Source organism: Streptomyces sp. NPDC020681 (assembly GCF_044334895.1).
Taxonomy (GTDB): Bacteria; Actinomycetota; Actinomycetes; order Streptomycetales; family Streptomycetaceae; genus Streptomyces.
Map to the genome: position 1 here is coordinate 733,138 of NZ_JBIRTX010000002.1, position 42,757 is coordinate 775,894.

The following is a 42,757-nucleotide window of genomic DNA, read 5'->3' on the forward strand; positions in this document are numbered from 1 at the left end:
CGTCCTGGACGTTGTTGACGAGCGTCAGGCTGTTCGTCGCCTTGAGACGGCGTTCACAGGCCTGCCACGCCGCGAGGATCTGCTGCACCTGGCCCACCGTGCGTACGGTCGCGTCCACGAGATCCGCGCGCACCTTGTCGTACAGCTTCCGGTAGGACTCCTCGTCCCAGGCCGGTCCGCCGTGGTCGGCGATCAGCTTGTCCGCGGCGGCCGACGCGCAGTCGTCGAAGAGCGCCTGGACCGAGCCGTGCGGATTGCGGGACAGCGCGAGCTTCTGCTGGTTGCTGAGCCGGTCCGAGGCGAACTTGGCAGGGTTCACCGGGATCCCCAGCAGGATCAGCTTCCGGGTGCCGCGCCACATCGCCTGCTGCTGCTCGGCCTCGGTGTCGAAGAGCCGTACGGAGACGGTCTCGCCGTCGTCGACCAGCGCCGGGTACGCCTTGACGGGCTGGCCGGCCCGCCGGGTCTCGAAGACGCGGGTGAGCGTGCCGATCGTCCAGTCCGTGAGGCCCGAGCGCTCCAGCGACTGGCCGGAGCCGGACGGGCCGGTCGTGGCGGCGGCCGCGGCCTTGGAGAGGGCCTGGCGCGCCTTGGGCTTCAGCCGGAGACTCAGCGCCTCGAGGTCCTTGTCCTCGGCGAGCTTCTTGCGGCGCTCGTCGACGATCCGGAACGTGATCTTCAAGTGGTCCGGGACCTTCGCGAGATCGAAGTCGTCCGCGGTGACCGGCACGCCGACCATCCGCTGGAGCTCGCGGGCCATCGTGACCGGCAGCGGCTCCTGCAGGGGCACGGCCCGCTCCAGGAACGCCTTCGCGTAGTTCGGCGCCGGGACGTAGTGGCGGCGGATCGGCTTCGGCAGCGAGCGGATCAGCTCGATGACGACCTCTTCGCGCAGGCCGGGGATCTGCCAGTCGAAGCCCTCGTCCGTGACCTGGTTGAGCACCTGGAGCGGGACGTGGACGGTGACGCCGTCCGCGTCGGCGCCGGGCTCGAACTGGTACGTGACCCTGAATTTCAGCTCGCCCTGCCGCCAGGCGTCCGGATAGTCGTCCTTGGTGACCGCGCCGGCCTTCTCGTTGATGAGCATCTCGCGCTCGAAGTCGAGGAGTTCGGGCTCCTCGTGGCGCTTGTGCTTCCACCAGGAGTCGAAGTGCGCGCCGGACACCACGTGTTCGGGCACCCGCTGGTCGTAGAAGTCGAAGAGTGTCTCGTCGTCCACGAGGATGTCGCGGCGACGGGCCCGGTGCTCCAGCTCCTCGACCTCGGTGAGGAGTCTGCGGTTGTCCGAGAAGAACTTGTGGTGTGTGCGCCAGTCGCCCTCGACCAGCGCGTTGCGGATGAAAAGCTCGCGCGAGATCTCCGGGTCGATCCGGCCGTAGTTCACCTTGCGCTGGGCGACGATCGGCACGCCGTACAGCGTGACCTTCTCGTACGCCATCACCGCCGCCTGGTCCTTCTCCCAGTGCGGCTCGCTGTAGGTGCGCTTGAGCAGGTGCTGCGCGACCGGCTCGATCCACTCCGGCTCGACCTTGGCGTTGACCCGGGCCCACAGCCGGGACGTCTCGACGAGCTCGGCGGACATGATGAAGCGCGGCGGCTTCTTGAACAGCGCCGAGCCGGGGAAGATCGCGAACTTGGCGCTGCGCGCGCCCAGGTACTCGTTCTTGTCGGTGTCCTTGAGCCCGATGTGGCTGAGGAGCCCCGCGAGAAGCGAGGTGTGGACGCTTGTCTCCGGGGCGTCGTCCTCGTTGATGTGGATGCCCATGGTCTTGGCGACCTGGCGCAGCTGGGCGTAGATGTCCTGCCATTCGCGAATGCGCAGGAAGTTCAGATACTCCTGCTTGCACATCCGGCGGAAGCTGGACGATCCGCGTTCCTTCTGCTGCTCGCGGACGTACCGCCAGAGGTTCAGGAAGGCGAGGAAGTCGGAGGTCTCGTCCTTGAACCGGGCGTGCTGCTGGTCGGCCTGTGTCTGCTTGTCCGCCGGCCGCTCACGCGGGTCCTGGATGGAGAGCGCGGCCGCGATCACCATGACCTCGCGTACGCAGCCGTTCTTGTCGGCCTCGATGACCATACGGGCGAGGCGCGGGTCGACCGGCAGCTGCGCGAGCTTGCGGCCGAGCGGGGTGAGCTTCTTCTTCGGATCCTTCTGCGCCGGGTCGAACGCGCCCAGTTCCTGGAGGAGTTGGACGCCGTCGCGGATGTTGCGGTGGTCCGGCGGGTCGATGAAGGGGAACTTCTCGATGTCGCCGAGCCCGGCCGCGGTCATCTGCAGGATGACGGAGGCCAGGTTCGTACGGAGGATCTCGGCGTCCGTGAACTCCGGGCGGGCCTCGAAGTCGTCCTCGGCGTAGAGCCGGACGCAGATGCCGTCGGACGTACGGCCACAGCGGCCCTTGCGCTGGTTGGCGCTGGCCTGGCTGATCCGCTCGATCGGCAGCCGCTGGACCTTGGTGCGATGGCTGTAGCGGGAGATACGGGCGGTGCCGGGGTCGATCACGTACTTGATGCCGGGGACGGTGAGGGAGGTCTCGGCGACGTTGGTGGCGAGGACGACCCGGCGGCCGGTGTGGGGCTGGAAGACACGGTTCTGCTCGGCGTGCGAGAGCCGCGCGTACAGCGGCAGCACCTCGGTGAATCGGTACGCCTTCTTGTTCAGCGCGTCCGCCGTGTCGCGGATCTCGCGCTCTCCGGAGAGAAAGACCAGGATGTCGCCCTTGCCCTCGCCCTGAAGCTCCTCGACGGCGTCGCAGATCGCGGTGATCTGGTCGCGGTCGCTCTCCTCGCTCTCGTCCTCGAGGAGGGGCCGGTATCGCACTTCGACCGGGTACGTACGGCCGCTGACCTCGACGATCGGCGCGTCGCCGAAGTGGCGCGAGAAGCGCTCCGGGTCGATGGTCGCGGAGGTGATGACCACCTTCAGGTCCGGCCGCTTGGGCAGGAGCTGGGCGAGATAGCCGAGCAGGAAGTCGATGTTGAGAGACCGCTCGTGGGCCTCGTCGATGATGATCGTGTCGTAGGCGCGCAGCTCGCGGTCCGTCTGGATCTCGGCGAGCAGGATGCCGTCCGTCATCAGCTTGAGGAACGTCGCGTCCTGGTTGACCTGGTCGGTGAACCGGACCTTCCAGCCGACGGCCTCGCCCAGCGGGGTGCGGAGTTCCTCCGCGACGCGTTCCGCGACGGTACGGGCGGCGATCCGTCGCGGCTGCGTATGGCCGATCATGCCGCGTACGCCCCGGCCCAGCTCCATACAGATCTTGGGGATCTGGGTCGTCTTGCCGGAGCCGGTCTCACCCGCGACGATCACCACCTGGTGGTCCCGTATCGCCTCGAGGATCTCGTCCTTCTTCTGGCTGACCGGTAGCTGCTCCGGGTAGCTGACCTCGGGCGCACGCGCGGCACGCAGATCGAGCCGCTCCTTGGCCCTGCCTGCCTCGGTGGCGATCTCGTCGAGCACGGCCTGCCGCGCCTCGGGCTTGCGGATGCGGCGGGCGCCTTCGACACGCCGGCCGAGCCGGTGGGCGTCGCGCAGCGACACCCCGGCCAGCAGGGTCTGAAGGTCGGCGAAGGAAGTAGACATACGGATGCCAGGATCGCACCCCCGGGAAAGCACTGGCGAACGCATTTCGTTCGGGGGACGACGAAGGCCCCGTCCAGCGGACGGGGCCTTCGGTTGGTGGCTGGGGCCGGGGTCGAACCGGCGACCTATCGCTTTTCAGGCGATCGCTCGTACCAACTGAGCTACCCAGCCACGCGGTCACATACATGACCACAGCGGTCCTGACGGGATTTGAACCCGCGGCCTCCACCTTGACAGGGTGGCGAGCACTCCAAACTGCTCCACAGGACCAAGCAATGTGCGAGCACAAGTCTCGCACACGATTTTGCGTGCCCCCAACGGGATTCGAACCCGTGCTACCGCCTTGAAAGGGCGGCGTCCTGGGCCACTAGACGATGAGGGCTAAGAGGCCCGCCTGGGCGCTTCGCAGCGCGTCGGGGACGTGAGAAGCATATGGGATGCAGGGAGGGATCGCCAAAACGGTTTAGGGCGCCGGTCAGGGGGACGGCGAAGGGGCGCTCGGGGACGGGGTCGCGCCCGGCTGGTTCTCCTCCGGCAGATGGCGGCTGACCTCTGCCGTCGTCAGGCCCAGGCCGCCCAGCGTGATCTCGTCCCACGCCTGCAGCCGCCGCGTGGTGCGGTCCAGATACAGCACCGACGCCCGTACCTTCTCCGGCTTCTCGTTCTGCACCGCGCGCAGCCCTCCGCCGCCGGTCGAGCCCTCGACCTTCAGGCGGGTGCCGAGCGGCAGTACCTCCGTCTCTCTGTGGTGGACATGGCCGGCCAGGACGAGCGGCACCTCGCCGTCGGCCTCGCGCGCAGCGACCGGGTTGTGGGCGACCGCGATGTCCACCGGCGTACCGGCCCGTGCCTGGTCGCGCAGGGCGGAGGCGAGGCGGATGCCGGCCATGCGTTCGGCCGGGTCGCCCTGGGCGACCACCGAGCGGTCGGGGGTGAACTGGGGGTCGCCGGTGCCGGCGATGCGCAGGCCCGCGATGGTGACGGCCCTGCCGTTGTCGAGGACGTGCACGTTCTTGAGGCCGGAGAGATACGCCTGGGTGATGCCGGAGTCGTGGTTGCCGCGCACCCACACATACGGCGCGCCCAGGTCCGGGATCGGGTCGAGAAAGCCGTTCTCGGCCGCGGCTCCGTGGTCCATCGTGTCGCCGGAGTCGATGATCACGTCGATTCCGTACTGCTCCACGAGCGAGCCGATGATGTGCCACGCCGCCGGGTTGAGATGGATGTCGGAGACATGCAGCACGCGCATGGTGAGCGGGTCCGGCCGGTATGTCGGGAGGGTGGACGTCGCGTCGTACAGCTTGGTCACATTGGTGACCAGGCGAGCCAACTCCTTCTGGTAGACGTCGAATTCGGTGACGATCGAGCGGGCGTCGCCGACGACGGACGGGGCGCTCGCGAGCAGTCCGGAGAACTTCGGCTCCAGCACGGACTTGGGGTTCCAGGTGGCGTACGCGGAGGTGCCGGAGGCGGCGAGCAGCGCCAGGGCCAGGCCGCCGGCCGCCAGGGCGCGCCGTGGCCGGCGGTAGACGGCGAGGCCTAGTGCGGTCGCGCCGGAGACGACGGCGACGCAGGAGCGCACGGCCAGCTCGGTGGTGCCGTCCGCCACGTCGCGGGCGACCTCGTCCTGGAGGCCGGAGAGCCGTTCCGGGTGGTCGACCAGGGCCTGGGAGCGCTCCGGGTCGAGCCGGTCGACGTCGACGTCGAGACGGATGGGCGCGACATGGGAGTCGAGCTCCAGCGCGCCGAGCGGGGACACATTGATCTTGGTGCCGCCGGTGAGGTTCGGGCGCAGGGTCATGCTCGTGTCCATCGGGCCGACGGGCGTACGGACGCTGCCGACGATCAGCAGGCCGAGCCAGGCGCCGAGCAGGACGACGGCGATGAGGCCGAGCGCGCGGGTCCACGGGTGCGGGGTGTGGACAAGGATGCTGGTGGGGCCGGTGTGGCGCGAGCGATAGAGGCGGCGGAGGCGGGTCAGCGTGGCTCGGATCGGTGCCGGGGCTTCGCGTACGCGTGCCATTGGTCCCGTATGCCCATCGGGACGGCCGGCCATGCGGGCCGAACGGACGTCCGCGGGTGGGGCAGGACCGATGTCCACAGGGGGCCCTCCGGGGAGACCCGCCGCACCTCGTACGTGACAATGGCCACGTGCTGGAGATGACGCGCGAGGAGTTCGAGGAACTGGTCGCGGAGGCCCTGGACAGGATCCCGCCCGAGCTGACGCGGCTGATGGACAACGTCGCGGTGTTCGTGGAGGACGAACCGGCCGCCGACGATCCCGAGCTGCTCGGGCTCTACGAGGGGACTCCGCTGACCGACCGCGGTGAGTGGTACGCCGGGGTGCTGCCGGACCGGATCACCATCTACCGGGGGCCCACGCTGCGGATGTGCGAGACCCGCGAGGACGTGGTCGAGGAGACCGAGATCACCGTGGTCCACGAGATCGCGCACCACTTCGGGATCGACGACGAGCGGCTGCACGCTCTGGGGTACGGGTGACCGGGCCGGCGTCCGGTGGGCTGGAGGTCCCGGAGGTTCCGGAGGCGATCGATCCTGATGTCGATCTCCATGTGCCCGCGCAGCGCGCCGAGACAGCGGGCGGACACAAGTGGCCGGTGCTGGCCGCGATCTCGGCGGGCGGAGTGGCCGGTTCGCTGTCGCGGTACGCCGCTTCGCGGGCCTGGCCCACGGCCGACGGCACCTTTCCGTGGGCGACCTTCTCGGTCAATGTGCTGGGCTGTGCGCTGATCGGCGTGCTGATGGCACTGGTCAGCGAGGGCGGCCGGAGCGCGCATCCGCTGGTGCGGCCGTTCCTCGGAGTCGGCGTGCTCGGCGGGTTCACCACCTTCTCCACGTACGCACTGGACTTCACCGATCTGCTGGAGCGCGAGGAGGCGGGCCTCGCGCTGGCGTACGCGGGCGGCACGGTCGTCGGCGCCGTCGGCGCGGTGTGGCTCGGCGCCTCGGTGACCCGGGCGGTGCTTCGCAGGTCGGTGGTTGTGTGAACTGGCTGCTGGTCGCGGTGGGCGCGGCATTCGGCGCTCCACTGCGCTATCTGACGGACCGTGCGGTCCAGGCGCGGCACGACTCGGTGTTCCCGTGGGGGACTTTTGTGGTCAACGCGGCCGGGAGCATGGTGCTGGGCGCGGTCGCCGGAGCGACGGTGTCCTCGGGGACGTACGCGCTGCTCGGTACGGGGCTGTGCGGTGCGCTCACGACGTACTCGACCTTCTCCTACGAGACACTGCGGCTGGCCGAGCGCGGCCGGCGCTTCCTGGCGGCCGCGAATGTGGCCGCGTCCGTGCTGGTGGGGCTCGGATCGGTGTTCCTGGGTGAGGAGTTGGCGCGCGGACTGGCCGGCTAGGGCGTACAGGGGGGTGTTCCCATGGTGCTCTTGTATGCCCCGGGGGCGTGTCCCTTGTGGGGCGCACGGAGTTGGGCAGTGAAACCCGCGTCCTGTGCCCCGGAGGTGCCGCCCGTGCGCCAGTTGTCCGCCCCCGGCCGTTTGGCTGTCGCGATCGTCGCCACGCTGGCGGTCGCAGCCTCGGCAGGCTGTATGAGCGTGAGCGAGGACAAGGGCGGAAAGCCGGCGCCCAGTACGTCCACGAACCGGCGAGGCGCGGTGGCCGAACCGGACGGCGGGCACGGCGTCGGCGGAGGACACGCCGACGGCGGGCACAGCGGCACGGGAAAGGCCGGCGGCAAGGACGGCGAGGGCGCGTCCGCGTCGCCGAGCGCGAGCGGCTCGGTCGCGCCGACCGCGGCGCCGACGAAGGGCGGACAGCCGCCGCAGCCGCCGAAGGGCCCGGAGCCGACGGGAGGCGGAAGCTCACCTTCCGTACAGCCTTCGTCGCCTCAGCCCTCACTCTCCGAGCCACCGCCGGTGGACCCGTCGCCGCAGCCGAGCGAGCCGACGGATCCGCCGTCGGCGTCGTCGGCGCCGGAGGTGCACGCCGGGGCGATGAGGGTGGCCGACGGGCAGGGACAGGAGCCGGGGATGGCTATGGAGCCGACGGCATCACCGCAGGTGGGGCCCATGTAAGACGTCATGCAGCCGCCATGTGCCCGGCGTCACGTCGATGTGGTTTGCCTTGACTGGGGGAGGGTGCGTATGGTGGTAGATCGTTTGATCCCATTGCCCGGCGCCGAAAAGGAAGAGCGCCGCGTGGCGCGTACTCTCCCTAGCCGTGGCTGACCGCATAGAGGCGGTCGAATTGCGAAATCACGGAGTTTGGGCGCGTGCCGAGACTCCGGAAGGTTTCGCATTTCGCATGTCCACTTTCAGTACTGATCACGCCGTCATGCCCGAGAACGAGTCCATCGAGATCGTCACCGAGGCTGTCGAGCCCACCGCCCCCGAGGCCCCCGAGACTCCCGAGATCACCTTCGAGGAGCTCGGTCTGCCCGAGGGCGTCGTCCGCAAGCTCGCGCAGAACGGCGTCACGACGCCCTTCCCGATCCAGGCCGCGACCATCCCGGACGCCCTGGCCGGCAAGGACATCCTCGGCCGAGGCCGCACCGGCTCCGGCAAGACCCTTTCCTTCGGCCTGCCGACCCTGGCCACGCTGGCCGGCGGCCACACCGAGAAGAAGAAGCCCCGCGCGGTCATCCTCACTCCGACCCGTGAGCTCGCGATGCAGGTCGCGGACGCGCTGCAGCCGTACGGCGACGTACTCGGCCTCAAGATGAAGGTCGTCTGCGGCGGTACGTCCATGGGCAACCAGATCTACGCGCTCGAGCGCGGCGTCGACGTCCTCGTCGCCACCCCGGGCCGACTGCGCGACATCATCAACCGCGGCGCCTGCTCGCTCGAGAACGTCCAGGTGGCCGTCCTCGACGAGGCCGACCAGATGTCCGACCTGGGCTTCCTGCCCGAGGTCACCGAGCTGCTCGACCAGGTGCCGGCCGGCGGCCAGCGCATGCTCTTCTCCGCGACGATGGAGAACGAGATCAGCACGCTGGTCAAGCGCTACCTGACCAACCCGGTCAGCCACGAGGTCGACAGCGCGCAGGGCAACGTCACGACGATGACGCACCACGTGCTCGTCGTGAAGCCGAAGGACAAGGCCCCGGTCACCGCGGCGATCGCCGCCCGCAAGGGCCGCACCATCATCTTCGTCCGCACCCAGCTGGGCGCGGACCGGATCGCCGAGCAGCTTCAGGACTCGGGCGTCAAGGCCGACGCACTGCACGGCGGCATGACGCAGGGCGCCCGTACGCGCGTCCTCGAAGACTTCAAGAAGGGCTACGTCAACGCGCTCGTCGCGACCGACGTCGCCGCCCGCGGCATCCACGTCGACGGCATCGACCTGGTCCTGAACGTGGACCCGGCCGGCGACCACAAGGACTACCTGCACCGCTCGGGCCGTACCGCCCGCGCCGGCAAGTCCGGTGTGGTGGTCTCGCTGTCCCTGCCGCACCAGCGCCGCCAGATCTTCCGCCTGATGGAGGACGCGGGCGTCGACGCCTCGCGCCACATCGTCGGCGGCTCCGGCGCGTTCGACCCGGAGGTCGCCGAGATCACCGGTGCGCGTTCGCTCACCGAGGTCCAGGCCGACTCCGCGAACAACGCCGCCAAGCAGGCGGAGCGTGAGGTCGCCGACCTCACCAAGCAGCTCGAGCGCATCCAGCGCCGCGCGGCCGAACTCCGCGAGGAGGCCGACCGCCTGGTGGCGCGCGCGGCCCGTGAGCGCGGTGACGACCCGGAGACGGCGATCGCCGAGGTGACGGCCGTCGCCGAGGCGGAGGTCGCTGCCGAGGCCGCGGCTTCGGTACCGGAGCAGCAGTCGGAACGCCGCGACGACCGGGGCAACTTCGACCGCCGTGACCGTCGTGACGAGCGTCCGTCGGGTGGTTTCCGCCGCGACGATCGCGGTGGCGACCGTGGTGGCCGTTCGTTCGACCGTCGTGACGAGCGTCCGTCGGGTGGCTTCCGCCGCGACGACCGCGGTGGCGACCGTGGTGGCCGTTCGTTCGACCGCCGCGACGACCGTCCGTCCGGTGGCTTCCGCCGCGATGACCGTCGCGACGACCGTGGTGGCCGTTCGTTCGACCGCCGCGACGACCGCCCCTCGGGTGGCTTCCGCCGCGACGACCGCCCGTCGGGTGGCATCCGTCGTGACGACCGCCCCGCCTTCAACCGTGACCGTGACGACCGAGGCGGCTTCCGCCGCGACGACCGCCCCTCCGGCGGCCACCGTGGCAGCGACCGCCCGTTCAACCGCGACCGCCGCGACGACCGCCCCTCGGGCGGCTTCCGCTCCGGCTCGTCGGACCGCCCGTACGGCCGCCGCGACGACCACCGCGGTGGCACGACCGGCACCGGCACGAACACCGGCTCCTTCGGGCGCCGGGACGACAAGCCGCGCTGGAAGCGCAACGGCTGACGTGGCTTGACCTGACGGTCTGACTGACAGGGCCCGTACGACTCTTCGGAGGCGTACGGGCCCTGTTGTGTTGTGGGGCTGCTGTTACGATCCGCGCACGTCCGTGGGGGGTCACGGCGCTTTCGGGTTTCTGGGGAGGGACTTCGTTGAATCGTCGTGCGCTCGCGCGCGGAGCCGCCATGGTCGTTGCCATCGGTGTGACATCGGGACTGGGACCCAACGGTCCAGCGGCAGCGGCGGCGGATCCCCCGCCCACGCCCGCACACACCGTGTTCCAAGCCGACCGCTATGTACCGCGCGGCAGTTCGCTGATCTCCGCCGGCACGCAGGGGTACCTCCGCCAGGTGGACGGGACGCAGGGCTTCCTGTGGACCCGGTACTCCGACGGGGCGACCACTGCGGTCCCCGGCCTGAGCAGCATCCTGGGGTACCCGGGATACGCGGGCGCGGGATCCGACACCGTGGCTGTCCCACAGTCGGGAGCCGTCGAGCTGCGGGGGATGGCCGACGGCACGGTCCGCCAACTGCCGCTCGGCACCGGCACGTACCTCGGGACGTACGGACAGACGGCCGTCACCTTCGGCGAATCAGGCTCCGGCGGGGAGATCGGGGACCTGCGACTGCACCGGTTCGACGCCGACGGATCGGTCCTCGTCCAGCAGATCGCGACGCCGCTCGGCGCCCGGATCCGGCGGGAACCTCTCGCCGCGGACGCCCACACGGTCGTCTTCCGGTACGTGGACGCGTCGACCGGCCCTCGCCTCGGACTGCTCTCCATCGACCGCGGGACCTTCACCCCGGGACCGGAGGTGCCCGTGGACGAGGTGGACGAGGTGATCGCCGCGGTGGGGAAGGACCGCCTGGCCTGGTACGCAACCGGGCAGCCGATCCGTATCGCCCCGCTCGACGACCCCGCGACGGAGCCCGAGACGCGCACGATGCCGGCGGCGGAGGAGGGCAAGGTCTCGTCACTCGCCATCGCCGGTGACTGGGTGGTCGTGACGCGCGAGGCTGTCGCCGGAACCACCGATCCCTATTCTTTGCGCGGTCTGCCGCTGGTGGCCGTTCCCCGGAGCGGCCAGTCCGTCAGGACGCTGCTGGCGCGCGCCGACAATGAACTGGTCACGGACCCGAATGGGCATCTGCTGGCGACGGGCGGGCCGGACGCCTCGCACTGGGCCGTACACCAGATGTTCGAAGACTCAGGCGTGTGGCGTCAGTTGGTCGGCATCGCGCCCGAGGCGGCACAGGTCCGCCGCATCTCCCTGGCCAACGGCACGCTGGCCACGGACGAGGTCGACAGCTCCACGGGTCCCAGGTATGTCACCCGGCCGATCACGACGCAGGGTACGGCGCTGGTCCCCGGTGCTCCTGCCTGGCCGAGCTTCTCCGACGGTCCTTCGAACGGACCGTGGTCGACGGGCAACGGCCGGGCCGTGAGGATCTTCCGGACCCCGGACGGCATGTCCATCGATTCGCTCGACAATGACGACGACGCGGGTTACTTCAGAACCCCGTCCCAGCAGGTCACCGTCCTGGACACGACCGGTCGGTACGCCATCGTCAATGGCACCGACCCCGTAGCGCAGTACGTCGGCGACCTCGGCGTCTACTACGACCTCAAGCCCATCCGCACCCGCCCCGTCACCGCAGCCTCCGTCTGGGGCCACACCCTGTGGGCGCCCTCGGCCACCGCAGGGGTGCTTACGGCCGAGAACCTGCAGACCGGGTCCAAGTCGACCCTCGCCACCGGTGCTCCGTGCGTCGCCAAGGAGCTTCAGGCGGTGGGTCGTTGGATCTACTGGAACTGCGGGCCCACCGGCCAGGCTGGCGTGTGGGACCGTACGGCTCGCAAGAACATCGCCGTGCCCTCCGGCGAAGCGCTGATCGGCGACGGCTATCTCGTACGCCACGACAAGACGGCGAGCAAGTTGCTGCTCACCGCCTTCCAGGACGGCACGGCCGACGCGCCCCGGACCGTCGGCGACCTGCCCGGCACCGCGGTGAACAAGCGGGGTGTCACCTGGACCGTCGACAAGTTCGGCGGCCCGGTCGCGTATGTGGCCGAGGACAAGCGAATCCATCTCGCGCCGAGTGGTGTTCCCACCGAGCGGGTCTCGGCCGTCGAGGCCACCGCGTCCACGCTGGTGACGGTGGGCGGCGCGAGCTGGAGCGGGCGCTGGATGGTGTCCAAGCCGGTGTCGGGCTGGCAGGTGACCGTGCGGGACGCGAGCGGCAAGGTCGTACGGACTCTGTCGGGCACCGCGCCCAAGGGCGTGATCGAGGCGTACTGGGACGGTCGCAAGGCCACGGGCGGGTACCTGCCCAACGGTGGCTACACGTTTGCAATGTCTGCCGCGCCGGCCGACGGTCAGGGCCCGGCGTTCACCGCGTCGGGGCCGGTCGCCCTGCGGAAGGGCGCTCCGACGCGCCACGACCACGTCGGCATCTTCCCGGACGGCGTCGGTGATGTGCTCACCCTCAGCGGGACCGGAGCCTTCACCTTCCACCACGGCGGTTCCGGGACGTTCTCCGGCAAGACGACCGGCAGCGGCTGGTCCACCTCCGCGCTGGCGGTCCCCTTCGGTGATGTCAACGGCGACCGGTGCAACGACGTGCTGATCCGTCTTGGCACGGGCGAGCTGCGAACCTACCGGCCCGGCTGCGGCGACCCGTTGAACGCCCAGACACCGTTCACACGCGTCGGCACGGGCTGGGGCCAGTACGACGTCCTGACGTCGACCGGCGACATGAACGGCGACGGCCGCGCCGACCTGGTGGCCCGTCAGAAGACCACCGGCGACATCTACTTCTACTCGGGCCTGGGCGACGGAGGCTTCGGGGCCCGGGTGCGCATCGGCACGAACTGGAAGGCGTACACGAAGGTTCTCGGCGTCGGTGACATCACCGGCGACGGCCGGCCCGACCTGCTGGCACACGACGCGACCGGCGGGCTGTGGCGCTACGACGGCACCGGCAGCGGGACGTTCAAGGCGGGCGTGCGGCTCTTCTCCGGCTGGGGCCGCGGCTACAACGTGATTGTGGGCGTCGGCGACATCACGGGTGACGGCAAGGCGGATCTGGTGGCGCGGGACGCGGCCGGAGGCCTGTACCGGCACAACGGCACGGGTGCCGGGACGTTCGCGGGCAGTGTGCGGATCGGCGCCGGTTGGCAGGGCTACCGGCTGTTCTAGAGCGGTTGGGGTTTCCGCACCTTCCACCTGCGGCGGAAGGTGCGGAAACTCGCGTCTGTGGGGGACGTTGGGGCTGTTAGGCTCCCGTCCCGCATGGGGAGTACTGCCCTGGGGGGGCACACGACTTAGGCGTCGACCGCGGCACAACGATGCCGCGTCCTCTCCATGCGCCCACACTCAGCCATGGAGACACCGTGACTCAGCGCGTTCACCTCCGCAGACCCACCCTCCGCCGGATTCTCGGCGCACTCGTGCCCGTTCTCGGGCTCGGCATCGTAGGGACGGGTGCCGCGTCCGCCTTCGCGGCCCCGGCCTCTGCCGTGGTCACCGCCGCCGCCATCGACCCTTGGTCGGCCTCCGTCCCGCTGACGGACGGCACGACCATCCAGAACATGCTCGACGTGAAAACGGCCAAGAACGGAGCCGTCGTCGCCCTCTGGAACCGTAAGCCGACCGACCACAGCAAGCGTGAACTCGTCGCCGTGGTGCGCCAGGCGGGCAGTGCCGCCTGGGGCGCACCGCAGATCCTGGCCACCACCCCGAACGAGCGCGGCAACGCTCAGCTCGTCACCGCCGCCGACGGGTCTGTCATGGCCGCGTGGGTGGAGTACCCGAACGACGTCGCTCCGTACGACGAGAAGCCCGGGGCCACCTTCCGGATGTCCGTGCTCGCGGCCGGTGCCACGACGTGGTCCGCCCCGGCCGACATCGTGACCTCGCCGGACAACATCCAGGGCGGTGGGCTCGCCGGTTCGCCGTCCGGAACACTTGTCGCCGTCTGGCGGCACTCCTCGGGACAGTCGTCCGAGATCTATTCGTCTGTCCGTACGGCGCCGGACGCAGCCTGGGCGGAGCCGACCCGGCTGGACGACGGCCTGACGGAGTCGGTCGACTCTGACCCGCAGCTCGTCTACTCGAGCGAGGGAACCGCGACGGTGGCCTTCTCGCAGTACGGGCCTGATGGAGGCCTGCTGAAGGTCGTCGAACGGGCTGCCGGCGGCGAAGGCTGGACAGAGCCGGTTACGGTCTCCGACCCGGAGGTCAGTTCCGGAGCCGCGACTCTGGCGCTCGGACAGGACGGTGGGGCAACGCTGGTATGGACGTGGCACCACCTCAACGGGGGCGGCTACGGCTGGGCATCCGCGCACCGGCCTGTAGGCAGCGGGACGTGGGGGGCTCCGGAGCAGGTCGGCGGCAGTGAAGGCGGGGTCTCCAGGGGGGCGGAGGTCGCCGTCGGCCCGGAGGGGGATGTCACCCTGCTCTGGGTCGACTACAACGACGCCACTGGATTCGGAGCCCGTACCGCGACCCGGTCCGCGGCCACCGGCACCTGGTCTCCCGTGAAGACGCTGTCCACGGGCTATGTGCCCGACGACCAGTTCGACCTGGCGATCGGCGCGGACGGTTCCGCGCACGCCGTCTGGACGCAGGGCGATGAGCAGCGGAAGTTGATGACCGCCTCCCGGGTGAACGGCACCTGGACCGCGCCGCAGGCGCTGAGCACCAACACCGACGGCTACGCCCTGGGCCAGATCACCGCCGATGCCAACAACCGCCCCGTCGCCGTGTGGCAGCAGTCCACCGGCAGTTTCACCACCCAGCTCCGCGCCGCCACCACCGCACCCGTCGCCCCCAAGCCGCTGCCGAAGTGGCGAGACTTCAGTGGCGACGGCAGGGGCGACCTGCTCGCCCTCACTTCGGGCGGAACGCTCGCCGTGCGTACCGGGACCGGCACCGGCGGGCTCGCAACCGGTGTCTCGGCGACCGGCTGGCCGTCCTCGTCGCTGATCGTCCCGCTCGGGGATCTGTCCGGGGACAAGTGCAACGACCTCCTCGTACGGAACTCGTCCGGAGTGCTGGCCCGGCACGACGGCAGCTGCGGCAAGGCGTTCTCGCCGAGCGGCCCGAAGCTCGTGATCGGCTCCGGCTGGAACATCTACAACACGCTGACCTCGCCCGGCGACCTGACCGGCGACGGGCGGGCCGACCTGCTGGCGCGCACACCGGCCGGTGAGCTGTATCTGTACGCGGACGATGGCGTGGGCAAGCTGAAGGGCAGGGTGAAGATCGGCCCCGGCTGGCAGATCTTCAACACGGTCGTGGGTGTGGGTGACCTGAACGGTGACGAGGTCGGTGATCTGCTCGCCCGGGACGCGGCCGGTGTGCTGTGGCGGTACGACGGCACGGGCAAGGGCACGCTGAAGGCCCGGGTGAAGGTCGGCTCCGGCTGGCAGATCTACAACTCGGTGACCGGCGTCGGCGACATCACCGGCGACGGCAAGGCGGACCTGGTCGCCCGTGACGCGGCCGGTGTGCTCTGGCGCTACAACGGCACAGGCGCGGGCACCTTCGCCGCCCGGGTGAGGATCGGCCCCGGCTGGCAGATGTACAAGTCGCTGTCCTGACCGGCGACGCCTCCGGCTCTCCGACCGGCGACGGGCCGGTGATCCGATACCCGATCGGCTCACCGGTTCCGTCCGGCTATGCTCGGGGGTGTTGTGCCGAGGGCCGTTAGCTCAATTGGCAGAGCAGCGGACTTTTAATCCGTTGGTTGTGGGTTCGAGTCCCACACGGCCTACGTGTTGCAGAGCAGGGTGTCGCCTGCAGTGGAGCGCCCCGCCCGGTTCCGACCGGGCGGGGCGCTTCGTCGTTGTGGCGCCGATGCCTGATGAGTGCCGCACCTGTGAATTGCATTGGGCTCCCGTGTAACGGATCCGGTACCCATCACGCCCGTACTCGTCGTACGCCGCATCATCCGGAAGCGGCTGTCCGATCGGGAGGCGCCCGTGATGATTGACCCCTTACTCCTTCTGCTCCTGGGCGCGGGCCTGCCGCTGGTGGCTCGCCTGGGTGCGGCGGCGGCCGAGGTCTGGGTGCTGCGGGCGCGGGCTCGGCTGGCCAACGCTGCGGTCCGGCTGCCCGCAGGGGCTGAGCTGGGCGGGAGACGGAAGGACGGCACGATGTGGTTCGTCCGCGTCCGAGGTGGCGCGACGATCGGGGCGGAGACCGGCGATGACCTCTGATGCACACGGCCGCGCCCAGCCGGGAGACGGTTTGACGGTGGAGGAACTGGACCGTGACTGGGCGGTCTGGGAGTCGCGGCTGCACCGTTACGCCGAGCGGCAGTTGCGGCGGCACGACGTCCCGGCAGGTCGGCTGGACGCGGACGATGTCGTCCAGGCCACCTGGGTTGAGCTGCACACCGCCACGAAACCCATCCTGTGGGCAGACCGCTACGCCTACACGGTGGCCCGGCATCTGATCCTCCGGGCTGCCTGCCAGGGCGACAGGTTCGACCTCTCCTCCCCGGTCACCGATGCATCAGACGAGTCGGCGGACGAGTACGCGACCGCGCTTGAGCAGGAATGGGACTCGCCGGTCGAACGTGAAGTGCTGCGGCAGGAGACGGCGGCCGAGATCGCCGCTGCCAAGGATCGGCTGACGTCGCTGCAGCGGGGCGCGGTGGAGGGGACGGTGGAACAGCAGCTGCCCCGTGCCGAGGTGGCTGCCCGGCTGGGAGTGCTGGTGGGGACGGTGTCGGCCCATCGCGCCCGCGGGCTGGTGAAGTTGCACGCCGAGCTGATTGCGGTCCTTGCTGTGTACGTGCTGGGCGGCGTGTTGCTCGTGGGCGCGATCGTATTGACGGGAACGAAGGAGGGGTTCCAGGCTGCCGGTGTCATCGGCGGTGGGTTGCTGACGGCTCCTGCTGAGTACGTGCGCAGGCGGATCAGGCAGCGCGAGCAAAGACGTCAACGGGAACTGCTGTGACCAGAGAGAACTTCCAGCAGATCCGCGAGGCCAGCTCCCACCTCGGCATCGGGTTGATGATCGGCGCGGTTGCCTGCGGAGTACTGGACCGGACGCGGGGCGCCGCCGCCTCGCAGCAGTCTCCTTACGTGCCCCCGCCGCCGGCCCAGCAGCCGTACACGGGCCAGCAGCACGGCGGCTGGCAGGCGCCGCAGCAGCGCTAGGGCCACGGCGCCGGGCCACACCTCCCCGGGACTAGTCCTCCGCCCGAGCCGCCGCCAGCCTCTCCGCCACCTGTTCCGCGATCTTCGACGCGAACGTCGGATGCTCCGCCAGCCTGTCCGCTATCGCCGCCACCTGAGCGTCGGTGAGTTCCACAGAGCTCGCGCCCGAGACCCTGCTCGCGATCTCCTTCACCGTCGTGTCCGTGTCGACCAGGAAGTCGAAGGCGTCACGCGTCGGTTGTGTCTTGCCCTTGTACGTCCACGGCGCGACCCGCCGCTGCTCGTGCAGCTCCTTCAGCTGACGCGCCTGCTCCGGGGTCATGTCTTCCTCCTCAGGGGGTCCGGCGAGACGCGCGCCGATTCGCGATCGCATCGATGACATCGTGAAGCCGCGCGGATCGACCTTGCCCGGTTGCCATTCGAGATGGCCGATCACCGAGCGCTGCGACCAGCCGTGTACGCGGCAGAGCGCGGCGGACGCCTTCTCGATTGCTTCCAGTTGGGCCGCCGGCCACGGGTCCTTGCCGTCGCCGAGGTTGATGCACTCGAAGCCGTAGAACGCGCGATTGCCGTCCGTGTTGGCCTCGTTGTCCGCGGGAAGCGCCGTCTCCGCGACGACCGCGCGCAGTACGTCGTCGTCACCGAGGCCCGCGTGGTTCGCGCGGCCGTTGCCGACGAGGTGGACCTTGCCAGCCTTGTCGATGACGCCGTGGCACAGCGGGCCGGGCAGCGCGGAGTGGCCGTTGTAGCAGAGGGACACCGTGTTCGCGGTGCCGGATGTGACCGTGTGGTGGATCATCACGCCGTGCACCGGGCCCCAAGGGCCTTTGTGGTTGCGGTTGTTCGTACGCCAGCTGCCGACCTCGACGACGGCGAGGCCCTCGTCCCGCAGCGCCTTCAGTAATCGGTCGGCGGACATGGGTGATGCCATAAGTCCTCCAGACGTGGGTTTGTGAACCGGCCGCCGCCAAGGTCCCTGAGGTTCCGTGAGGTTCTCAAGTCCCTTCCATGGTCATACCCACCGGGTTCCGTTCCAACATGCGATTCAACAGGTGGGGTGACCCCGCGTATTGCATACGGGTCGTACCTGGCGCGATCCCGTGACCACCGATCGCCTCCGCCGTTGTCCCCGGCATGACGAAGACACAGCGCATCCTCGCCGCCGTCGCCCTCGCCGCCGGAGCCTCCGCTCTGGCCGCCCCAGGTGCGAGCGCCGCGGTCGGCACCGGCCCCGTGACGCAGGCCCCCAACTCCCTCAGCCAGCTCGACAAGCTCAACGAGCTGGGCCAGGTCACCGGCGCCCTGGCGCCCGTGACCCAGGTCCTCGGTTCCGTTCAGTAGGCGATACCCACCCTTCTTCCCGGACGGCCCCGAAAAGATCTTGGAAGTTTTTTCCGCGGGGTGTCGAGAACCGGTCGCCCGCTCCGACGTCCCCTGTGAAAGTTGCCCACAAGGGTGACAGCGCATCCGAAGGAGCGAAGTCATGAAGTATCTGGTGATGGTTCAGGGCACCCAGGCCGACTACGAGGCCATGTCGGGCAAGGGCAACGCCCACAGCCCTGCTTGGAGCGAGAAGGACCTGGCTGCCATGTTCGCCTTCATGCAGTCGGTCAACAACGATCTCGCCGAGTCCGGTGAGCTCGTGGACGCGCAGGGGCTGACCGAGCCCGCGCAGACCCGGCTGGTCGCCGCGGGCAAGGACGGCCGGCCGGTGATCACGGACGGGCCCTACAGCGAGACCAAGGAGCTGCTCGCCGGCTACTGGGTGCTCGACTGCGCGAGCCTGGAGCGGGTCACGGAGATCGCCGCCCGGGTCGCCCTCTGCCCGGTTCCCGAGGGCGTCACCGACTACCCCGTCGTCATCCGGCCCATCCAGGACGCCGGCGGAGGCGATGTGTGAGACGTACGACCGGGACTGAGGAGACCGAGGACCTGCTGCGCAAGAACGCGCCGCAGGTCCTCGGTGCGCTGGTGCGCCGGTACGGACACTTCGACCTGGCCGAGGACTCCGTACAGGAGGCGCTGCTCGCCGCCGCCGAGCAGTGGCCGGAGAAGGGCGTTCCGGACAATCCGCGCGGCTGGCTGATCAAGGTCGCATCCCGGCGGCTGACCGACCTGCTGCGCAGCGAGGAAGCCCGGCGCAGGAGGGAGGAGACGGCCGCGACGCTCACCCCGCGCGACGCCTTCACCGCTCCTCCGCCCGGCGAGAGTCGTGCGCCCTCCGAGGACGACACGCTCACCCTGCTCTTCCTCTGCTGTCATCCCGACCTCGCGCCGGCCGCGCAGATCGCGCTGACGCTGCGCGCCGTCGGCGGTCTGACCACCGCCGAGATCGCCCGGGCCCATCTTGTGCCCGAGGCGACGATGGCGCAGCGGGTCAGCCGCGCCAAGCAGAGGATCAAGGGCGTGCCGTTCCGGCAGCCCGGGCCGGCGGACCGGGATCAGCGGCTCGCCGTCGTCCTGCAGGTGCTGTACCTGATATTCAACGAGGGCTATACGGCCACCTCCGGCAGCGCGCTGCACCGATCCGATCTCGCCCGCGAGGCGATCCGGCTGACCCGTGCCGTACGCCGGCTGCTGCCGCGGGACGGCGCCGTGACCGGGCTGCTGGCGCTGATGCTGCTCACCGACGCCCGCAGCGCCGCGCGCACCGGCCCGCACGGCGAACTGATCCCGCTCGACGAGCAGGACCGCACCCGCTGGGACCGCGAGACGATCCGCGAAGGCGCGGCGCTGGTCGAGGAGGCGTTGTCGCAGGGCCCGGCCGGGGCCTACCAGTTGCAGGCGGCGATCGCGGCGCTGCACGACGAGGCGGACGTCGCCGAGGACACCGACTGGCCGCAGATTCTTGCTCTGTACGACCTGCTCGTACGGCTGGCTCCCGAGCCGATGGCGGAGCTCGGCAGGGCCGTGGCCGTGGCGATGGTGCACGGGCCGGAGGCCGGGCTCGTCGAAGTCGCCAAGCTGGAGGACCAGTTGGCGGGCCATCACCGGCTCGACGCCGTACGGGCGCATCTGCTGGAGAGGGCGGGCGACAGGGAAGGCGCGCGGGCCGCGTATCAGCAGGCGGCGCAGCGCACGCTCAGCGTTCCCGAGGCGCGCTATCTGCAGACGCGGGCCGCACGGCTGGCGTAGGCCCTGGCCCGGGCTACTTCGGGGGGAGACTCGCCGCGAACGCATGACCCTCGTCGACCCATGTGCACAGCGCCCCGTCGTCCGCCAGGCCCCCGGCGCCGACCGTGATCCAGCCGCGCATCGGCCTGCTCGTGAAGTCGAAGACCCGCGCGCCCGGTCTGGCCAGGGCCGCGTCCGTCGCCTCCGGGCCGACCCGGACGATCATCTCGTCGCCGATCACGCCGACCGCCATGTTGCCGTGGTACAGGAACGACAGGCCGCCGAACATGTGCTTCTCGGTGATCCCGGGATGCCGGTCCAGATGGTCGCGGATGCGCTGAGCCAGTCCTTCGTCGTACGCCATGACCGCCTCCAGTGTGTGACTGGACGGTCTCAGTGTCGGTCCGCGGCGGCCGTCCCGCGACCCGCTGCCCCGGCCCGCCCGTTTTCCGCTTGACCTTTACGCAACGTCAAGATTTAGCGTTCAGGTCATGGAGTGGTCGATCCAGGAGATTGCCCGGCAGGCCGGGACGACGAGCCGCACCCTGCGGCACTACGGCGAGCTCGGGCTGCTCGAGCCCAGTCGCGTAGGCAGCAACGGCTACCGCTACTACGGCCCTGACCAGCTCGTACGGCTTCAGCGCATTCTGCTGCTGCGCGAGCTCGGCCTCGGTCTGCCGGCGATCGCCGAGGTGCTCGAAGGGCAGCGCGACACGGCTGCCGCGCTGCGCACGCATCTGGCGCTGCTGGAGCAGGAGCGCGAACGCATCGGACGGCAGATCGCCTCCGTGCGGACCACTCTCCACAAGACCGAGACAGGAGAGGAACTCATGGCCGAGGAAGTTTTCGACGGCTTCGACCACACGCAGTACGAGCAGGAGGTGACCGAGCGCTGGGGCCGCGAGGCGTACGAGCAGGGCGACCGCTGGTGGCGCTCGCTCAGCGAGGAGGAGAAGCGCGAGTTCCAGCAGGAGCAGATCTCGATCGCGAAGGCATACGCGCAGGCGCTGAAGGACGGGAAGGCGGCAGACGGCGACGAGGCGCAGACGATCACGCAGCGGCACTACGAGTGGCTGTCGGCGACGGTCACGCCCACGAAGTCGTACTTCGTCGGACTCGGCGAGATGTATGTCGCCGACCCGCGCTTCACCGCTACGTACGACCGGAACGGTGTGGGGACCGCGGTCTTCGTCCGGGACGCGATGAAGGTGTACGCGGAGCGGAACCTCACCGACGGGTGATCCAGAGGGCGATCTTCCTTCCGAAGTCGCCCGTACCGCTCCGCAGCCGCAGCGCTGCGAAGGCACCATGACCGTTCTGCAGAACGCCGAGCACGGTCCTCAGATGTGCCGGCGGGTGGGACTGGGGCTCGGTGAAGTCGGAGACTGTTCGGGACGTGACCTGGGGCTCGTATCTCGTCACCGGGACATGGGACGGCAAACGCTTCACTCTCACCGAGCCCGCGAAGCCCGGGGACGCCAAGGGCAGGACCAGTCCCACCAAGGACGACGTGCTCGACCTCTCGCAGCCGTGCAAGGCTCCCAAGGACGGTTGGCAGGACGCCGATCCGTCGAAGACCCGCAATGAGGACTACACGCGCGCCCTTGAACTGGTGAAGCGTGAGGCCGACTACGCGGGCAGCTGGATCAGCGCGATCGGCACCAAGGACAAGGACCGGGCCCTCGTCAATGCGCGGTTCACCGGGGATCCTGCCCGTCACCAGCGGGAGATCCGCAAGGCGTGGGGCGGTCCGCTGTGTCTGACGACCGCCACGTACGCCAAGGCCCAACTCCGCAAGGTCTCCGAGCAGTTGGGCGGCGATGTGCCGCCGAACCTCCTCAGGGCGGGCATGAGCGACGTACACAACGCGGTGGATGTGCTGCTCCTTGTCGCCACCGACGAGATCCGGAAGGACATGGACCGGCGGTTCGGGGCGGGCGCCGTCCGTCTCACCGGGGCTGCGGGCTTCGACGTCGCTCACGGAGTGCAACACCACGCCGTTCCTCGCGGCCGCGGGCCGGATCACCGTCGCTCCCGAGCGCGGCACCACCCCGCCGACCGCCACGCCGTCCGCCACTCCGTCGGCCTCGGCCACTGCTGCGACGGGCGGGAGCACGCCGACCACCACGACCGGCGCGCTCGCCAGCACCGGCTCCTCCAGCGCCACCTGGTACGCGGCCGCCGCCCTCGCCCTGATCGCGGCCGGCGGTGTGCTCACCGCGGTGCGTCTGCGCCGCCGCTGAGACACCGGGTCCGGCGGGTCCGACCGGCCCGCCGGACCCGTCGGCGCACCGGCTGCGAGGCACTCCCCGTAAATGTGGAGTGGATCTTGCTCCGGATGGCGTAAGGTTGTGTTCATCGACGCGGGGTGGAGCAGCTCGGTAGCTCGCTGGGCTCATAACCCAGAGGTCGCAGGTTCAAATCCTGTCCCCGCTACTGAAGACAGTGGCCCGGCACTCGCAAGAGTGCCGGGCCACTGTCGTATGCCTTCGTCGGCCGCCGCATCGCCCGGTTGGCCGATGGCGATTCGCCGCCCGGCGCGGTTACGGCCAGCCTGGGAAGGGCGCGGTACCGTCCGCAGCCGTGGGCGGACCGGGCAGGAGAGCACCATTGGCGACCGGAGAGCAGCAGGGCGGCTTCGTGGCCCGCCGAGTCGTCCGTGCGCTGCCCGCGCTGATGATCCTGGGCGGTCTGCTCTTCGATCTCACGACTCCGGACCGGTTCACGGCCGTGCCGATGTTCGCGGCCGCGCCGCTGCTCGCCGCTCCGTTCTTCTCCTGGCTCGCCACTCTGCTGACCGGCATCGCCGCTTCGCTGGGCGTGGTCGGGCTGCACTTCTACAACAGCTCGATCGGCGAGATCACGTCCTACACCGAGACCGCCACCGTGCTGACCGTCGCCGGTCTCGCGCTCTTCATCAACACCGTCATCCGGCGCAGCGGTGAGCGGCTCGCCTCCGCGCGCGTCATCGCGGAGACCGCGCAGCGCGCCGTGCTGCCCACGCCGGCCGAGCGGATCGGCGGACTGCAGGTCGCCGCGCGGTACGAGGCGGCGCTCGCGGACGCGTTCATCGGCGGCGACCTCTTCGCCGTGCAGGACACGCCGCACGGCGTGCGGCTGGTGGTCGGGGACGTGCGGGGCAAGGGGCTCGAGGCCGTCGAGGCGGTGGCCGTGGTCATCGGCGCTTTCCGCGAGGCCGCCGAGCAGGAGAGCTCGCTGGAGGGTGTCGCGGAGCGGTTGGAGCGGGCGCTCGCGCGCGAAGGCACCCGGCGGGACACCCTGGACGCCGTCGAGGGGTTCACCACCGCCGTGCTCGGCGAGATCCCGCGTGGCGGCGGGGTGGTGCGGCTGGTGAACCGCGGCCATCCGGACCCGCTGATGCTGTACGCCGACGGCGACCTGGACTTCCTGGAGCCGGCCGAGGCCTCGCTGCCGCTGGGCATGGGCGATCTGGGCAGCTGGCCGGACCGGGCGCAGGAGCATCCGCTGCCGGACGGGGCGACGCTGCTGCTCTACACGGACGGCCTCTCCGAGGCGCGCAATCCGGCGGGGGTGTTCTACGACCCGGGCGAGCGGCTCGGCGGGCGGTTGTTTCCGGGGCCGGAGGAGCTGCTGGACGCTCTGGTCGACGACGTACGGCGGTATACGGGCGGCGGATCGAGGGACGACATGGCGCTGCTGGCCGTCTGCCGGCCCGCGGAGGGACAGCCGGAGCGGCGCCGGACGGTGCCGGTGGTCAAGGCGGATGCGGAGTAGTTGTGCGAGGACTGGTGGGGTGACCTGCACTGTGTGTAGTCGGAGTGGAGCCCTCCGCATAACATTTGATGCACCGTCAGAAATGTGACCAAGTCTGAGGGCCGATCAAGTCGCCCGATTCCGGCTGCTTGTGTCCTAGTTGGTCCCGGCGGAAGTCGTTAACGATCATCCGGAACAGCTTGGAATCCAGACCCCGTGTCTATTAACGTTCGATAACGCAGCGCGGTCGTCACAACCGTCGCAAGAGACGGCACCGTGCGCACGCGCCGAATCCCGCAAGGGAACCGGGGAACCACCACTTGGGGTGAATCGGGTACCTCCTGTCGCACTGGTCGCGGCAGTAGCGCCCGTAGGAGACCTTCCTGCTCCGAACCCGTCAGCTAACCCGGTAGGCGAGAAGGAAGGAAAGGAGTACGCCTCAGTGGCGTCCAACAGGCCTGCCCCAGAAGCACCCTTCACGTCTGACTTCTTCGGCGAAGAGGGGGCGGAGCGGTCGTACGAGGAGTGGAACCCCACCGAGGACTCCGTCCGTCCGGTGCGCGGCAAGCACCGCGTCATCAAGCAGCGCGGCGGGCTCGCCCGCAGCTCCACGGTGCTCGGCGTCGGCGTGATCGCCGCGGTCGGCGCGGGCGGCATCGCCACCGCGCAGGACAAGCCGCCCGTGTCCATCTCGCTGCCCGACGCCATCTCGGACAAACTGCCCGACGCCCAGTCCCTTCCCGGCGTCGGCTCCTTCATGTCCGACTCCGACGAGTCGGCGCCGACGGACGAGCAGACGGCCTCCTCGCTGTCGGCGATGGGCCTGGCCTCCGAGACCGGCTCCGCCGAGGAAGAGAACGGCGCCGGTGAGGCACTGCGCGCCAGGATCCTCCAGCAGGCCGAGCAGCAGCAGGCCACGGTCGACGCCGAGGCGAAGGCGGCAGCGGAGAAGCTCGCCGCCGAGAAGGCCGCGGCCGAGGCGCTGAAGCAGCAGACGGCTGCCGAGGCGGCGGCCCAGGCCGCGAAGGAGAAGGCCGAGGCTGAGGCCAGGGCCAAGGCCGAGGCGGCGCGCCTCGCCGAGCTGGCGAAGAGCTACGCGCTGCCGACCTCCTCGTACACGATCACCTCCACCTTCGGCGAGGCCGGCTCTCTCTGGTCCTCCGGCTACCACACCGGCCTGGACTTCGCCGCGCCGTCCGGCACCCCGATCAAGGCGGTGCACGGCGGCACCATCAAGTCCGCGGGCTGGTCCGGTTCGTACGGCTACCGCACGGTGCTGGAGCTCGAGGACGGCACGGAGGTCTGGTACGCCCACCAGTCCTCGATCTCGGTCAGCGTCGGGCAGAAGGTGACCACCGGCCAGACCATCGGCCGCGTCGGCGCGACGGGCAATGTGACGGGCGCGCATCTGCACCTCGAGGTCCACACGGCGGGCGGCTCGGACATCGACCCGATGGCCTGGCTGCGGGGCAAGGGCCTGACGGTCTGAGTCAAGTCATGCGCTAGGGCCTGTCGTCTGGATCAGGCCCTGGCCGCGGTACTAGCCGCGGTACGGGTTGTAGCCGCCGTAGTCGCGATGCGGCGGCGGCGTCCACACCCGGCCTGTCGCCCGTGCCGCGTACGTCAGAGCCGGGCCGGCCACCTCCTTGCGCTGCCACATGTGGTGCAGCAGCTCCTGCTCGCGCGCCACGAAGTCCGGGCCTGCCGTGCCGCGGTGGGCCCGGTGGCGCAGAAACGCCAGCGACGTCGCGAACCGCTCGTACTCCGACACGGCGTGCGCGGCGGCCGGTCCGTGCGCACGCAGGGCGACATCGCGGGCCATCGTGCGCGCCCGCATCGAGGAGAGCGCGCACGGCTCCGCGTCCGAGAGCCAGCCGGCCGCTGCGTATGCGGGCAGTTCGGTGGATATCGTGCGCAGTTCGCGCTGCCGGCTCCAGATCGTCAGCCAGGTCAGCAGCCCGAAGACCGGCACCATGAACGCCCCGTACACCGCATAGAAGCCCCACGGGCCGAACAGCGACGTCGAGCCGTTCCACAGCGCGTGCATGCCCATCGCGAGCGCGAGGCCGAGCAGCGGCAGCGCGACCCGGCGTATCTTCTGGTGCCGCGCGGCGAGTGCGGCGGCCCCGAAGCCCAGGCCGGTCAGCACCGTGAAGAGCGGATGCGCGAACGGCGACATGACGATGCGCACGAAGAACGTCGCCGCGGTCACCGAGGCCAGACCGGAGAAGCCCATCTCCTGGTCCTCGCCGAAGGCGTTGCCCAGATACAGGATGTTCTCGGTGAAGGCGAAACCGGTCGCGGTGAAGCCCGCCACCACGACGCCGTCGACGATGCCCGTGAAGTCCCGTCTGCGGAAGACGAAGATCAGCAGGATCGCGGCGGCCTTCGCGCTCTCCTCGACGATCGGCGCTATCACCGTCGCGCCGAGGGTGTCCGCGCTCGCCGGGTCGGCGGTGGCGGTGGCTATCCAGCGGGTCGCGAAGGAGTTCGCGAGGATCGCGACGAGCGCGGCGGCGAACGCGCCCCAGGCGAACGCGAACAGCAGATTCCGCCAGGGGCCCGGCTCGACCCGGTCGAGCCAGCGGAAGGCCGCGGTGAGCAGCGGCACGGGCAGGGTGGCGAGGCCGATACCGACGAGGAAGCCGTGCGTGCCGGTCTGTTCGCGGACGAGAGCGAGGATGACGAGCCCGGAGAGCGCGAGGAGCGTGATCAGCACCCCGGCCCGGAGGACCTTGCTGTGCCAGAGCCGGGATGCGTTGCGAGGCTTGTACCGCCAGCGGGCACGCTCCGGCACGGCGGCGAGCAGCTCGTCAAGGCGATGCTGCTCGAACGCCGGGACCGCCGGATGCGGTGCGGGGTGCTGCGACGACTCGGACACCCGACGACCCTAACGAGGACCACTGACACCTGGCGACGGTGTCCACAGACCGGCGACGGTTACGAGCCGCCGTGCACGTTCTGACCGGACTCGGAGGCGCGGCGGAACAGCAGGTCGTGCACCTTGTGGCCCTTGACCAGGCCCTGGCCCTCGAACCTGGTCAGCGGACGGAAGGCGGGACGGGGTGCGAAACCGCCGTCCTGCTGGGTGTTCTCGAAGTCCGGATGTGCGGAGAGCACCTCGAGCATCTGCTCGGCGTACGGCTCCCAGTCGGTCGCGCAGTGCAGCAGCGCGCCCGGCTTCAAGCACCGGGCGGCGAGCGTCAGGAACTCGGGCTGGATCAGCCGCCGCTTGTGGTGCCGCTTCTTGGGCCAGGGGTCGGGAAAGTACACGCGCAGGCCGTCGAGCGAGTCCGGGGCGAGCATCTCGCGGAGAAGGATGATCGCGTCGCCGTTGGCGACCCGGACGTTGGACAGTCCGTTGCGCTCCGCGAGACCGAGCAGATTGCCCTGGCCGGGAGTGTGGACGTCGACGGCGAGTATGCCGGTGTCCGGGTCGGCGGCGGCCATCTGCGCGGTGGCCTCGCCCATCCCGAACCCGATCTCGAGGACGACGGGCAGCCCGCCGAACATCTCCTCCAGATCGAGGACGCCGCGTCCGTCGATGTCGAATCCCCAGACGGGCCACAGCCGCTTCAGCGCGTCGCCCTGCCCGGCGGTCACCCGGCTGCGGCGGGGCTGGAAGCTGCGGATGCGTCGCTCATGATGCGACCCGGCGGGGTCGGCGACGGGGCCACCGGGGAAGCGGGGCTCGCTCTTGGCGCGGATGGGATGCGAAAACTCAGACACAGTGCGTCCGATTCTACGGGGACCGGAGGCGCGGGCGGTCCGGTCGGCGCCTGCGGGGGCAGCGGCCTGCGGAGCCAGCGGGCCCGCGCTCGGGCCGCTCCGGTCAGCGAACCGGCGACCTCCGGATACGCGTCGTGGGCGACCCTCCGGTCAGCGGACCGGCGACTCGTTCGGCAGCGACGCCAGGACCCGGCGGGCCACCTCGCGGCCGATCGGGAGCGAGGCCGTCGCGGCCGGCGACGGCGCGTTCAGCACATGGACCGTCCTGGGCGCCTCGCGGATCAGGAAGTCGTCCGCCAGTGTCCCGTCCCGCAGCACCGCCTGCGCCCGTACGCCCGACGCGGCCCGCCGCAGGCCGGACTCGGTCACCGCCGGCAGCAGCCGCTGTACCGCCGTCGCGAACGCGCGCTTCGACAGTGAGCGGTGCAGTTCGCCCGCTCCGTACCGCCAGTGGCTGCGCGCCATGTGCCAGGTGCCGGGCCAGGTCAGCGTCTGCGCCAGCTCCCTGGGCCGGATCGCCGACCAGCCGTAGCCCTCGCGGGCGAGTGCCGGGACCGCGTTCGGACCGACGTGGACGCCGCCGTCGATGCCGCGCGTCAGATGGACGCCGAGGAACGGGAAGGCCGGGTCGGGCACCGGATAGACCAGGCCGCGCACCAGCGAGGGGTCGGTCAGCTCGTAGTACTCACCGCGGAACGGCACGATCCGCATGCCCGGGTCGTCGCCCGCGAGCCGCGCGATCCGGTCGCAGTGCAGCCCCGCGCAGTTCACCAGCGCCCGCGCCCGCAGCACCGTCCCCGCGGCCGTACGCACCGCCACGCCCCAGGGCCGGCGGTCGATGACCGTGACCTCCTCGCCGCACCGGATGTCCGCCCCGGACGCGGCAGCCAGCTGCGCCGCCACCGCCCCGAAGTCGCACACGCCGGTCGTGCCGACCCGGATCGCCGCGAGGCCGCGCACCTCCGGCTCGTACTCCATGATCTGCGCCGGGCCCAGCTCCCGCACCGGAATCCCGTTCTCCCGGCCGCGCTGGACCAGGGTGTGCAGCCGCTGCAGCTCGCCCCGCCCGGTGGCGACGATCAGCTTTCCGGTGACCTGGTGCGCGATGCCGTACTCCGCGCAGAACTTGACCATCTCGGCGGCGCCGCGCACCGCGAACCGGGCCTTGAGCGAGCCGGGCCGGTAGTAGATCCCGCTGTGGATCACTCCGCTGTTCCGCCCGGTCTGGTGGCGCGCGGTGTGCCGCTCCTTCTCCAGGACCGTGACATGTGTGCCGGGAGCCGCGCGCGTGAGGGCATAGGCCGTAGACAGCCCGATGATCCCGCCGCCGATCACGAGCACGTCGCAGTCGAAGCCCGCGCCGCCGTGGCCCTGCCCGAATGCCGTCACCGCGTCACCTCCCACCCCGATAGTGCAGTGGCCCACTGACAATGCAGTTAAACCAGCTGAAACAGGGGTGTGCACTCCGAGACATGCCCGCCGACCCGACTACGCCGGTGCCACCAGCAGCGGACGGGCCCGCTCACGCAGCTCAACGACCCGCGGTTCGTCGCCGTACGGCTCGAGCCGGTGCAGCAGATCCCGCACGTACTCCGTGGTCCGCGCCGAGGAGATACGGCCCGCGACCTCGACCGCGCGGGTGCCCGCCGCGCATGCCGCGTCCAGATTCCCCGACTCCAGTTCGGCGACCGCGCTCACGACAAGCCGCAGTCCGTGCGAGCGCACGAACTCCTCCGTCGGCCGCGACAGCGCCTGCTCGGTGAAGCGGCGTACCTGGCGCGGCGCCTTCAGGTCGCGGTAGCACTCGGCGGCGTCCGCGGCGAAGCGGTCGTAGGAGTAGAAGCCGAGCCAGGTCGGGTCCGGGTCGCCGTCCCGGGAGCGCTCCAGCCAGCCTTCCGCCGCCTTGAGCGCGCCGCCGGCCGCGGCCGCGTCGTTCGCCTTCGCATGCGCCCGCGCCTCCACCAGCCGGAAGAAGCTCATGGTGCGGGCGGTGGCGAGGCCGCGGTTGCGCTCCAGCGCCGCCTGCGCCAGGTCGACGCCTTCGTCGGCGAAGCCGCGGTAGGTCGCTTGGAGTGACATCGAGGCCAGTACATATCCCCCTAATGGGACATCGGCCGCGGCACGTGCCAGACGCAGCGCCTGGATGTAGTACCGCTGCGCCGCCTCCTGCTGGCCGGTGTCGAAGGCCATCCACCCGGCCAGCCTGGTCAGCTCCGAGGTCGCGCCGAACAGCGCCCGGCCCACCTCGTCGGAGTACGCCCCGAGCAGCAGCGGGGCCGCGTCCACCCGAAGGCACTCCGGCACCATCGACGAACGCCAGTCCCCACCGCCGTACTTGGAGTCCCAGCGGCGCGCGTCCTCCGCCGCCTCCCGCAGCTTGGCCACATCGCTGTGGCCGACCCGCGCGGGCGTCTCGTCGGAGGCGTCCGCGGCGTCCGGCGACGGAGCCCGCTCGACCGAGGAGTCGGCGGGCGTTATCAGCCAGCGGGACGCGGGAGTCGCGTAAGCGCTCACTGCGAAGGAACCGGCCAGCGACTGCCAGATGCCACCGCCGCCGGCCCGCCGCCCCGCAAGATCCAGGCGGTACAGATCGGTGGCCGATTTCACCGCCTCGCCCACATCGCGCGGGAAGGCGAGCCCGACCTCGGGGGCCGGATCCGCGTCCGCCAGGCCGATCTCGTGCAGCGGCACGGGCCGGCCGAGCTTGGCGCCGATCGCCGCGGCGATGAGATGGGGCGCGGCGCCCTGCGGCACCATGCCCTTCGACACCCACCGCGCGACGGACGTCTTGTCGTAGCGAAGGGTCAGACCGCGCTGAGCTCCGAGGTCGTTGACCCGCCGGGCGAGACCGGCGTTGCTGATTCCCGCGAGGGCGAGAACGGTGCCGAGCTTTTCGTTCGGCCCGCGTTGCTCCCTGGACATGCGCCACCCCTCGACACACAGACGGCCGCCGCGTCGCTGCCCGGCGCACGGCATTCGTGCTGTGTCCTCCCAGGTGAACAGCTTCCGGATCCCGGCTGCAAAAGCTCCTGGCCGTGCCCTGCGGAATATGCGCGCCCGTGGAGAACATCAGTAAACACAGCGTAGTTCGCCGCATCCCGACCGTTAAGAGGCGGTGTTCCGTATGGCGAGATTGTTGTGTGTCTAACCAGACGGACTGCGGATGGCACCTCGTCATTGTGCTCCCGCTGTGTGGCTGTGCGCCCGTCCGTGCGCTCTGGCAGGCCACTTGGGGGAGCGCTTCCATGAGTGCTGCGTGGGTCGGCCCACTGCGTACTGGAACCAGTGGGCTGGGGGACACCGCCGCCTTCAATCCCCGCGGGTGGCGGACCGGTCCGGGAGGCGAACAGCGCCTCCCGGGCCGTCGTTTGACTGCTCCGGGCCCCTCCGCGAGGCCCTTTTGCCCCTTCCGTCGCCCCTTCGCATGCTCTTCGCGAGCCTCCCCGGCGCCGGAGATTGGCTGAATGACGCCTGTCTGTTGAGTTCCGTTTGTTGGTGTTTGGGTAGGGGCGGCTCATCCGGCCACACGTTGATCTGTCGCCAAATCGCCAATGCCAGGGGCGCGTTCACATTTTTGCGCGCGCTACCCGGAGCCCCTCCTGTGCGCCGCCTTCGTGGCAGCATGTAGCCGAACGGCCGGGGACCTTGGGTGGTCCTGGTTTGTCCACAGCCTGTGGAGGCGGCGATGCGCTGGTTGGTGGGATGGAGCAGTGTCGCCGCGAATTTCGGTACGGCCGGAGCCGTCGGCGCCTCCGAAGAGGGCCGCACCGTGCACCCCGTCGGATCCCAACTCCTGTGGGGCGACCCCGATCCGCTCTGGGCGGTCGGCGACTGGCGGCCCGACGAAGTGCGCGTCGTCACCGTCGACCCCTTCACCAAGCTCGCCGTACTCGGCTGCTGCGCCGCCAGCGACGAGGAACTGCGGGTGGGCCTGTTCGCGGCCCGCGGCGGCGCGTTGCGGCATCTGACGGCCTGGGCCGGCAGCTATACCGCGGTCGCGCAGATCGGCCGGCGCGTCACGATCGTCGGCGATCTCGCCGGAGCGAGACCCGTCTTCTACACCCCGTGGGCGAACGGCACCGCGTACGCCACCGCCGCACTGCCGCTCGCCGACCTGATCGAAGCGCAGCTGGACATCGGGCACTTGGCGGCCCTGCTCGCCTGCCCGGAGACGCCGGAGGCGCTCGCCAACTCGACCCCGTACGAAGGCGTGAAGCGCATCCCGCCCGGTCACGCGCTGATCCTGCGCGAAGGCTCGCGGGAGATCACCGGGTACGAGCCGGTGGCCTCGCTCGCCGTCGCCGCGCCGCAGATCGAGGCGGAGCGTGCGATGGACGGCGTACGGGACGCGCTGATCGACGCGGTACGGGCCAGGCTCACCGCGCCGCGGCACGCACCGGAGATGCCACCGACGGATCCGGGGCCGGTGCCGGGGATGGGGCCCGCGGAGCGCCGTGCGGCCCGCGGCGGCGGCCGGGCCGGGCCCGCGCCGGGCATCGGCGCGGACCTCTCCGGCGGCAGCGCGTCCGGCACGATCGCGCTGCTGGCCGCCGGGCTGCCGGGAGCGCCCGGCACGGTGCTCGGCCATGGCACGGGCGCGGGCGAGCGGCTGCTCGCCGTCACCTTCAACGACCTGACCGAGGACGGCCGGGAGGCCGAACTGGAGCGGGCGCGAGCCATCGCCGAGAACCCGCGGTTGCACCATGTGGTGGTCGCGGCCGGTGAGGAAGGGCTGCCGTACGCGAGCCTGGACGCCGGGCCCCTGACCGACGAACCGGCGCCCTCGCTGGTCACGTCGGAACGCCACCGCGGGCGACTGTCAGCCGGAAGCGCGGACCACTTCACGGGCGCGGGCGCGCGGGAAGTGCTCGACGCGCATCCGGCACGGCTCGCGGATCTGCTGCTGGACCGGCGCAGACGGCATCTGCTGCGTCCGGTCACGGCGCTGGCGAGGGCGGAAGGGCCGTCGCCGCAGTCGCTGTTCATTCCGCTGACGGTGTACCGGGCGGCGCGCCGACTGGCCCGTACGCCGTACCGCACAGGTCTCGAGACCGCGGCCGACCGGTTGCTGGAGGCGAACCGGCTGGGTGCGCCCCGGAACGGCGAAGGGCCCGTGCGGGCGTCCCTGGCCGCCCTCACCTGGTCGCGGCCGGGCCCGGCGGCACGCTGGCTCACGGGCGAGGCGCTTGCTGAAGTATCGGTTCGCCTGGCGGAGGCGGCGACGCGGCCCACGTCCGTGCTGCGGCCGGGCGAGGCCCGGGCCCGGGCGGCGCTGGGCCGGCGGGCGGCGGACCAGCGGATTCTGGAACAGGCAGCGGAGATCCGAAGCCAGCGCCTGCACGCTCCCTTTCTCGACAACCAGGTCGTACGGGCCTGCCGCGACCTGCCCGAATCGCTGCGGGTGCGGCCGGGCGCCCGCGCGGAGATCCTTCGTACCGTGCTCGCGGGCGCGGGCATCCATGACCTGCCGCCGGGCTGGGGCGCGACGACCCACGCGTCCACGACGGCGACGACACGCAAGGGCCTGCGGGCCGCGCTCCCGCATCTGATGGCCCTCTTCGACGCGCCACTGCTGGCGGACGCGGGCCTGGTGGAGGCACGGGTGGTGCGCAAGGCGCTCAGGGCGGCGTCGGAGGGCGAACCGGTCCCGCTGGACGGCCTCGCGGACCTGATCTCGACGGAACTGTGGCTACGGCGGCTGCTGTCCCGCCGCGGCACCTGCTGGACGGGCTCGGCGGCCCCTCGGCAGCGGGCGGTCGCGGGCGGGGTGCCGCCGCGGCCGACGTTGCAGCCGTAGGAGCCGAGGTGCGTTGCAACTGTAGGAGCCGAGGCCGCCGTTGCAGCAGCAGAAGGCCGGCCCCCGGGTCTGTCCTTTCGAACCGGCCGCCGTCATCCGCAGCTGATCTGCGACTGCGCCCAGTCGCCGAGCGCCACCGAGTCGGACGGCGTATACGGCTCCACCACCAGCCGGATCGTCTCCCGGCCCGCGATCGGGACATGCACCGGCACCGCCGCGTCGCCTCCGCGCAGCACCGGTGAACGCCACAGCCGCGTCCCGTCCCCGTACACGGAGAACCGCGCCGCGCCCCGGCCCAGTGTCAGGTCGTCGATCCCGGCCATCGCGTCATACGAGGAGCACCGGCGATTGAGGTCGATGGTGACCGACGACCTGGCGCGCACGGTCACCCCGTGCCCGTACCGCGTGCCGTCGATCGACATGCCCCATCGCTGCCAGAGCCAACTGCTCTCGCCGAGGCGCATCTCGGGCCCGGTGTGGTCGCCGAACACGCTGTATTCCAGCCGGTTGATCTGGTAGATCCGCGGCTCAGGCGCACGCGTCGGCGTCGTGCTGGGCGCGGGCGGCGTCGGCTTCGGCGTGGGGACGGGCGGGGCCGGAGGCTGGGGCTCGGCGGGCGTCTGAGACGGCGGCGGCGTGGGAGTGGCCTCCGGTGTCGTCGGCGTCGGCGTCGGCGTCGGCTGCGGCGAGGGCGAGTTCGCCGGCGCAGGCGGCTGGGCCGCGGGCGGGGCCGGCGGCTCCGGCTCCTGCGACGGCGCGGGCTGCTGCGGCACGACGGGCTGTGCGGCCGGCGGCTTGGCCTGTGGTTTCGGCGCGTCCTTGGGGTCGCCGGAGAGTGCCCACACCAGCCCGGCGGCCGCGGCGGCGGCAAATGCCGCCGCGATGGCGGCCTTCGCGGGCGCGCCGAGTCCCTCCGACGCCGCGGCCCCACCGGCCGTACTTCCGGAGGCACCCGACGAACTGCCCGTGGCAGCGGCGGCCGCACCGGCTCCGGCCGCTCCCGCGGCGCCGCCCGCGACGATCCCGGCGGCTTTGAGCGAGTAACCGGCGGCGAACCAGCCGATGACGGCGACCGGCAGCAGGGCCGGAATCCCGGCGTTGACATGGGCCAGCTCGCCCGCGGCCAGCCGGCACTTGGCGCACTCCTCCAGGTGGGCGCGAAGTCCCCGCTCGGCGCGCATCCGCAGGCCGCCGCGGGCATACGCGCCCAGCCGGTCGGCGTACCGCGCGCAGTCGCCTCCCGAGGTGAGCGAGGTGCTCACATGGGCCTGCAAATAGGCCTGCTTGAGGCCCTCACGGGCCCGACTGGCCAGCACCGCCGTCGCGTTGGCGGTCAGCCCGAACAGCGGCGCGACCTCGCTCGGCGACTCCTCCTCCACGGTGGTGTGCCACAGCACGGCCTGCCAGCGCGCGGGCAGCGAACGGAAGGCCTGCATGGCGAGCGACTGCTCCGCCTCGTGCATCGCGCGGACATCGGCGCCCAGATCGAGGGTGTCGTCGGTCGCGGTGTCGGTGCTGCGGGCGGACTGCGCGGCGAACACCGCGAAGTCATCGACCAGTTGCTCCCGCTTTGCCGTTTTCGTCCAGGCTGCGGCGACCCGCCGTACTGTCGTGAGCAGATACGCCCGCACCGCCTGCTCGGGCCCGGAACCGCCGCGCACGGCCTGCAGCGTCCTCGTGAACACCTCGGCCGTCAGGTCGTCGGCGGTGTGCGCATCCCGGCAGCAGGTGCGCGCATACCGGCGGACGGCGTCCGAGTGGCGGCGGAACAACTCCTCGTAGGCGCTGTCCTCGCCGTCCCGCATCCGCTGGATCAACTGGGCGTCCGACTGCGGCAGTTCGCGGGCCGGCGGAAGTGCGGATGAGCCTGAGCCGCCCTCGCGCTGCGGCGGCACCGCAGGGACGCCCGCACCACCCGCGCCCGCAGCGGCGCCACGCGATCCCGGAACGCCTCTCCCGCTCGACGAACCGCTCGGTCCGCCCTGGCTCGGCACCTGCCGAGAGGGCAGCCCGGCAGCCTCCGCACCGCCGAGTGACTCGTCCCGTGCGTCCCGTGCGCCTCGTCCGTCACCGCTCATCGCGGAAGCCCCCGTCAGCACCTTCAGACCCGAACACCGGGCAAGCGTGCCACAGAGCAACTGCACACCAAACCCTCATCTGCCCCAACCACTCATCCGAGGAGACATTCGCGAATCCGACCCGAATCCGAGCGCGATCCATCACTCGATTGGGGAAGATTCAACGAACCTTACGCCGGAGTCAGTTGGCGGTGCAGATGAAGTGGTCACAAAGGCGACGGCCATGGCGAGAGGGTGGCCCTCACGCCGACCGCGGCCGCAGACCCTCCAGCAGGATGTCCAGCAGCCGTGCCGAAGCCGCCGCCTGCTGCGCAGCATCCGGCAGCGAGGGCGCGGCCGTGGCTATCACCAGCAGCACATCCGCCACGGTCACATCCCCGCGCAGCTCACCGGCCGCCCGCGCGCGGTCGACCAGCTGGCCCACGACCTCCAGCAGATCCTCCGCTCCCGTGCCCTCCTGCTCGTCCGCCGGAGCCGGACGCTGGCCGACGACCCGCAGCTCGGGCGGTGCGCCGGTGCGCTGATGCGGCACCCGCGACACGTCGTCCCGTGCCACCACCGTCGACTCGTCGGACTCCACGCCCACCCGCAGCACTTGCGGCGGCAGCAGCCGGCCCGCGCCCGAAGCCACCGACGTACGCAGGAAGCGGGAGAGGGCCGACCACGGCTCCTCCTCCTGCCCCAGCGCAGTACGCGCCTGCTCGGTCAGCCGGGAGGTCTCCTCCTCGGCTATCCGGCGCACCAGCACGTCCTTGCTCGGGAAGCGGCGGTACACCGTCCCGACGCCGACCCTGGCCCGGCGCGCCACGTCCTCCATCGGCGCCCCGTAACCCAGCTCGCCGAACACCTCGCGAGCGGCCCTGAGCACATGCTCGAGATTGCGCTGCGCGTCCACCCGCAGCGGCGCCGAGCGGCTGACCGTGCCCGATCCCGCCCGCCCGTTACCACCGCTGCCCACGTGCCCGCCGTGCCCGTCCGTAGCCGAAGCCGAAGAGACGGCGGCCTGCCAATGCGAATCCTGAATGGTCATACGCGTTCCCCCGGTCACTGTGTCTCCCCCCGGAGACCTCCCCACATGGTCCGCCGGGCGTGCCTTGACCGGGCACCCCGACGAGGTACGAACATAGTTGAGCCAGGGTCAATTCAGAAGGGGGTAGTTCCGCACGGTGAGTCCTCCGATCGGAGCAAGGACCGGAAGGTTCCCGATTACGCCCCCTCGTACCACCCCCCTCGCCTGCCCTGACCTGCAAACCTTCCGCCTCGCTCGTGAGCCGGTCGACACCGGGCACGGCAAAGCCTCCGGTCACACAATTTGCCGGGGCTGTGGACAAACGCCTGAGGGCGTTGCGTCATGGGATGGTGAAGGCTGCTAACTCCCGGGGGACGACCCCCGGCACCCCGCCGAGCACGCGCATTCTCGTCGTCGGCGGCGGCTACGTCGGGATGTACACGGCACTGCGTCTCCAGCGAAAACTGAAACAGGAGCTGGCACGCGGCCAGGTGGAGATCCAGGTGATCACCCCTGACCCGTACATGACCTATCAGCCCTTCCTCCCGGAAGCGGCCGCCGGATCCATCTCACCGCGCCATGTCGTGGTTCCGCTGCGGCGGGTACTCGACAAGTGCAAGATCCTCATCGGCGAGGCGAGGTCCGTCGACCACGCCAAGCGCACCGCGACGGTCACCACCCTCGCCACCGAGGAAGAGGGCACGGGCCCGGTCGAGATCACCTACGACGAACTGGTCATCGCGCCCGGATCGATCTCCCGCACCCTCCCGGTCCCGGGCCTCGCGGAGTACGCCATCGGCTTCAAGACGGTCGAAGAGGCCATCGGCCTGCGCAACCACGTCATCGAGCAGATGGACATCGCCTCCTCCACCCGCGACCCCGCGATCCGCGACGCGGCCCTGACCTTCGTCTTCGTCGGCGGCGGCTACGCGGGCGTCGAGGCACTCGCCGAACTCGAGGACATGGCCCGCTACACGGCGCGCTACTACCACAACATCAAGCCCGCCGACCTGAAGTGGATCCTCGTCGAGGCCAGTAACCGCATCCTCCCCGAGGTCGGCGAGGAGATGGGCAAGTACGCCATCCGCGAACTGCGTTCACGCAACATCGACGTACGCCTCGACACCCGGCTGGACTCCTGCGAGGACCGGGTCGCCGTGCTGAGCGACGGCAGCCGCTTCCCGACCCGGACCGTCGTGTGGACCGCGGGCGTCAAACCCGCTCCCATCCTCGGCGCCACCGACCTGCCGCTCACCGAACGCGGCCGCCTCAAGTGCACCGCGCTGCTCACCGTCGCGGGCGTCGACCACGCCTGGGCGGCCGGTGACGCCGCTGGGGTCCCGGACGTCACGTCCGGCGAGCCGGGCAAGGAGACCGCGCCCAACGCGCAGCACGCGGTGCGCCAGACGAAGGTGCTCGCCGAGAACATCGTGGCCTCGCTGCGCGGCGAACCGCTCAAGGAGTACGCCCACAAGTACGTCGGCTCCGTGGCGTCCCTCGGCCTCCACAAGGGCGTCGCGCATGTCTACGGCCGTAAGCTCAAGGGCTATCCGGCCTGGCTGATGCACCGCACGTACCACCTGAGCCGCGTGCCCACCTTCAACCGCAAGGCCCGGGTGCTCGCCGAGTGGACGCTGGCCGGACTGTTCAAACGCGAGATCGTCTCCCTCGGCTCGCTGGAGCATCCGCGCGCGGAATTCGAACTCGCCGCAGGCGGCAAGCGTCCCGGTCACGGTCCCGACGGCGGACCCAGGCACAGGCCGGTCAGCGGGCCTGACGAGAGCCCCAGAGGGAAGTAGACAACGAGGACTGTCAGTCCGGTCGGTCACACTGGACGTGTGACCATAGGTGGGCTCACACCTGCACAGAGTGACCCTTGGCGACAACCATTGAGGCTAGAAAGTCAGTGAACTTCACGCGTTGGAGCTCAAGGCTCCCCGGTACGCAACGTCGAGCCGCAGCGCGGAGGACCGGCCACGGGATCTCCCCGGCACAGCGGGGTGAAGGCTCGGTGCCCGCGGCGCGCGGTGAGTACGGACAGCAGCCGGAGACCCTGCCCGACGCGCCCGACCTCGAGGACTTCCCGGTCCGCGAGATCCTCGGCCGGCTGCCCGCCCTGGTCGCTCTCGTATACGGCACCGAGCACCGCATCGCGTATGTCAACGACGCGTACGCCGGTGCCTTCGGCCCCCGCCCGGCCGGCGCCCGCGCCGCCGACACGTGCCCCGAGCTCACCGAACTTGGCCTGTTCCCGCTCATGGACCAGGTGCTGCGCAGCGGCAAGCCGCGCACCGTGAAATCCCGCAAGGTCCGTGGCGGCGGCTCGTACACCGTCACCTGCCTGCCCGCGGAGAGCCCCAAGGAAGGCGGCGGAGTCCTCGTCTTCGCCGCCGACGTCACCGATCACGCCGAGGCCGCAGAGCGGCTGCGCGCCAGCGAGCGCCGCCACCGCGAGACCGCCGTGACCCTCCAGCGGTCCCTGCTTCCGCAGGGGTTGGAGCAGCCGGACGATCTGCGCATCGCCGCGACGTACCAACCGGGCGGCACGGACGCCGCGGTCGGCGGCGACTGGTACGACGTCATCACTCTCGGCGCGGGCCGTACCGCGCTCGTCATCGGCGACGTCATGGGCCGTGGCGTGCGCGCCGCCGCCGTCATGGGCCAGCTCCGCACCGCCGTACGGGCCTACGCCAGGCTCGACCTGCCGCCGCACGAAGTGCTCCAGCTGCTCGACGGGCTGGCCGCCGAGATCGACGCCAGCCAGATCGCCACCTGCGTCTACGCCGTCCACGACCCGAACGAGGGCCGGCTCGTCTACGCCTCCGCGGGCCACCTTCCGATCCTCGTGCGCGACGCGGACGGCACGGTCCGCCGCGCCGCGGACCCGACGGGCCCACCGCTCGGCACCGGCGGTTGGCTCCACACCTCCGAGACCATCGCCCTCCCGCCCGGCTCCAGTGCTGTCCTCTACACGGACGGTCTGGTCGAGCGCCGCGGCGAGGACATCGACGAAGGAGTGGCAGCCCTGGAGCGCGCGCTGTCCGGAGCGAGCGGCATGCCCCAGGTCGTCTGCGACCGGCTCATCCGCTCCCTGGGAGTGACCGCGGAGCACGACGACGACGTCGCCGTCCTCGTCGTCCAACACCCCACGCGTACGGGCGGGGCGGCCGAGCTCTTCCACAACGCCGCGCTCGACCTGCTCGGCGGCGTCGAAGCCGCACCCCGCGCCCGCGCGTTCGCCTCCGGAGTCCTCGCCTCCTGGCGCTTCTCGCCCGAGCTGCACGACCTCGGCGTACTGGCCGCCAGCGAACTGGTCGCCAACTCCCTCCAGCACGGCACTCCGCCCATGCGCCTGAGGCTCCGCCGTACCGATCGCCGGCTGATCATCGAGGTCACCGACGGCGACGACCATCTCCCGCGCCGCCGTCGCGCGGAAACAGAGGACGAGGCGGGCCGCGGGATTTCCATCGTCGCGACGATCGCCTCGTCCTGGGGGAGCCGCCGCACTCCGGGCGGCGGCAAAGCTGTCTGGTGCGAGTTCGCCCTGCCGGACCAGCTACCGGCCTAGCCGGCCGCTGCCCGCTTTAGGCAGCGGTCTCCAGCTGTTCCGTCGGCTGGTGCCTGGCCACGACCCGCGACCTCGACACGAGCGACGGCTTGTCCTGTACGGGCGTGAGCCGCTTGCCCAGACGCAGCGCGAGCACGGTGATGCCGAGCGAGAAGAGCACAAACGTCACGATGTACGGACCGTGCAGCGCGGCTCCCATCGGCCCGCCGACGGCCGGACCGACCGCCAGCGCGAGCTGCTTGACCAGAGCGAATGCCGAGTTGTACTGCCCGACCATCGACTCCGGCGCCAGATCGGCGACCAGCGGCGCGACGGTCGGCGACAGCATCGCCTCGCCGAGCCCGAAGAGCGCGTACGTCGAGATGAACGCGGCCGTCGCCATCGCCTGGCTGCCGTGCCCGAGGCCCGCGTAACCCGCGGCGAGCCACGCCACGGTCCAGATCAGCCCGACCGCGGCGATCACCTTGGTCCGGCTGCGCCGCTCCACGAATTTCAGCACCACGAACTGCGCGACCACAATCACCGCGGTGTTGGCGGCCAGCGCCGTACCGAGGGTCGAGGGCTCGATCCCGGCGGCCTCCGTGCCGTACGCGGCAAGCCCGGACTCGAACTGTCCGTAACAGGCGAAGAACAGCACGAACCCCAGCACGCACAGCTGGACCATCGCCCGGTTTCCGAGGATCGCGCGCATCCCGCCCCTGGCCTTGGCCTCGTCGTTCGCGGGCCGTGACTCCTGGAGCGTGAGCGCACGCGGCAGCCGCACAGTCAGCGCGATCCCGGCGAGCACCAGGAACATGGCGGCCTCGATGCCGAACAGCAGCAGGAAGCTGCCGGGCCGGCTCTCGTCGACGATGTGCCCGCCGATCAGACCGCCGATGCCGAGCCCCAGGTTCTGCAGAAAGAACTGGGTGGCGAACGCGCGGGTACGCGTCGAAGCGTCCGAGGACCAGACGATCATCGTGGCGAGCGCCGGCTGCATCACGGCCGTACCGGCCCCGAGCAGCGCCGCGGACATCACGACGGTCGGCACACTGCCCGACAGCCCCATCGACGCGGCGCCCGCGGCGGCCAGCAGCGCGGCCCCGACCAGCACGGGCAGCGGCCCCCGCCGGTCGATGACCCGCCCGGTAAAGGGGAGGGCGACAAGCGCTGCCATTGCGAAGACCGCGAGGACGGCACCTGCCGTCGTCGCGCCCAGATCCCGCACCTGCGCCACGTAGACGTAGAGATACGGAACCGTGAAACCGAGTCCGAACGCGCTCAGCGCGTTTCCTGCCTGGATCCGGCGCATCGCTGCACCCATCACCCTGCTCACCACTCACCTGCCTCGAGATGTCGAAGAACCGAAGGGACCCGAAGGAGTCCTAAGTACTGAAGCCTGAAGACTTCAGACGTAAAGTTAGAACCTCAACAATACACAGTGAAGGACTTAGACGCCAACGCGTACCATGCGATACTTCGACGCATGCCGACCGCGACCCCTGAGGTCCCCGAACCGCCGGGCCCCGCCCTCCAGGAGCCGAGCCTCGACGAGCAGATCGCGGCCTATCAGCGAGAGTTCGGCGACCTGGATCCGCAGGTCGAGGAGGTCGTCTCGGCACTCGGCCGGCTCAACCGCCGCATGAACGTCGCGTACGGCCGCCAGCTCGCCACCCTCGGCATCAGCAACGCCGAGTGGGAGGTCCTGAAGAGCCTGGTCCTCGCCGGCGCCCCGTACCGGATGGGCCCCGGCGAACTCGCCAAGCGCCTCGGCCTCACACCGGCCGCGATGACCCACCGCATCGACCGCATGGCGAGCGAGGGCCTGGTCACCCGCGACCGCGACGAGAACAACCGGGTACGCGTGATCGTGGAGCTGACGGACGAGGGCCGTACGAAGTGGCTCGAGGCGATGCGCATGGCCACGCACTTCGAGGAGGACCTGCTCCAGGACCTCTCGGCAGACGAACGGGGAGTGCTCGGCGAACTCCTGATCCGCGTCCTGCGCCGGGTGGAGCACGCACAGCCGGACGCGGGCGGACGGCTCACGGACCTGGACTAGGGCGGGCCCGAGTGCGGGTGCGGGCGCGCGCGTGAGCCCCCGCGTGGGGTGAAGTTGACACACCCTTCATCCGTCCGTAAGGTTCTTCGAGTTGTCACGGGGCCGGAACGGTTCTGCGACGGCCAACTCCCGCCGCGAAATGCGGCATCCAACTCTGCACGGACTCCCAGCCGGGATGTATTTCGGCATGCCGAAATACATTTCGAAGACTCGATTATGAGTCGCCCGGGAAATCCGCTAGAGTTTGGGCGTCGGAACGGCTCAAGGGCCGGAATGACAACCCGAGTTCGACCGGGAATCAGGCCCGAAAGGTTCTGATAGAGTCGGCACCGCCGGAAAGCCGAAAGGCTGGAAAGCGAAACCCGCCGGCCGGGAATCGGACACGAAAGAGTCTGATAGAGTCGGAAACGCAAGACCGAAGGGAAGCGCCCGGAGGAAAGCCCGTGAGGGTGAGTACGAAGGAAGCGTCCGTTCCTTGAGAACTCAACAGCGTGCCAAAAGTCAACGCCAGATATGTTGATACCCCGTCCATCTTCGGATGGTCGTGGTTCC

The 42,757-nt window shown here is 70.5% G+C and carries 32 protein-coding genes, 5 tRNA genes and 1 riboswitch (1 of these 38 cut by a window edge); of the genes, 23 read left to right on the plus strand and 14 right to left on the minus strand.

Annotated elements, in window-relative coordinates:
• From hrpA to ACH4YL_RS07035, 5 genes are all read right to left on the minus strand, one after another.
• Positions 1–3,580: the 5' portion of an ATP-dependent RNA helicase HrpA gene (hrpA, locus tag ACH4YL_RS07015; RefSeq protein ID WP_398505518.1), read on the minus strand. 350 nt of this gene lie to the left of the window's left edge; 3,580 of the gene's 3,930 nt are visible here — the first part of the coding sequence; it begins with the start codon at positions 3,578–3,580; its stop codon lies beyond the left edge, outside the window.
• 94 nt (positions 3,581–3,674) lie between these two features.
• Positions 3,675–3,751 (minus strand) — tRNA-Phe (locus tag ACH4YL_RS07020).
• A 24-nt stretch (positions 3,752–3,775) separates the two neighbouring features.
• A tRNA-Asp gene (locus ACH4YL_RS07025) sits at positions 3,776–3,850 on the minus strand.
• Positions 3,851–3,889: 39 nt separating this feature from the next.
• Positions 3,890–3,962 (minus strand) — tRNA-Glu (locus ACH4YL_RS07030).
• Between the two features lie 93 nt (positions 3,963–4,055).
• Positions 4,056–5,603: a metallophosphoesterase gene (locus ACH4YL_RS07035; RefSeq protein ID WP_398505519.1), complete on the minus strand. Its 1,548-nt coding sequence runs from the start codon at positions 5,601–5,603 to the stop codon at positions 4,056–4,058.
• Between the two features lie 128 nt (positions 5,604–5,731).
• Here ACH4YL_RS07035 and ACH4YL_RS07040 point away from each other — a divergent pair, with 128 nt between their 5' ends.
• From ACH4YL_RS07040 to ACH4YL_RS07090, 11 genes are all read left to right on the plus strand, one after another.
• Positions 5,732–6,082: a metallopeptidase family protein gene (locus ACH4YL_RS07040; protein ID WP_398505520.1), complete on the plus strand. Its 351-nt coding sequence runs from the start codon at positions 5,732–5,734 to the stop codon at positions 6,080–6,082.
• Positions 6,079–6,588, plus strand: coding sequence for a fluoride efflux transporter CrcB (gene crcB, locus ACH4YL_RS07045; RefSeq protein WP_398505521.1), 510 nt, complete (start codon positions 6,079–6,081; stop codon positions 6,586–6,588). Before ACH4YL_RS07040 ends, crcB begins: the two co-directional genes overlap by 4 nt.
• Positions 6,585–6,947, plus strand: coding sequence for a fluoride efflux transporter FluC (locus ACH4YL_RS07050; protein ID WP_398505523.1), 363 nt, complete (start codon positions 6,585–6,587; stop codon positions 6,945–6,947). Before crcB ends, ACH4YL_RS07050 begins: the two co-directional genes overlap by 4 nt.
• Before the next feature lie 114 nt (positions 6,948–7,061).
• On the plus strand, positions 7,062–7,625 hold the full coding sequence (locus ACH4YL_RS07055; RefSeq protein ID WP_398505524.1) for a hypothetical protein: 564 nt from the start codon (positions 7,062–7,064) through the stop codon (positions 7,623–7,625).
• Positions 7,626–7,854: 229 nt separating this feature from the next.
• Positions 7,855–9,969 carry a DEAD/DEAH box helicase gene (locus ACH4YL_RS07060; RefSeq protein WP_398505526.1) on the plus strand — a complete coding sequence of 705 codons (2,115 nt, stop codon included), beginning with the start codon at positions 7,855–7,857 and terminating at the stop codon, positions 9,967–9,969.
• 269 nt (positions 9,970–10,238) lie between these two features.
• Positions 10,239–13,163, plus strand: coding sequence for an FG-GAP-like repeat-containing protein (locus tag ACH4YL_RS07065; protein ID WP_398505528.1), 2,925 nt, complete (start codon positions 10,239–10,241; stop codon positions 13,161–13,163).
• Between the two features lie 194 nt (positions 13,164–13,357).
• Positions 13,358–15,568: an FG-GAP-like repeat-containing protein gene (locus ACH4YL_RS07070; RefSeq protein ID WP_398505530.1), complete on the plus strand. Its 2,211-nt coding sequence runs from the start codon at positions 13,358–13,360 to the stop codon at positions 15,566–15,568.
• Between the two features lie 100 nt (positions 15,569–15,668).
• A tRNA-Lys gene (locus ACH4YL_RS07075) sits at positions 15,669–15,741 on the plus strand.
• Between the two features lie 211 nt (positions 15,742–15,952).
• Positions 15,953–16,186, plus strand: coding sequence for a hypothetical protein (locus ACH4YL_RS07080; RefSeq protein ID WP_398505532.1), 234 nt, complete (start codon positions 15,953–15,955; stop codon positions 16,184–16,186).
• Between the two features lie 37 nt (positions 16,187–16,223).
• Positions 16,224–16,931 carry a sigma-70 family RNA polymerase sigma factor gene (locus ACH4YL_RS07085; RefSeq protein WP_398505534.1) on the plus strand — a complete coding sequence of 236 codons (708 nt, stop codon included), beginning with the start codon at positions 16,224–16,226 and terminating at the stop codon, positions 16,929–16,931.
• Positions 16,928–17,134 (plus strand): hypothetical protein, encoded by a 207-nt coding sequence (locus ACH4YL_RS07090; RefSeq protein ID WP_398505536.1) that lies wholly within the window; start codon positions 16,928–16,930, stop codon positions 17,132–17,134. Before ACH4YL_RS07085 ends, ACH4YL_RS07090 begins: the two co-directional genes overlap by 4 nt.
• 31 nt (positions 17,135–17,165) lie before the next feature.
• Here the strand turns inward: ACH4YL_RS07090 and ACH4YL_RS07095 are convergent, their stop codons facing one another.
• The gene (locus ACH4YL_RS07095) at positions 17,166–18,065 is read right to left on the minus strand and encodes an N-acetylmuramoyl-L-alanine amidase (protein WP_398505537.1); all 900 of its coding nucleotides are present in this window, start codon (positions 18,063–18,065) and stop codon (positions 17,166–17,168) included.
• Between the two features lie 203 nt (positions 18,066–18,268).
• Here ACH4YL_RS07095 and ACH4YL_RS07100 point away from each other — a divergent pair, with 203 nt between their 5' ends.
• The 3 genes from ACH4YL_RS07100 to ACH4YL_RS07110 all read left to right on the plus strand — a co-directional run bounded on the left by ACH4YL_RS07100 (position 18,269) and on the right by ACH4YL_RS07110 (position 20,269).
• A complete protein-coding gene (locus ACH4YL_RS07100; protein ID WP_398505539.1) occupies positions 18,269–18,475 on the plus strand; it encodes a hypothetical protein in 207 nt (68 codons plus the stop codon).
• Between the two features lie 142 nt (positions 18,476–18,617).
• Positions 18,618–19,034, plus strand: coding sequence for a YciI family protein (locus tag ACH4YL_RS07105; protein ID WP_398505540.1), 417 nt, complete (start codon positions 18,618–18,620; stop codon positions 19,032–19,034).
• On the plus strand, positions 19,031–20,269 hold the full coding sequence (locus ACH4YL_RS07110) for an RNA polymerase sigma factor (RefSeq protein WP_398505542.1): 1,239 nt from the start codon (positions 19,031–19,033) through the stop codon (positions 20,267–20,269). Before ACH4YL_RS07105 ends, ACH4YL_RS07110 begins: the two co-directional genes overlap by 4 nt.
• A 13-nt stretch (positions 20,270–20,282) precedes the next feature.
• On the opposite strand, the gene ACH4YL_RS07115 is transcribed toward ACH4YL_RS07110, so the two are convergent.
• Positions 20,283–20,612 (minus strand): TfoX/Sxy family protein, encoded by a 330-nt coding sequence (locus ACH4YL_RS07115; protein ID WP_398505543.1) that lies wholly within the window; start codon positions 20,610–20,612, stop codon positions 20,283–20,285.
• A gap of 127 nt (positions 20,613–20,739) precedes the next feature.
• On the opposite strand from ACH4YL_RS07115, the gene ACH4YL_RS07120 reads away from it, so the two are divergent.
• The 5 genes from ACH4YL_RS07120 (at position 20,740) to ACH4YL_RS07140 (ending at position 25,472) form a co-directional block, all read left to right on the plus strand.
• A complete protein-coding gene (locus ACH4YL_RS07120) occupies positions 20,740–21,489 on the plus strand; it encodes a MerR family transcriptional regulator (RefSeq protein ID WP_398505545.1) in 750 nt (249 codons plus the stop codon).
• A 633-nt stretch (positions 21,490–22,122) separates the two neighbouring features.
• A complete protein-coding gene (locus ACH4YL_RS07125) occupies positions 22,123–22,491 on the plus strand; it encodes an LPXTG cell wall anchor domain-containing protein (RefSeq protein WP_398505547.1) in 369 nt (122 codons plus the stop codon).
• A 119-nt stretch (positions 22,492–22,610) separates the two neighbouring features.
• Positions 22,611–22,684, plus strand: a tRNA-Met gene (locus tag ACH4YL_RS07130).
• Positions 22,685–22,858: 174 nt separating this feature from the next.
• Positions 22,859–24,004: a PP2C family protein-serine/threonine phosphatase gene (locus tag ACH4YL_RS07135; RefSeq protein WP_398505549.1), complete on the plus strand. Its 1,146-nt coding sequence runs from the start codon at positions 22,859–22,861 to the stop codon at positions 24,002–24,004.
• 254 nt (positions 24,005–24,258) lie between these two features.
• Positions 24,259–24,414, plus strand: a riboswitch (cyclic di-AMP (ydaO/yuaA leader).
• 11 nt (positions 24,415–24,425) lie between these two features.
• On the plus strand, positions 24,426–25,472 hold the full coding sequence (locus ACH4YL_RS07140; RefSeq protein ID WP_398505551.1) for a M23 family metallopeptidase: 1,047 nt from the start codon (positions 24,426–24,428) through the stop codon (positions 25,470–25,472).
• Between the two features lie 51 nt (positions 25,473–25,523).
• On the opposite strand, the gene ACH4YL_RS07145 is transcribed toward ACH4YL_RS07140, so the two are convergent.
• From ACH4YL_RS07145 to ACH4YL_RS07160, 4 genes are all read right to left on the minus strand, one after another.
• Complete coding sequence (locus tag ACH4YL_RS07145; RefSeq protein WP_398505553.1) at positions 25,524–26,864, minus strand: PrsW family intramembrane metalloprotease; 1,341 nt, start codon at positions 26,862–26,864, stop codon at positions 25,524–25,526.
• 59 nt (positions 26,865–26,923) lie between these two features.
• Complete coding sequence (gene trmB, locus ACH4YL_RS07150) at positions 26,924–27,712, minus strand: tRNA (guanosine(46)-N7)-methyltransferase TrmB (RefSeq protein WP_398505555.1); 789 nt, start codon at positions 27,710–27,712, stop codon at positions 26,924–26,926.
• A 150-nt stretch (positions 27,713–27,862) separates the two neighbouring features.
• The gene (gene lhgO, locus ACH4YL_RS07155; RefSeq protein ID WP_398505557.1) at positions 27,863–29,101 is read right to left on the minus strand and encodes an L-2-hydroxyglutarate oxidase; all 1,239 of its coding nucleotides are present in this window, start codon (positions 29,099–29,101) and stop codon (positions 27,863–27,865) included.
• Between the two features lie 99 nt (positions 29,102–29,200).
• Positions 29,201–30,634, minus strand: a complete 1,434-nt coding sequence (locus tag ACH4YL_RS07160) for an MFS transporter (RefSeq protein ID WP_398505558.1) — start codon at positions 30,632–30,634, stop codon at positions 29,201–29,203.
• Between the two features lie 763 nt (positions 30,635–31,397).
• On the opposite strand from ACH4YL_RS07160, the gene ACH4YL_RS07165 reads away from it, so the two are divergent.
• Complete coding sequence (locus tag ACH4YL_RS07165) at positions 31,398–33,509, plus strand: asparagine synthase-related protein (RefSeq protein WP_398505560.1); 2,112 nt, start codon at positions 31,398–31,400, stop codon at positions 33,507–33,509.
• 92 nt (positions 33,510–33,601) lie between these two features.
• On the opposite strand, the gene ACH4YL_RS07170 is transcribed toward ACH4YL_RS07165, so the two are convergent.
• Together ACH4YL_RS07170 and ACH4YL_RS07175 are read right to left on the minus strand one after the other, a co-directional pair.
• Positions 33,602–35,587: a sigma-70 family RNA polymerase sigma factor gene (locus tag ACH4YL_RS07170; RefSeq protein WP_398505562.1), complete on the minus strand. Its 1,986-nt coding sequence runs from the start codon at positions 35,585–35,587 to the stop codon at positions 33,602–33,604.
• A gap of 241 nt (positions 35,588–35,828) precedes the next feature.
• Positions 35,829–36,617, minus strand: coding sequence for a TetR/AcrR family transcriptional regulator (locus ACH4YL_RS07175; RefSeq protein WP_398505563.1), 789 nt, complete (start codon positions 36,615–36,617; stop codon positions 35,829–35,831).
• A gap of 326 nt (positions 36,618–36,943) precedes the next feature.
• Between ACH4YL_RS07175 and ACH4YL_RS07180 the strand changes: the two genes are divergently transcribed.
• Positions 36,944–38,395, plus strand: a complete 1,452-nt coding sequence (locus ACH4YL_RS07180; protein ID WP_398505565.1) for an NAD(P)/FAD-dependent oxidoreductase — start codon at positions 36,944–36,946, stop codon at positions 38,393–38,395.
• Between the two features lie 107 nt (positions 38,396–38,502).
• Positions 38,503–40,164 (plus strand): SpoIIE family protein phosphatase, encoded by a 1,662-nt coding sequence (locus ACH4YL_RS07185; RefSeq protein WP_398505567.1) that lies wholly within the window; start codon positions 38,503–38,505, stop codon positions 40,162–40,164.
• 16 nt (positions 40,165–40,180) lie between these two features.
• On the opposite strand, the gene ACH4YL_RS07190 is transcribed toward ACH4YL_RS07185, so the two are convergent.
• A complete protein-coding gene (locus ACH4YL_RS07190; RefSeq protein ID WP_398505569.1) occupies positions 40,181–41,467 on the minus strand; it encodes an MFS transporter in 1,287 nt (428 codons plus the stop codon).
• A 162-nt stretch (positions 41,468–41,629) separates the two neighbouring features.
• On the opposite strand from ACH4YL_RS07190, the gene ACH4YL_RS07195 reads away from it, so the two are divergent.
• Positions 41,630–42,205: a MarR family winged helix-turn-helix transcriptional regulator gene (locus ACH4YL_RS07195; RefSeq protein WP_398505571.1), complete on the plus strand. Its 576-nt coding sequence runs from the start codon at positions 41,630–41,632 to the stop codon at positions 42,203–42,205.
• The last annotated feature ends 552 nt before the right edge of the window (positions 42,206–42,757 follow it).

What these genes read in the sequence shown, in the direction of transcription:
- ACH4YL_RS07035 (WP_398505519.1), bottom strand. Translation starts at nt 5,603, where the DNA reads ATGGCACGCGTACGCGAAGCCCCGGCACCGATCCGAGCCACGCTGACC.
- ACH4YL_RS07060 (WP_398505526.1), top strand. Translation starts at nt 7,855, where the DNA reads ATGTCCACTTTCAGTACTGATCACGCCGTCATGCCCGAGAACGAGTCC.
- ACH4YL_RS07080 (WP_398505532.1), top strand. Translation starts at nt 15,953, where the DNA reads ATGATTGACCCCTTACTCCTTCTGCTCCTGGGCGCGGGCCTGCCGCTG.
- ACH4YL_RS07095 (WP_398505537.1), bottom strand. Translation starts at nt 18,065, where the DNA reads ATGGCATCACCCATGTCCGCCGACCGATTACTGAAGGCGCTGCGGGAC.
- ACH4YL_RS07100 (WP_398505539.1), top strand. Translation starts at nt 18,269, where the DNA reads ATGACGAAGACACAGCGCATCCTCGCCGCCGTCGCCCTCGCCGCCGGA.
- ACH4YL_RS07105 (WP_398505540.1), top strand. Translation starts at nt 18,618, where the DNA reads ATGAAGTATCTGGTGATGGTTCAGGGCACCCAGGCCGACTACGAGGCC.
- ACH4YL_RS07115 (WP_398505543.1), bottom strand. Translation starts at nt 20,612, where the DNA reads ATGGCGTACGACGAAGGACTGGCTCAGCGCATCCGCGACCATCTGGAC.
- ACH4YL_RS07120 (WP_398505545.1), top strand. Translation starts at nt 20,740, where the DNA reads ATGGAGTGGTCGATCCAGGAGATTGCCCGGCAGGCCGGGACGACGAGC.
- ACH4YL_RS07125 (WP_398505547.1), top strand. Translation starts at nt 22,123, where the DNA reads ATGTGCTGCTCCTTGTCGCCACCGACGAGATCCGGAAGGACATGGACC.
- ACH4YL_RS07160 (WP_398505558.1), bottom strand. Translation starts at nt 30,634, where the DNA reads ATGTCCAGGGAGCAACGCGGGCCGAACGAAAAGCTCGGCACCGTTCTC.
- ACH4YL_RS07165 (WP_398505560.1), top strand. Translation starts at nt 31,398, where the DNA reads ATGCGCTGGTTGGTGGGATGGAGCAGTGTCGCCGCGAATTTCGGTACG.
- ACH4YL_RS07170 (WP_398505562.1), bottom strand. Translation starts at nt 35,587, where the DNA reads ATGAGCGGTGACGGACGAGGCGCACGGGACGCACGGGACGAGTCACTC.
- ACH4YL_RS07175 (WP_398505563.1), bottom strand. Translation starts at nt 36,617, where the DNA reads ATGACCATTCAGGATTCGCATTGGCAGGCCGCCGTCTCTTCGGCTTCG.
- ACH4YL_RS07180 (WP_398505565.1), top strand. Translation starts at nt 36,944, where the DNA reads ATGGTGAAGGCTGCTAACTCCCGGGGGACGACCCCCGGCACCCCGCCG.
- ACH4YL_RS07190 (WP_398505569.1), bottom strand. Translation starts at nt 41,467, where the DNA reads ATGGGTGCAGCGATGCGCCGGATCCAGGCAGGAAACGCGCTGAGCGCG.
- ACH4YL_RS07195 (WP_398505571.1), top strand. Translation starts at nt 41,630, where the DNA reads ATGCCGACCGCGACCCCTGAGGTCCCCGAACCGCCGGGCCCCGCCCTC.